The 56,330-nt window shown below is 71.1% G+C and carries 50 protein-coding genes and 2 pseudogenes (1 of these 52 running past the window's edge); 25 read left to right on the top strand and 27 right to left on the bottom strand.

The annotated features are described in order from the left end of the window. The 5 genes from ABIC70_RS22410 to ABIC70_RS22390 form a co-directional block, all read right to left on the bottom strand. A protein-coding gene (locus ABIC70_RS22410; protein ID WP_043385278.1) for a carboxylate-amine ligase crosses the window boundary here: on the bottom strand, positions 1-734 show its 5' portion. Its footprint begins 385 nt before the window's first position; only the first 734 of its 1,119 coding nucleotides appear in the window; it begins with the start codon at positions 732-734; its stop codon lies beyond the left edge, outside the window. Positions 735-795: 61 nt separating this feature from the next. Beyond that, complete coding sequence (locus ABIC70_RS22405; RefSeq protein WP_043385327.1) at positions 796-1,206, bottom strand: dihydrofolate reductase; 411 nt, start codon at positions 1,204-1,206, stop codon at positions 796-798. Between the two features lie 196 nt (positions 1,207-1,402). Next, positions 1,403-2,152 (bottom strand): SDR family NAD(P)-dependent oxidoreductase, encoded by a 750-nt coding sequence (locus ABIC70_RS22400; RefSeq protein WP_043385275.1) that lies wholly within the window; start codon positions 2,150-2,152, stop codon positions 1,403-1,405. A gap of 65 nt (positions 2,153-2,217) precedes the next feature. Further along, positions 2,218-3,693, bottom strand: a complete 1,476-nt coding sequence (gene purF / locus ABIC70_RS22395) for an amidophosphoribosyltransferase (protein WP_043357788.1) — start codon at positions 3,691-3,693, stop codon at positions 2,218-2,220. 131 nt (positions 3,694-3,824) lie between these two features. Next, entirely contained in the window at positions 3,825-4,433 is a 609-nt protein-coding gene (locus tag ABIC70_RS22390) for a CvpA family protein (protein WP_043357783.1), read from the bottom strand. 263 nt (positions 4,434-4,696) lie between these two features. Here ABIC70_RS22390 and alr point away from each other — a divergent pair, with 263 nt between their 5' ends. Together alr and radA are read left to right on the top strand one after the other, a co-directional pair. After that, complete coding sequence (gene alr / locus ABIC70_RS22385) at positions 4,697-5,806, top strand: alanine racemase (RefSeq protein ID WP_274926732.1); 1,110 nt, start codon at positions 4,697-4,699, stop codon at positions 5,804-5,806. Between the two features lie 46 nt (positions 5,807-5,852). Continuing rightward, positions 5,853-7,289, top strand: a complete 1,437-nt coding sequence (gene radA, locus ABIC70_RS22380) for a DNA repair protein RadA (protein ID WP_043385270.1) — start codon at positions 5,853-5,855, stop codon at positions 7,287-7,289. A 108-nt stretch (positions 7,290-7,397) separates the two neighbouring features. On the opposite strand, the gene moaA is transcribed toward radA, so the two are convergent. Then, positions 7,398-8,450 (bottom strand): GTP 3',8-cyclase MoaA, encoded by a 1,053-nt coding sequence (moaA, locus tag ABIC70_RS22375; RefSeq protein ID WP_043357795.1) that lies wholly within the window; start codon positions 8,448-8,450, stop codon positions 7,398-7,400. Positions 8,451-8,531: 81 nt separating this feature from the next. On the opposite strand from moaA, the gene ABIC70_RS22370 reads away from it, so the two are divergent. Both ABIC70_RS22370 and ABIC70_RS22365 read left to right on the top strand, forming a co-directional pair. Further along, positions 8,532-8,954 carry a gamma-butyrobetaine hydroxylase family protein gene (locus ABIC70_RS22370; protein WP_043357798.1) on the top strand — a complete coding sequence of 141 codons (423 nt, stop codon included), beginning with the start codon at positions 8,532-8,534 and terminating at the stop codon, positions 8,952-8,954. A 181-nt stretch (positions 8,955-9,135) separates the two neighbouring features. Further along, entirely contained in the window at positions 9,136-9,462 is a 327-nt protein-coding gene (locus ABIC70_RS22365) for a cupin domain-containing protein (protein WP_342142902.1), read from the top strand. 52 nt (positions 9,463-9,514) lie between these two features. On the opposite strand, the gene ABIC70_RS22360 is transcribed toward ABIC70_RS22365, so the two are convergent. Both ABIC70_RS22360 and mdoH read right to left on the bottom strand, forming a co-directional pair. Continuing rightward, positions 9,515-10,180, bottom strand: coding sequence for a L,D-transpeptidase (locus tag ABIC70_RS22360; RefSeq protein WP_354441186.1), 666 nt, complete (start codon positions 10,178-10,180; stop codon positions 9,515-9,517). Between the two features lie 411 nt (positions 10,181-10,591). Next, entirely contained in the window at positions 10,592-12,520 is a 1,929-nt protein-coding gene (mdoH, locus tag ABIC70_RS22355; RefSeq protein ID WP_354441184.1) for a glucans biosynthesis glucosyltransferase MdoH, read from the bottom strand. A 271-nt stretch (positions 12,521-12,791) separates the two neighbouring features. Here mdoH and ABIC70_RS22350 point away from each other — a divergent pair, with 271 nt between their 5' ends. Beyond that, entirely contained in the window at positions 12,792-14,306 is a 1,515-nt protein-coding gene (locus ABIC70_RS22350) for an OpgD/OpgG family glucan biosynthesis protein (RefSeq protein ID WP_354441182.1), read from the top strand. A gap of 99 nt (positions 14,307-14,405) precedes the next feature. Here ABIC70_RS22350 and ABIC70_RS22345 read toward each other — a convergent pair whose 3' ends face one another. Next, a complete protein-coding gene (locus tag ABIC70_RS22345; protein WP_043357814.1) occupies positions 14,406-14,606 on the bottom strand; it encodes a hypothetical protein in 201 nt (66 codons plus the stop codon). A 121-nt stretch (positions 14,607-14,727) separates the two neighbouring features. Next, complete coding sequence (gene zwf, locus ABIC70_RS22340) at positions 14,728-16,200, bottom strand: glucose-6-phosphate dehydrogenase (protein WP_354441180.1); 1,473 nt, start codon at positions 16,198-16,200, stop codon at positions 14,728-14,730. 219 nt (positions 16,201-16,419) lie between these two features. Between zwf and ABIC70_RS22335 the strand changes: the two are divergent. Beyond that, positions 16,420-16,708, top strand: a pseudogene (locus tag ABIC70_RS22335) (GIY-YIG nuclease family protein). Between the two features lie 150 nt (positions 16,709-16,858). On the opposite strand, the gene ABIC70_RS22330 reads toward ABIC70_RS22335, so the two are convergent. Beyond that, on the bottom strand, positions 16,859-17,701 hold the full coding sequence (locus ABIC70_RS22330) for an SDR family NAD(P)-dependent oxidoreductase (RefSeq protein ID WP_053609123.1): 843 nt from the start codon (positions 17,699-17,701) through the stop codon (positions 16,859-16,861). 153 nt (positions 17,702-17,854) lie between these two features. Here ABIC70_RS22330 and ABIC70_RS22325 point away from each other — a divergent pair, with 153 nt between their 5' ends. Continuing rightward, a complete protein-coding gene (locus tag ABIC70_RS22325) occupies positions 17,855-19,033 on the top strand; it encodes an endo-1,4-beta-xylanase (protein ID WP_053609122.1) in 1,179 nt (392 codons plus the stop codon). On the opposite strand, the gene ABIC70_RS22320 is transcribed toward ABIC70_RS22325, so the two are convergent. After that, complete coding sequence (locus tag ABIC70_RS22320; protein WP_043385243.1) at positions 19,020-20,138, bottom strand: acyltransferase family protein; 1,119 nt, start codon at positions 20,136-20,138, stop codon at positions 19,020-19,022. The genes ABIC70_RS22325 and ABIC70_RS22320 overlap by 14 nt on opposite strands. Before the next feature lie 214 nt (positions 20,139-20,352). Between ABIC70_RS22320 and ABIC70_RS22315 the strand changes: the two genes are divergently transcribed. Both ABIC70_RS22315 and ABIC70_RS22310 read left to right on the top strand, forming a co-directional pair. Beyond that, positions 20,353-22,155, top strand: a complete 1,803-nt coding sequence (locus tag ABIC70_RS22315) for a L,D-transpeptidase family protein (protein ID WP_278306022.1) — start codon at positions 20,353-20,355, stop codon at positions 22,153-22,155. 136 nt (positions 22,156-22,291) lie between these two features. Then, entirely contained in the window at positions 22,292-22,825 is a 534-nt protein-coding gene (locus tag ABIC70_RS22310; protein ID WP_043385237.1) for a Dps family protein, read from the top strand. Between the two features lie 57 nt (positions 22,826-22,882). Here the strand turns inward: ABIC70_RS22310 and ABIC70_RS22305 are convergent, their stop codons facing one another. Continuing rightward, on the bottom strand, positions 22,883-25,558 hold the full coding sequence (locus ABIC70_RS22305; RefSeq protein ID WP_043385234.1) for a bifunctional acetate--CoA ligase family protein/GNAT family N-acetyltransferase: 2,676 nt from the start codon (positions 25,556-25,558) through the stop codon (positions 22,883-22,885). 405 nt (positions 25,559-25,963) lie between these two features. Between ABIC70_RS22305 and ABIC70_RS22300 the strand changes: the two genes are divergently transcribed. Together ABIC70_RS22300 and ABIC70_RS22295 are read left to right on the top strand one after the other, a co-directional pair. Further along, on the top strand, positions 25,964-26,377 hold the full coding sequence (locus ABIC70_RS22300) for a Ros/MucR family transcriptional regulator (protein ID WP_043357841.1): 414 nt from the start codon (positions 25,964-25,966) through the stop codon (positions 26,375-26,377). Between the two features lie 98 nt (positions 26,378-26,475). Next, positions 26,476-27,234, top strand: a complete 759-nt coding sequence (locus tag ABIC70_RS22295) for a restriction endonuclease (protein ID WP_043357842.1) — start codon at positions 26,476-26,478, stop codon at positions 27,232-27,234. A gap of 6 nt (positions 27,235-27,240) precedes the next feature. On the opposite strand, the gene ABIC70_RS22290 is transcribed toward ABIC70_RS22295, so the two are convergent. Continuing rightward, positions 27,241-27,882, bottom strand: coding sequence for a DedA family protein (locus tag ABIC70_RS22290; protein WP_043385228.1), 642 nt, complete (start codon positions 27,880-27,882; stop codon positions 27,241-27,243). Positions 27,883-27,974: 92 nt separating this feature from the next. Further along, positions 27,975-28,454, bottom strand: coding sequence for a peroxiredoxin (locus ABIC70_RS22285; protein ID WP_043357846.1), 480 nt, complete (start codon positions 28,452-28,454; stop codon positions 27,975-27,977). Between the two features lie 357 nt (positions 28,455-28,811). Here ABIC70_RS22285 and ABIC70_RS22280 point away from each other — a divergent pair, with 357 nt between their 5' ends. Continuing rightward, entirely contained in the window at positions 28,812-29,486 is a 675-nt protein-coding gene (locus tag ABIC70_RS22280) for a YqgE/AlgH family protein (RefSeq protein WP_257787385.1), read from the top strand. A 180-nt stretch (positions 29,487-29,666) separates the two neighbouring features. Here ABIC70_RS22280 and ABIC70_RS22275 read toward each other — a convergent pair whose 3' ends face one another. Continuing rightward, complete coding sequence (locus ABIC70_RS22275; RefSeq protein WP_043385225.1) at positions 29,667-30,650, bottom strand: hypothetical protein; 984 nt, start codon at positions 30,648-30,650, stop codon at positions 29,667-29,669. A 393-nt stretch (positions 30,651-31,043) separates the two neighbouring features. Between ABIC70_RS22275 and dnaK the strand changes: the two genes are divergently transcribed. The 4 genes from dnaK to ABIC70_RS22255 all read left to right on the top strand — a co-directional run bounded on the left by dnaK (position 31,044) and on the right by ABIC70_RS22255 (position 35,631). Next, positions 31,044-32,957 carry a molecular chaperone DnaK gene (gene dnaK / locus ABIC70_RS22270; RefSeq protein ID WP_043357850.1) on the top strand — a complete coding sequence of 638 codons (1,914 nt, stop codon included), beginning with the start codon at positions 31,044-31,046 and terminating at the stop codon, positions 32,955-32,957. 317 nt (positions 32,958-33,274) lie between these two features. Beyond that, positions 33,275-34,423 carry a molecular chaperone DnaJ gene (dnaJ, locus tag ABIC70_RS22265; RefSeq protein ID WP_043357852.1) on the top strand — a complete coding sequence of 383 codons (1,149 nt, stop codon included), beginning with the start codon at positions 33,275-33,277 and terminating at the stop codon, positions 34,421-34,423. Positions 34,424-34,562: 139 nt separating this feature from the next. Then, entirely contained in the window at positions 34,563-35,201 is a 639-nt protein-coding gene (locus ABIC70_RS22260) for a class I SAM-dependent methyltransferase (protein ID WP_043357854.1), read from the top strand. Between the two features lie 109 nt (positions 35,202-35,310). Next, the gene (locus ABIC70_RS22255; RefSeq protein ID WP_354441174.1) at positions 35,311-35,631 is read left to right on the top strand and encodes a hypothetical protein; all 321 of its coding nucleotides are present in this window, start codon (positions 35,311-35,313) and stop codon (positions 35,629-35,631) included. Between the two features lie 57 nt (positions 35,632-35,688). On the opposite strand, the gene deoA is transcribed toward ABIC70_RS22255, so the two are convergent. The 8 genes from deoA to ABIC70_RS22215 form a co-directional block, all read right to left on the bottom strand. Next, positions 35,689-36,987 carry a thymidine phosphorylase gene (deoA, locus tag ABIC70_RS22250; RefSeq protein WP_354441172.1) on the bottom strand — a complete coding sequence of 433 codons (1,299 nt, stop codon included), beginning with the start codon at positions 36,985-36,987 and terminating at the stop codon, positions 35,689-35,691. Between the two features lie 2 nt (positions 36,988-36,989). Further along, positions 36,990-37,721, bottom strand: a complete 732-nt coding sequence (gene deoC, locus ABIC70_RS22245; protein ID WP_354441170.1) for a deoxyribose-phosphate aldolase — start codon at positions 37,719-37,721, stop codon at positions 36,990-36,992. Further along, entirely contained in the window at positions 37,714-38,538 is an 825-nt protein-coding gene (locus tag ABIC70_RS22240) for a purine-nucleoside phosphorylase (protein ID WP_274926726.1), read from the bottom strand. Before ABIC70_RS22240 ends, deoC begins: the two co-directional genes overlap by 8 nt. Further along, positions 38,531-38,959: a cytidine deaminase gene (locus ABIC70_RS22235; RefSeq protein ID WP_051045123.1), complete on the bottom strand. Its 429-nt coding sequence runs from the start codon at positions 38,957-38,959 to the stop codon at positions 38,531-38,533. The genes ABIC70_RS22240 and ABIC70_RS22235 overlap by 8 nt, the downstream gene beginning before the upstream one ends. Positions 38,960-39,085: 126 nt before the next feature. Next, entirely contained in the window at positions 39,086-39,844 is a 759-nt protein-coding gene (locus tag ABIC70_RS22230) for an anti-sigma factor (protein ID WP_043385215.1), read from the bottom strand. 103 nt (positions 39,845-39,947) lie between these two features. Beyond that, entirely contained in the window at positions 39,948-40,583 is a 636-nt protein-coding gene (locus ABIC70_RS22225; protein ID WP_354441168.1) for a sigma-70 family RNA polymerase sigma factor, read from the bottom strand. A gap of 58 nt (positions 40,584-40,641) precedes the next feature. Further along, complete coding sequence (locus ABIC70_RS22220) at positions 40,642-41,196, bottom strand: glutathione peroxidase (protein WP_043347523.1); 555 nt, start codon at positions 41,194-41,196, stop codon at positions 40,642-40,644. 61 nt (positions 41,197-41,257) lie between these two features. Next, positions 41,258-42,382: a patatin-like phospholipase family protein gene (locus tag ABIC70_RS22215; RefSeq protein WP_179697213.1), complete on the bottom strand. Its 1,125-nt coding sequence runs from the start codon at positions 42,380-42,382 to the stop codon at positions 41,258-41,260. 373 nt (positions 42,383-42,755) lie between these two features. Here ABIC70_RS22215 and ispG point away from each other — a divergent pair, with 373 nt between their 5' ends. From ispG to ABIC70_RS22190, 6 genes and pseudogenes are all read left to right on the top strand, one after another. Beyond that, positions 42,756-44,087 (top strand): flavodoxin-dependent (E)-4-hydroxy-3-methylbut-2-enyl-diphosphate synthase, encoded by a 1,332-nt coding sequence (gene ispG / locus ABIC70_RS22210; RefSeq protein ID WP_043356351.1) that lies wholly within the window; start codon positions 42,756-42,758, stop codon positions 44,085-44,087. 429 nt (positions 44,088-44,516) lie between these two features. After that, positions 44,517-46,535, top strand: coding sequence for a potassium transporter Kup (locus ABIC70_RS22205; RefSeq protein WP_043356352.1), 2,019 nt, complete (start codon positions 44,517-44,519; stop codon positions 46,533-46,535). A gap of 96 nt (positions 46,536-46,631) precedes the next feature. Then, positions 46,632-46,976 (top strand): annotated as a pseudogene (locus tag ABIC70_RS28405) (DUF6968 family protein); the annotation flags it as partial. Positions 46,977-47,243: 267 nt separating this feature from the next. Next, on the top strand, positions 47,244-47,723 hold the full coding sequence (locus ABIC70_RS22200) for a (2Fe-2S)-binding protein (RefSeq protein ID WP_354441165.1): 480 nt from the start codon (positions 47,244-47,246) through the stop codon (positions 47,721-47,723). Further along, on the top strand, positions 47,720-50,050 hold the full coding sequence (locus tag ABIC70_RS22195) for a xanthine dehydrogenase family protein molybdopterin-binding subunit (RefSeq protein WP_043385197.1): 2,331 nt from the start codon (positions 47,720-47,722) through the stop codon (positions 50,048-50,050). The genes ABIC70_RS22200 and ABIC70_RS22195 overlap by 4 nt, the downstream gene beginning before the upstream one ends. A 75-nt stretch (positions 50,051-50,125) precedes the next feature. Beyond that, complete coding sequence (locus ABIC70_RS22190) at positions 50,126-50,509, top strand: hypothetical protein (RefSeq protein WP_043352202.1); 384 nt, start codon at positions 50,126-50,128, stop codon at positions 50,507-50,509. A 151-nt stretch (positions 50,510-50,660) separates the two neighbouring features. Here ABIC70_RS22190 and ABIC70_RS22185 read toward each other — a convergent pair whose 3' ends face one another. From ABIC70_RS22185 to ABIC70_RS22175, 3 genes are all read right to left on the bottom strand, one after another. Beyond that, the gene (locus tag ABIC70_RS22185; RefSeq protein ID WP_354441231.1) at positions 50,661-51,440 is read right to left on the bottom strand and encodes a DUF1194 domain-containing protein; all 780 of its coding nucleotides are present in this window, start codon (positions 51,438-51,440) and stop codon (positions 50,661-50,663) included. A 311-nt stretch (positions 51,441-51,751) separates the two neighbouring features. Continuing rightward, the gene (locus ABIC70_RS22180) at positions 51,752-51,979 is read right to left on the bottom strand and encodes a hypothetical protein (protein ID WP_043352204.1); all 228 of its coding nucleotides are present in this window, start codon (positions 51,977-51,979) and stop codon (positions 51,752-51,754) included. 324 nt (positions 51,980-52,303) lie between these two features. After that, complete coding sequence (locus tag ABIC70_RS22175) at positions 52,304-53,017, bottom strand: SIR2 family NAD-dependent protein deacylase (RefSeq protein ID WP_182593200.1); 714 nt, start codon at positions 53,015-53,017, stop codon at positions 52,304-52,306. A 120-nt stretch (positions 53,018-53,137) separates the two neighbouring features. Here ABIC70_RS22175 and ABIC70_RS22170 point away from each other — a divergent pair, with 120 nt between their 5' ends. The 3 genes from ABIC70_RS22170 (at position 53,138) to hydA (ending at position 56,330) form a co-directional block, all read left to right on the top strand. Then, on the top strand, positions 53,138-53,698 hold the full coding sequence (locus ABIC70_RS22170) for an isochorismatase family protein (protein WP_182593201.1): 561 nt from the start codon (positions 53,138-53,140) through the stop codon (positions 53,696-53,698). After that, positions 53,695-54,699, top strand: a complete 1,005-nt coding sequence (locus ABIC70_RS22165; RefSeq protein ID WP_354441162.1) for a GlxA family transcriptional regulator — start codon at positions 53,695-53,697, stop codon at positions 54,697-54,699. Before ABIC70_RS22170 ends, ABIC70_RS22165 begins: the two co-directional genes overlap by 4 nt. 203 nt (positions 54,700-54,902) lie before the next feature. Further along, on the top strand, positions 54,903-56,330 hold the full coding sequence (gene hydA / locus ABIC70_RS22160) for a dihydropyrimidinase (protein ID WP_043385186.1): 1,428 nt from the start codon (positions 54,903-54,905) through the stop codon (positions 56,328-56,330).

The raw sequence follows: 56,330 nt of genomic DNA, 5'->3' as shown, positions 1-56,330 counted from the left end.
CACAGCGAATCGTCGAGCCGCGTGCAGGCATCGGCGATGCGCAATTCCAGCGTCGGGAACTTGATCGAGGGGCGCAGCGACCACCACAGGAAGCTCGCATCGGCGATGGCGCCCGAGCGGGTCATGATGGCGACGAACCGCGCATGGGCGGCGGCATCGGAAAAAAGCTCCGGCAGGCCGGTGCGGGGCAGCTCGCCGAAGACGCTGAGCCGGTACGCCTTGAGCCCCGTCGCCTCGCCCTGCCAGAACGGCGAGGAGGCCGAGAGGGCGAGCAGCAGCGGCTGGAACGGCAGCAGCCGGTTCATGAGATCGATGCGGGCCTCCGGGTCCGGCACCTCGACATGGACATGCATCCCGCAGATCAGGGCCCGCCGGGCGGCGATGCCGACATCCGACAGGATGCCCTTGTAGCGTTCGCCGTCCGTGGCGGTCTGGCGCGACCAGCGCGCGAGGGGATGCGTGCCGCAGGCGAGGAGCGCCAGCCCATTCTCCGCGGCGATGCCGGCGAGCCGAGCCCGCTGGCCGCCGAGATTCGCCCGGGCGGCGCTCGCGTCGGTGAGCGGCGGGGTGCAGACCTCGACCTGTGCGGCGACCAATTCGCGTCCCGTCTCGGGGAGTTCCGCCTTCACCCGCGCGTGGAAGGCGGCGAGGTCGCCGCGCGGTGTCCCACGGGTCTCGGCATCGGCCAGGAAGTATTCCTCCTCGATGCCGAAGCGGTAGCTGTGGGCGCTCATCGTGGCCTCCGGAAACGCGACGCGTGCGCGGCCAACGCGCCGGCTCACGGGAAGGTGCCGTTCAAGCCGCGCGCAGCGGTCCGCCCACCAGCCAGGCGGGATCGAACCAGCGGTCGGCCTCGCCGTCGTAGGGCAGGCGGGTGATGTCCCAGTTCTGGATGTACTTGGCGTAGACGTTCCACACCGCGATCCCGCCGCCGACGAAGATCCGCCGGCCGGGATAGCGCTTGAGCACCGCCTCCGGATCCTCGTGGCTGCGGATCACGTCGATGGTGCGGTCCTTGAAGGCGAATTCGGGCACCGAGGCCACCGTCTTCGGCCCGGCGATCAGGACATGGCCCATGGTCAGCGCGAAGAAACGCGTCACGTCCTCCACGAACAGCGGATCGGTGTTGCCCTCCCAGGGCAGCTGGCCGTTGAGGCCGAGCTGGCCCCGCAGGCCGATCGCACAGATGCAGCGGACGTCGATCATGGAAAGCAACTCAGACAGGAAGATCAGGCCTGCCCCATCCACCCCCTCATCCTGAGGTGCCCGCGCGAGCGGGCCTCGAAGGCGGGGTCCAGGGATCGCGCGACCTGTGGAGCCCGCCTTCGAGGCCTCCGCTGCGCTCCGGGACCTCAGGATGAGGGAGGCGGTGGGGTGCGTGTTCGAATAACAGGGTACCGGCTCATTCAGGTGCGCGGAAACTCAGCACCCGGTCGGTGGGGAAATCGTAGAGCTTGCCGGTCTCGGCCCAGTCCGGCGCGGCGAGCCGCACGAAATGGGGGGCGAGGTCCTCGGGCGTCTTGAGGGTCTCGGGGTCCTCCCCGGGCATGGCCGAGCGGCGCATGCCGGTCCGCAAGGGTCCGGGATTGAGCAGCATGGCCCGGATCGCCGTGCTCTCGTTCTCGGCCGCGTAAGTCCGCACCAGGGCCTCCAGCGCCGCCTTCGACACCGAGTAGGGTCCCCAGTAGGGCCGGCACTTCGAGGCCGCCCCCGAGGAGACGAAGATCGCCCGCCCGGCATCCGACATGCGCAGCAGCGGGTCGAGGGAGCGGATCAAGCGCCAGTTGGCGGTGACGTTCACGTCCATCACCTGCCCCCAGATCTTCGGGGTGATGTGGCCGATGGGCATGAGCGCGCCGAGGATGCCGGCATTGGCGATCAGGATGTCGAGGCGCTTCCAGCGCTCGTTGATCGCCGCGCCGAGGCGGTCGATCGCGTCGTAATCGGCGAGGTCGAACGGCACGAGGGTGGCGCTGGAGCCGGCCGCCCGCACGGCGTCGTCCAGCTCTTCCAGGGCGCCGACGGTGCGCGCCACCGCAATCACGTGGGCGCCGGCGCCGGCGAGCGCCAGGGCGGCGGCGCGCCCGATGCCGCGGGACGCGCCGGTGACGACCGCGACGCGGCCTTCCAGGGGTTTCTGAGACTCAGCCATGGAGAGGACCTAGCGCATTTCCGCCCGCGGGGGATGCCCGTCCGCGCACGGAATCCGCAGATCCGTCAATCCGCCTCGGCCAGCATGGCGAAGCGCTTCGGGCCGGCGATGGAGAGGTCCGTGAGGCCGGTCGGGTAGTCGCCCGTGAAGCAATGGTCAGTGTATTGCGGGCAGGCGGCGTTCCGGGCCTCCTCGCCCATCGCCCGGTAGAGGCCGGGGATCGACAGGAAGGCGAGCGAATCCGCGCCGATATACTTGCGCATCGCCTCGAGATCGTGGGTCGCGGCGAGCAGCTTCTCCCGCTCGGGCGTGTCGATCCCGTAGAAATCCGGGTAGGTGATCGGCGGCGAGGCGATCCGGAAATGCACCTCGGCGGCCCCGGCCTCGCGCATCATCCGGACGATCTTCACCGAGGTCGTGCCGCGCACGAGGCTGTCGTCCACGAGGACGATGCTCTTGCCCTCGATCGCCGCGCGGTTGGCCGAGTGCTTCATCCGCACGCCGAGTTCGCGCACCGACTGGGTCGGCTGGATGAAGGTCCGCCCGACATAATGGTTGCGGATGATCCCCATCTCGAAGGGAATCCCGGTCTCCTGCGAGAAGCCCAAAGCCGCCGGGACGCCGGAATCCGGCACCGGCACGACGATGTCGGCCGTGACGGCGGCTTCGCGGGCCAGTTCCCGGCCGATCGCCTTGCGCACCCCGTAGACGCTCTTGCCGTTCACCACCGAGTCCGGCCGGGCGAAGTAGATGTATTCGAAGATGCAGGGCCGCATCGGCACGGCGTCGGCGAAGCGGATCGACTCGATCCCCTCCTCAGAGATCACCACGATCTCGCCGTTCTCGATGTCGCGGACGAACCGGGCGCCGATGATGTCCAATGCGCAGGTCTCGGAGGCCAGCATGTAGCGGCCGTCCAGCTCGCCCAGCACCAGCGGGCGGATGCCCAGCGGATCGCGGGCACCGATCAACTTCTTGTTGGTGAGCGCCACGATCGCGTAGGCGCCCTGGATCGCCTGCAGGGCGTCGATGAAGCGCTCGATGATCCGCGGCTTCCGGGAGCGGGCCGCGAGGTGGAGGATCACCTCGGTGTCGGAAGTCGACTGGGTGATCGCACCGTCGCGGACGAGGTCGCGTCGGATCGACAGGGCGTTGGTGAGATTGCCGTTATGGGCGACTGCCAGCCCGCCGCTGGCGAGCTCCGCAAAGAGCGGCTGGACGTTGCGCAGGATCGTCCCGCCGGTGGTCGAGTAGCGCACGTGCCCGATGGCGGCGCGGCCCTTCAGGCGGGCGATGGTGTCGCCGTCCGAGAAGGAATCACCCACGAGGCCGGGGCGCCGTTCGGAGTGGAACACCGAACCGTCGAAGGAGACGATGCCGGCCGCCTCCTGGCCGCGGTGCTGAAGGGCGTGCAGCCCCAGCGCGACGATGGCCGAGGCCTCCGGATGGCCGAAGATGCCGAAGACGCCGCACTCCTCCCGGAGCGTGTCGCCATCGAGATCGAAATTGAAAGCGTCGGTGGAGGCGGCGGCGTGTGACATGAGGCGGTCGATCACTCACAGATCCCGGCGGCGAAGGGCCGACGCGCCGGTCGTCGCGGAAGCAATCCGTGCACCACCGGAACCGCTATCTAGGCGTTCCGCACGACGAGTCCTACGGCGAATACCGCAGATCAGCGTCGCGTCGGGGTCGGCGCGGTCTCGGTCCGGCGCTGGGGCGCCGCGTCGGTCTCGGCCGGGGCGTCGGCCGCCTCATTGGGCGGCGTGGCGACCTTCGGCTTCTTGAACTGCTTGAGGAAGCCTTCCGGATTCTCGGGCAGCTGCGCCACGAGGGCGTCGCCGGACTTCTCCAGCATCGGGCGCGTGCGGGCCTGGGCGGCCCAGTCCGGCACCTTGCCCTGGACCAGCCAGGACAGGAACACCCAGCCGATCACGCAGATCAGGAAGCCGCGGGCCGCGCCGAACAGGAAGCCGAGGGAACGGTCGACGGCGCCGATCCGCGAATCGAGCACCACGTCGGAAATCTTGACCGTGATGATCGACACGATGATCAGGGTGCCGAGGAAGATCGCCGCGATCGAGGCGACCAGCGCGACGGTGTCGCTGTTCACGTGCTGCTTCACGGTCGGCAGCAGCATCGGATGGAGCGTCCAGGCGACCGCGGCGGCGGCAACCCAGGCGACGATCGCCAGCACCTCGCGGGTGACGCCGCGCACGGCCGCGAGCAGCGCGGAAACCGCGACGATGCCGAGCACGGCGAGATCCAGGACGGTAAACGGCATCGTTAAACTTTTTGGTACCCGCGGGGATGCCGTGTCCGACCTGCGGCTCCCCCGGACCGCGGTGGATTTATACCAAGCCGGATCTCGGCCGTCACCCTCGCGAGCCCGCCTGATCGCGCGCTGTGCCGTCCTTGCATCAGCCGCGCCGTTCACCAGGGCGCGAGCCGCCGCGCCGAGAGCCCGGCTCCACCCGGGCGCCGTACCGGTGCTATGGGTCCGGCCTGGGGTCCGGTCTGTGCTTCCGGAGCCCCGGTGGCGAATGGATGGAGGCGGTCTGCGTGGCCGAGGCCGGACCTGTGACGGAGATCGGCGCCCACGGCGCCCGGCTCACGATCGACCTCGGGGCGATCGTGGCCAACTGGCGGATCCTGGCGGCCCGCGGCGCGGGCGCCGACTGCGCCGCCGTGGTGAAGGCCGACGCCTACGGCTGCGGCATCGGTCGCGTCGGGCCGGCCCTGTGGGCCGCCGGCTGCCGGACCTTCTTCGTCGCCCATCTGTCGGAAGGGGTCGCGGCCCGTGCCGCCCTGCCCGAGGCGGCGATCTACATCCTGAACGGTCTGCCACCGGGCGCCGCGGAAGCCTTCGCGGCGCACGAGCTGCGCCCGGTGCTGGGCAGCATCGCGGAGTTGTCGGACTGGGCGGCGCTCTCGTCCGGCCGCCTATCGGCGGCACTCCACGTCGATACCGGCATGAACCGTCTGGGCCTGCCCGTGCCGGAGGCGCTCGATCTCGCGGGCGATGGGCGGATCACCGCGGCCGGGATCGACCTGCTCCTCAGCCACTTCGTCAGCGCCGAGAAGCCGGAGGATCCGGTCAACGCCCGGCAGATCGCCGATTTCGCCCGCGTCCGGGCGGCGTATCCGCAACTCCGGGCCTCGCTGGCGAACTCGTCGGGCGTCTTCCTCGACGGGGCCCGGCACGATCTCCTGCGGCCGGGCTACGCCCTGTTCGGCGGCAACCCGATTCCGGGGGGCGCCAACCCGATGCGCCCGGTGGTGCGGCTGGAGGCGCTGATCGCACAGGTACGCGACGTCGCAGTCGGAGCGACCGCGGGCTATAACGGCCGCTGGACCGCGCCCCGGCCGAGCCGGCTCGCGACGCTCTCCCTCGGCTACGCCGACGGGTTCCCGCGGGCGATCAGCGGGCGCGGGCAGGCGCTGGTCGGCGGCGTGCCCTGCCCGATCCTCGGCCTCGTCTCGATGGATCTCATCATCCTCGACGTCACTGCGGCGCCCGCCGCGACGCGCGGCGCAACCGCGGTGCTGATCGGAGACGGCCTCGACATCGACGCGGTCGGGCGCTCTGCCGGCACGATCGGCTACGAGATCCTGACCGGGCTGGGTTCTCGTTATGTTCGAGATTATGTAGGCTGACGCACCTCCCCGCTGATCCGCCGGACCGACGGCGCCCCGGATTCGAATGGCCAAGATCCATCAGACCTTCGTCTGCCAGTCCTGCGGGGCGGTCTACAACCGCTGGCGCGGGCGCTGCGAGGCCTGCAACGGCTGGAACACGATCGTCGAGGAGGCGCCTTCGGCTCCCGGGCAGTCCGGACCGGCGGCGACAAGGCCGTCGCGCAACCGCGGCCGGGTCTTCCCGCTGGAGGGGCTGACCGGCGAGGCCAAGGAGGCGCCGCGCATCCCCTCGGGGATCGGCGAGCTCGACCGGGTCACCGGTGGCGGCTTCGTGCGCGGCTCGGTGATCCTGCTCGGCGGCGATCCCGGCATCGGCAAGTCGACCCTGCTGATGCAGGCCTCCGCCGCCATGGCGGGGACGGGCGAGCGGGTCGCCTACATCTCGGGCGAGGAGGCGGTGGGACAGGTGCGCCTGCGGGCGGAGCGGCTGGGGCTCAGCGCGCTCCCCGTGCAGCTCGCCGCCGAGACCAATGTCGAGGACATCGTCGAGACCCTGAGCCAGGGCCGGCCGCCGGCCCTGGCGATCATCGACTCGATCCAGACCATGTGGACCGAGACGGTGGAATCGGCCCCCGGCACGGTGACCCAGGTGCGCTCCTCGGCCCAGGCGCTGATCCGCTTCGCCAAGACCACCGGCACGGCGGTGATTCTCGTGGGCCACGTCACCAAGGACGGGCAGATCGCCGGCCCCCGGGTGGTGGAGCACATGGTCGACGCAGTCGCCTCCTTCGAGGGCGACCAGGGCCACCATTTCCGCATCCTGCGCGCCGTGAAGAACCGGTTCGGGCCCACCGACGAGATCGGCGTGTTCGAGATGACCGATGCGGGCCTCAGCGAGGTGCCGAACCCGTCCGCCCTGTTCCTCGCGGGCCGCGACCATCAGGCGGCCGGCACCGCGGTCTTCGCCGGGATGGAAGGCACCCGGCCGCTGCTGGTGGAGATCCAGGCGCTGGTGGCACCATCGTCACTCGGCATGCCCCGGCGCGCCGTGGTCGGCTGGGATCCGAACCGGCTGTCGATGGTGCTCGCAGTGCTGGAGGCCCATGGCGGCATCCGGCTCGGGAGCCACGACGTCTACCTGAACGTGGCGGGGGGCCTGCGCATCACCGAGCCGGCGGCGGATCTGGCGGTGGCGGCCGCCCTGGTCTCCTCCCTGTCGGGGGCGGTGCTGCCGCCGGAGACCGTGTATTTCGGCGAGATCGGCCTGTCGGGGGCGATCCGGCCGGTGGCCCAGGCCGGATCCCGGCTCAAGGAGGCCCAGAAGCTCGGCTTCGCCAAGGCCTTGATCCCGCAGGGCCGGGGCGAGGGCGAGAAGGCGCTGTCGGTGGAGACGCTGCGCCACATCGCCGATCTGGTGGCGGGGATCAGCGCGGGCGCGCCGCGGAAGGGCTCCGGGCAGCGCGGGCGGCAACAGGCGCGCTACGCCGACGAGGAAATGTGAGGTCGTCGAACGACGGCCTGCGCCGGCAGGCTCCACACCGTTCGAGGGACGAGCGTGGGTTCCCTGTCCCACACGGGAGAGGGCGCGCGTGGTGCCGGGGCTGGTCTGTCAGCCGCCCGTCACGCTCATGTGCCGCGGCACGGCGGCCGGGCGCTGGCGCTCGATGACGAAGTCGTGGCCCTTGGGCTTGCGGGTGATCGCCTCGACCACGGCCGCGGCCAGCACCGCGTCGTCCTGGGAGGCGCGCAGCACCGCCCGCAGATCGGCCGAATCCTCCTGACCGAGGCACATGTAGAGCTGGCCGGTGCAGGTCAGGCGCACCCGGTTGCAGCTCTCGCAGAAATTATGGGTCAGCGGCGTGATGAAGCCCAGCTTCCCGCCGGTCTCCTCGACGCGCACGTAACGCGCCGGGCCGCCGGTGCGGTCGGGCAGCGGCGTGAGGGTGTAGCGGGTCTCCAGGCGCTGCCGGGCCACCGACAGGGGGAGGAACTGGTCGGTCCGGTCCGCCTCGATCTCGCCGAGCGGCATGACCTCGATCAGCGTCATGTCCATGCCGAGGCCGTGCGCCCAGGCGATCATGTCGGGGATCTCGTCGGCGTTGACGTCGCGCAGCGCCACCGCGTTGATCTTGACCTTCATCCCGGCGGCCCGCGCCGCCGCGATGCCGTCGAGCACCACCGCGAGATCGCCCCGGCGGGTGATCTCCCGGAACTTGTCGGGGTCGAGGGTGTCCAGCGAGACGTTGATCCGGCGCACGCCGAGGCTCGCCAGCTCGTCCGCGTAGCGCGTGAGCTGCGTGCCGTTGGTGGTCAGCGTCAGCTCCTCCAGCGCGCCGGAATCGAGGTGGCGCGAGAGGCGGCGGAACAGGTGCATGATGTCGCGCCGCACCAGCGGCTCGCCGCCGGTGATCCGGAGCTTGCGGACGCCCCGGGCGATGAACACGCCGCAGAGCCGGTCCAGCTCCTCCAGGGTCAGCAGATCGCGCTTGGGCAGGAACTGCATGTGCTCGGACATGCAGTAGGCGCAGCGCAGATCGCAGCGATCCGTCACCGAGATGCGCAGATACGAGATCGCCCGCTGGAACGGGTCGATCAGCGGGGCGGGCCCGGCGGGCACGCCGACCGCGGACGTCTGCGGCGTCAGGGAGCTGTCATCGAGCATCGTCCGGCATATGATGTCCCGGACGGTCGCGGGCAAGCAGGTCCCGCGCCGCAGCCCCAGATTGCGTGAGGAGTGTGACCCGTGAGCGAGGATCTGTGGCCGACCGAGATCCGCCTGTCGGCCGATCGGCGGGTGCTCAACGTCGCCTTCGAGGACGGGGCGCGCTTCGCCCTGCCGGCCGAGTACCTGCGCGTGTCGAGCCCCTCGGCCGAGGTGCAGGGCCACTCGCCGCTGGAGCGCAAGGTGATCGGCGGCAAGCGGTCCGTGGCGATCCTGGCGGTGGAGCCGATCGGCAACTACGCGGTCAAGCTCGGCTTCGACGACATGCACGACACCGGCATCTACGGCTGGGGCTACCTTCACACCCTCGGCCGCGAGTACGAGACGCGCTGGACAACCTATCTCGGCGAACTCGCCGAGCGCGGCCTCGACCGCGACACGGCGCGGCAGGCTTCGGTCAAGTCCGGCGGGGGCTGCGGCTCGGGTTCGTGCGGGTGCCATTGAGGGCCGCGGCGGACGCTTCCCGCCGCACCGGTTCCGGCGCGGCTCGGCGGCTGAAGCCGCGCCACCCTGGGGGCGTCGCGCCGCGTTCGCGAGGACGGCGTGGGTCACTGCGCCGCCCGGTAGGCCGAAGCCTTGCATCGTCATGACGGCACACCGACCGACCGCTTCCCTTGGAGCCGCCATGGCCTTCGCCTGCACCATCCCCGCCGTCCCGACCGTCCAGCAGGACGACGCCACCGTGCGCATCACCCGCTGGGACTTCCCGCCGGGCGCCGTGACCGGCTGGCACGAGCACGGCTGGCCCTACTTCGTGGTGATGCTGATGGATGGGATCCTGCGCGTCCACGACGGCACGGCGGTCAGCGAGACGGCGCTCGCGGCCGGCCAATCCTACATGCGCCCGGCCGGCATCCGGCACGACGTGATGAACGGCTCGGACCACCCGATCGCCTTCGTGGAGATCGAGGTGAAGCGCCCGGACGCGCTGGTGACCCTGCCGGGCGCCTGAACGCGAAAGGGCCGACCTGTGACGGCCGGCCCCTCCCAAAGGTCCGAACGCCTCAGCGCTGGACGATGACCTTCGTGCCGACCTTGGCGCGGGTGTAGAGGTCCGTCACGTCGTCGTTGGTCATGCGGATGCAGCCCGACGAGACGGCGGTGCCGATGGTCTCCGGCTCATTGGAGCCGTGGATCCGGTAGATCGAGCCGCCGAGATACATGGCGCGGGCGCCCAGCGGGTTCTCGAGGCCGCCCTTCATGTAGCGCGGCAGGTCGGGCCGGCGCTTCAGCATGGTCGACGGCGGGCGCCAATCCGGCCACTCGCGCTTCATCGTGATGGTCTGCACGCCACCCCAGGTGAAGCCCGGCCGGCCGACGCCGACGCCGTAACGCAGGGCCTGACCGCCGCCCAGCACGTAGTAGAGCCGGCGCTCGGCAGTGGAGACGACGATCGTGCCGGCGCCGTAGGGGCCGTTATAGGCCACCGTCTCGCGCGGGATCGCCGACATCTGCGGGACCGCGGCGTCGGCGTTCAGCGGGTCGGCGGGGTTGAGCGAGGCGTTTGCCACCGCCACCGCAACCGTCTCGACGGCCTGCGGGCGCACGCGCACGGTGAGTGCGTCGTTCAGGGGCTGGCGGGTCAGCGGGTCGATCTCGTAGGCCAGAACCGGCGCGGCGGAGGCGGCCACGCCGAAAAGCCCGATCAGGGCGGGGAGAAAACGACGCATCAAAGCCTCTCGGGGCAGGCGCGGACTATGGCGGGAACGCGGCGAATACCGGGGCACGATGCCGTGCCGATCCTCGCCAAGGGGTAAACGCTCGCGCCTCGAATCCAAGCCTGAAACCGCCCCGCCCGGGCGGTTCCGCCCGCCCGTGACTCGATGGCAACACTGTGGCAGCTTGGCCGTAGCCCCGGGATGAATGCCGACGGTCCCGGCGTCCGGTGCCTTCGCCCCGCCGGCGAAGGCCTGCTCGCATCCCGCCTCCGGTCGATGGCGCCGGCACCACCGTCGTTGCGCGCCGAGAGAAGCAATCTCGTGCGCGTGGCAGGTCCTGCTGTCCCACGCTCCTGGGGCGCTTCGCTGCGCGCGACGACGGCGAGGGCCGGCTCGAACGACGGCCCGCGACCGGCGCCCGGATCAGGCCTCGTCGGCGGCGAGCCAGATAGCCGGCTCGCGGGGGACCGTCCGGAGCGGAGCCGGTGCGGAGGGCAGGCCGCGGAGCTGGGCGAGTTCGGCGAGTTCCGGCGCCTGCGCGGTGTCGTCGGCGTTCAGGAACAGGCCGCGCGCCCGGGCGGCGCGGCCGAGATCGGCCCGGCTCGTCCAGACGCTCTGGGCCGGGCTCGTGAGGAGCGCCAGGGCCAGCGGCGCCATCCAGAGGGCGAGCCACGCGTTCCCGACGAGGAGCAGCGCGAAGACCATCAGCCCGCCGACCACCACGGCGTCCGCCTGGAGCCGGAAGGCCTCCGCCCAGGACAGTTGCCGATCGTCGCGATCCTGCGTCTCCCAGCGCACCACCCGGCCGAAGAAGGTCGAGACCACGGCCCCGGCGGTGAACAGGGTCAGGACCGGCCACAGGAACACCCACGCCGCCTGCTCCAGGGCGGCGCTCGCGAGCAGCGCCCGGGTGCCGCCGAAGGCCGCCCGGCGCTCCGGCGATGCCAGGACATGGACGAGGCTGAGGAGCTTCGGCAGGGCCAGGATTGCGAGGCTGAGGGCGGCCAGAGCGTGGGCGGCCGCGCCCTGCCCGGTCAGCCCGTAGGCCAGGAGGCCGAGATCGCCGGTCCGGGCGGCCTGCCACGCGGCGAGGCCGAGGAAGGCGATCCAGAGCGGCAGCATCCCGTAGGAGAGGATCCCGACCAGGAGATGCCAGCGGCTCGCCGCGTGCAGGCCCGCCCAGGGCAGTACGCGCAGGTGCTGGAGATTGCCCTGGCACCAGCGGCGCTCGCGGCCGAGCAGGTCGATGAGGTTGGTGGGCATCTCCTCCCAGGTGCCGCCCATCTCGGGCAGGAGCCGCACCTCCCAACCGGCGCGGACCATCAGCGCGCCCTCGACGATGTCGTGGCACAGGATCTCGCCGCCCAGCGGCTCCCGGCCCGGGAGCTTCGGGAGCTGCGCATTCTCCGCGAAGGCCTCGATCCGCAGGATCGCGTTGTGGCCCCAGTAGCTGCCCTCCGGCCCCTGCCAGGTCTCCAGGCAGCGCAAGGCCAGCGGCGCGTAGAGGCGGACGGCGAATTGCTGGATGCGGGCGAAGAGCGTGTCGCGACCGGCCGCGTAGGAGACGGTCTGGATCAGGCCGGTGCGGGGGCTCGCCTGCATCAGCCCGACGAGCCGGGTCATGGCCGCGCCGGTCATCAGGCTGTCGGCATCCAGCACGATCATGAAGGCGTATTCGGCACCGTAGCTGCGGCAGAACTCGCCGATGTTGCCGGCCTTGCGGCCGACATTCTCCGTCCGGCGCCGGTAGCGGATCCGCGGCAGGGCCGGATCCTGCGCCGCCCAGGCCTGGATGCGCGCGAATTCGTGCTCCTCCACGGCGGCGATCGCCCCGTCCCGCGTGTCGGAGAGGACGAAGATGTCGATGCCCTGCGCGTCGGTACGGGCCAGCGAGCGGGCCATCACCCGCAGGCGGGCGAACACCGCGACCGCGTCCTCGGCGTGGATCGCCACCACGGCGGCGGTGCGTCCGGTCCCAGCCGGCCCGGCACCCGCCGCTTCCGAGCGGCGCTCCAGCGCGGATTTCGCCCGGTCGCCCAGGAGGGAAGCGACGAACCCGTAGACGTACTGGCAGGCGACGAAGGCCTGCCAGCCCATCACGAGGCCGAACAGAACCAACACCGCCCAGGCAAGCGGGCTGACGCCCGCCGGATAGGCGAGCGCGGCGAGCCACACGAGACCGCCGGCGGTGCCGAGGCTCGGGACGGCCAGGGCCAGGCGCCGGGCGCGCAGGGCGCCGCGGCGCGCGCCGGTCCAGACCTCGCGACAGGATGCGGCGTCCGAGGGATCGGGTATGGCGGGATCCGCGTTCCGGTGCGACCGCTCGGCGGAGGAGGTGACGCGTGAGGACATGGCGCGAGGAACTCGACCGTGGAAGGCTGCCGGCCGCCCGGCCGTCGGAGGCCGGGAACCGATGACCGTGGATACCGATGTGCGGGGTGAGGACACGGAGCCGACCCGGCAGCGCAGACCGCCGGAAGCCGAACGGATCAATCCCCCCTCCCGACGCCGCGTTCTTCGAACAGCTCTGGCCGCGGCTGCCGGCACGGTTCTACCTAGCGCGGCTGATCTGAATGGGTCCAGAACGTGGGCCGGGCCGGCGCTTCCGCCGCAGGGGGGCGCGATGACCTTCGAAACCCTGTCGGCGGAGGCGGCACGCCTCGCCGCGGCCCCCTATGCCGCCCCGCCCGAGGATCTTCCGCCGGCGCTCGCCGCCCTCGACTACGACGGCTACCGCGCCATCACCTTCCGTCCGGCCGAGAGCCTGCACCTCGGCGACCATTTCAGCGCCCAGCTGTTCCACCGCGGCTTCCTGCAGCGCAAGCGCGTGGCGCTCTACCTCCAGCCGCGGCGCGGGCCGGCGCGCCCGATCCCCTACGAGACCCGCCTGTTCGATCTTGGCCGGCGGCTCGCCGGCCAGAGCTTCGCGCCGGATCTCGGCTTCGCGGGCTTCCGCCTGCACTACGCCTTCCCGGACATGCCGGCGTGGCGACCGAAGGGCTTCCAGGAGGAGTTTCTCGTCTTCCTGGGGGCCTCCTATTTCCGCCTGCGCGCGGCCCATCAGGAATACGGGCTCTCGGCCCGGGGGCTCGCCATCGGCACGGGCGCGCCGGAGGGCGAGGAATTTCCCGACTTCGTCGCCCACTGGATCTGCGAACCGGAGCCGGAAGCCCGCACCCTGACGGTGCTCTCGCTGCTCGACAGCCCGAGCGTGGCCGGCGCCTTCCGGTTCGCCATCAGCCCCGGAGACCCGGCGCGGATCGCCGTCACCGCGGCGCTCCATCCACGCCGGTCGATCGCGAAGCTCGGGCTGGCCCCCCTCACCAGCATGTTCCTGTACGGGCAGAACGGGCCCGGGGCGCGGGGGGCCAAGCCGTTCGACGACTTCCGGCCGCAGGTCCACGATTCCGACGGCCTCTGCGTCGCGGCCGGGGCCGATTCGGCGCGGGTCGACCGGATCTGGCGGCCCCTGGTCAACGGGCGCAAGCAGCCGCAGATCTCCGCCTTCGCGGCCCGGCCGCTCGCCGGCTTCGGGCTGCTGCAGCGGGAGCGGACCTTCGCGGCCTATCTCGACGTCGAGGCGCGGCACGAGGCGCGGCCGGGCCTGTGGGTGGCCCCGGATCCCGCCGGGGGCGCCTTCGCGAACGGCGCCGTGCAGCTCTTCGAGATCCCGTCGGGCGAAGAGTACATGGACAACATCGTGGCGGCCTTCGTGCCCGCGGCGCCGGCGCAGCCCGGCGCGCCGCTGCATCTCGCCTACGGCCTGACCACGGTGGGGGCGGAGCCCGTGCCGGCGATCCCGGACGCCGCCCTCGCCCGGGTGACCTCGACGCGATTCGGGTCCGCGGAACGCCTGCGCCCCATCACCCCGCCGAGCCCGCAGCGGCGGCTCTGCGTGATCGATTTCGAGGGTCCGGGCCTGCCGAAATCTGCCGACGAGGCGGTCACCGCCGAGGTCTCGGCCAGTGCCGGCACGATGCACGAGCCGGTGGCCAACTTCGTGCCGCAGACCGGCGGCTGGCGGATCTATGTCGAGTGGCGCCCGCCGGAACCGATGCCGGCGGGCGACGTCGTGCTGCGCGCCCGGCTGGTCCGCGGGACGACGCCCCTCAGCGAGACCTGGGACGCCGCCCTGTAACCCCGTGATCGCGCGCGACGCGAAGCGACCCGGGGCAGCGCGACGTCGGGTCTCGCCGCTCCGACCGGGGCGCGGCGCGACGGTTCGGGCCGCGAACGCTCAGGCGGTCCGGCGCTCCTGCTCCAGGCGGCGGGCCAGGCGGGTGGCGCCGTAGACCTCGCTCAGGCGGCGACGGGCGGCGGAGACCGGCGGGGCCTGCCGCTCGACATGGGCGGCGGCGATGACGCGCAGGGCGGCGGCGACCGAACGCTCCAGGCGACGCTCGGCCTGAGCGGCCGCGTCGTGATGATTGTCCAGCATTGATGATCCCTCGTGCTGCGCCGTATCCGCCCTCTCGCGGGGCGGTATCCGACGGCGCAGACAGATTTCACATCTGGCTTGACCGTATCAAGGCAGCTTGGCCGTAAGCCGAAGACCGTCGTTACCGCAGTTCCTCGTGCCAGGTCCGGCCGTCGCGCTCGATCAGCGCGATGGCGGCGGTCGGCCCCCAGCTCCCAGCCGGGTAGGGCCGCGGCGCCTCGGGCCGGTCGGCCCAGGCCTTGAGCACGCCGTCCGCCCAGGCCCAGGCGGCCTCGACCTCGTCGCGGCGCATGAACAGGGTGGCGTTGCCGCGGACCACGTCCATCAGCAGGCGCTCGTAGGCGTCGGGATAGCGCTGCTTGAAGGTCTCCTCGAAGGAGATGTCGAGATCGGTGGGACGCAGGCGCAGGCCGCCGGGGCCCGGATCCTTGGTCATCACCTCGAGCTTCATGCCCTCCTGCGGCTGCAGGCGGATCACGAGGCGGTTCGGCTCGCGGCCGAACGCCTCCTCGGGGAAGATCGAGAACGGCGAGGCGCGGAATTGCACCACGATCTCCGAGAGCTTCCGGGGCAGGCGCTTGCCGGTGCGCAGGTAGAACGGCACGCCGGCCCAGCGGCCGGACTGGATCTCGACCTTCATGGCGACGAAGGTCTCGGTCCGGCTCTCGTGGCCGAGCTCGGAGAGGTAGCCCTCGACAGGCTTGCCGTCGACGGCGCCCGCCACGTACTGGCCGCGCACCGTCACGCTCTGGATATCGTGCGTGGTGATCGGCTTGAGGGCGCGGAGCACCTTCAATTTCTCGTCGCGGACCGAGTTCGCCTCGAGGTTGAGCGGGCTCTCCATGGCGGTGAGGCACAGGAGCTGCAGGATGTGGTTCTGCAGCATGTCGCGCATCGCGCCCGACGTGTCGTAGTAGCCGGCCCGGCCCTCGACCCCCACCGTCTCGGCGACCGTGATCTGGACGTGGTCGATCACGTCCGAGGTCCAAAGCCGCTCGAAGATCGTGTTGGCGAAGCGGAGCGAGAGCAGGTTCTGGACCGTCTCCTTGCCGAGATAGTGGTCGATCCGGAAAATCTGCGATTCGGGGAAGACCTCGCCGACCGCGTCGTTGATCGCCCGGGCCGATTTCAGATCCTTGCCGATCGGCTTCTCCAGCACGACGCGGGACTTCTCGCCGACGAGCCCGTGGGCGGCGAGGTTGCGGCAGATCGAGCCGTAGAGGTCGGGCGAGGTGGCGAGGTAGTAGGGCCGGACCTGGTCGGGCCGCTCGTCGAGCTTGGCCACGAGGTCCGTCCAGCCGCGGTCGCCGGCGCCGTCGACCGCGACGTAGTCGACGTGGTCGAGGAAGCGATGGAGCATGTCTTCCGACAGGTCGGCGGCGGGGACGAAACGCTTCAGGGCGTCGCGGGCATGCTCGCGGAAGGCGTCGAGGGACAATTCCGAGCGCGAGGCACCGATGATCCGGCTCGTCTCCGGGATCTGCCCGTCCCGGAAGCGGTAGAACAGGGCCGGCAGAAGCTTTCGCGCGGTCAGATCGCCGGTCGCGCCGAACACGACGCAGTCGAAGGAGGCGACGGGAATGATCGTGGCCAAGTGCGGCTCCCGGTTGTCGTGCGCTGGTCTCGTGCGGCGGCTGCGTCGCACTGACCTAGCCCGTGTGCAAGGGCTTCGCCAGACTCGGGGCGCGGACCAGCGCTGCCCGGGCCGGGGCGCGGCCGCGACAGCTTTGGGCAACCCGATGACGTCACGCTCCGTCTTTGCGAGCACGGCGAAGCAACCCAGGGCCGCGCGCCGACGCCGAAAGGCAGCACGATGCGTGAGCCGGCCGTCTACATCATGGCGAGCCGCCGCAACGGGACGCTCTACACCGGCGTGACATCCAACCTCGCCCGGCGGGGTCTACGAGCATTGCGAGGCGCTGCTCCAGGGCTTCACCAGCCGCTACGATTGCAAGCGCCTCGTCTGGTATGAGCGCTATCCCACGATGAATGAGGCCATCACGCGCGAGAAGCAGATCAAGGCGGGCTCACGGAAGAAAAAGCTCGCGCTGATCGAGGCGATGAATCCGGATTGGAACGACCTGTATCCAGATCTCGCGTGAACAGGTCCGGCGTCGCGGCTCCCTGGATTGCTTCGCTGCGCTCGCAAGGACGGTGAACGCGGCAACCCGCGCGCAGTCACGCGACCCGTCTCGCTCCTCCGTCATCACGAGCGGAGCGAAGTGACCCAGGGCCGCGCGAGGCCGTATGGGTCACCCCTCCATGTACCGCTTGAAGCCTTCGGAAAAATCCGGGTGCCAGCGCGACAGGGCGGGCCGGTTCTCGATGATGTCGCCCGCCGCCCAGGCGATCCGCTTCGCGTCCTGCGCCCGGGTGGTCTCGTTGTCGGGGCAGAGGATGTAGAAGTCGCCGGCGGCGAGCCGCTCCAGCATGAAGGCCACGGTCTCGTCGGGCGTCCAGGCTCCCGCGGGCTTCTCGGCGACGCCCCGGGCCTTGGTGAGGCCCGTATAGACGAAGCCCGGGATCAGCAGGTGGGCGGTGGTCCGGCATCCTTCGCGGTTGCGCAGCTCGTGGGCGAGCGCCTCGGTGACCGCCTTCACCCCCGCCTTCGAGACGTTGTAGGGCGCGTTGCCCGGCGGCGTGGTGATGCCCTGCTTCGAGCCGGTGACGATGATCGCCCCAGGCTTGCCGCCCGCGATCATGCCGGGCGCGAAGGCGTGGATGCCGTTGACCACGCCGCCGAGATTGGTGCCCAGGATCCGCGTCCAGGTGTCGGCGTCGGAGAACAGTTTCCCACCGGCCTCGATGCCGGCATTCAGCATCACCAGGGCCGGCGGCCCGGCCTTGGCGACGGCAGCCGCCAGGGCTTCCACCGCCCCGCGATCCGACACGTCGGTGGGTATGGCCCGGACCTCGACGGCGGCGAGTTCGGCCACGGCGGCGCGGGCCGCGTCCAGGGCCGGCCCCGGCAGGTCGGCGAGCCAGACGTTCATGCCGGCCCGCGCGAAGGCCTGCGCGGCGGCGAGCCCGATGCCACTCGCAGCGCCGGTGACGACCGCGCTGCGGCCGGGGCTGATCGCGGGGTTCTGGCTCATGACGGATCCTCGGAGGCGTGGCGCCCTTCAGATGGGGCGAGCCGGACGGAAGGCGAGTTCGAGCCGGATCCCGCGACCCGGCAGAACCCGCGGATCGCCGCGGCGGCGGCTTCTGCTAGGATGACCGGACACCCTTCGGAACGAAGCACCCGGATGCCCCCTCCCCCGAGCCGCCGGTCGATCCTCGCCGGTGCGGCCTCCCTCGGCCTCGCCCATGCGGCGCGTGCGGCCGGCCCGGCGGGGTTCGGTCCCCTCGGCCGTCCGTCCTGGTCGGGCGACAGCCTCCAGGCCGCGGCGGCCGCCAAGGGTCTGCTCTACGGCTGCGAGGTCCCGTTCCACCGCTTCGATTCGACGCCCGCCTACCGGCAGGCGGTGGCGCGGGAATGCGGCATCCTCGTCTGCGGCACCGAGATGAAGATGGAGGAGGTCCTGCCCGCGCCCGGCAAGACCGACTTCGCCCGCGGCGACGCGATCCTGCGCTTCGCGCGGGGAAACGGCCAGCGCATGCGCGGCCACACCCTCGTCTGGCACGCGGCGCTGCCGCCCTGGGTCGGCCCGCTGCTCGGCCGGGCGAGCGCCGTCCAGGCCGAGGATTTCATGCGGCGCTGGATCGAGACGGTGGCCGGCCACTACCGGGGCCAGATCGTCGCCTGGGACGTGGTCAACGAGATCTTCGGCAACGAGGCCGATCCCGACCGCGGCGGGGGCCTGCGCGACTCGCCCTGGCTCGCCGCGATCGGCCCCGGCTACGTCGATCTCGCGTTCCGGATCCTGCACGAGACCGACCCGGCGGCCGCCGGCACCTGGAACGAGGACGCGGTGGAGCAGGGCGTGCCCTGGATGGAGGCCAAGCGCACCAAGGTCCTGCGCCGCCTGGAGGCGATGCGGTCCCGCGGCGTGCCGATCCGGCGCTTCGGGCTTCAATCGCACCTCACCAGCACGATCCCGATCGACCAGGGCCAGCTGCGGCGCTTCCTCCGGGAGATCGGCCAGATGGGGCTCGGCATCGCGATCACCGAACTCGACATCGACGACCGCGCCTTCCCGTCCGACGTGGCGACCCGCGACCGGAAGGTGGCCGATTACGCCCGGCGCTACCTCGACGTGGTGCTGGACGAGCCCGCCTGCCTCGACGTCCTGACCTGGGACATCTACGACCCCGACACGTGGCTGAACGACCATCCCTACCGCAAGCGGCCCGACGGCCTGCCGCAGCGGGCCCTCCCCCTCGACGCGCAGTTCCGGCGCAAGCCCCTGTGGCACGCCATGAAGGCGGCCTTCGAGGCCGCGCCGGATCACAAAACCGCCCGCGAGACGCTCAGGCGGGCGTGACGCCGGCCCGGCGTCCGTCCTCGGCCAGGCTCGGCTCCGGCGGCCGGTCCGCGAGGAGCCGGCGGCGAAGGCGCGCGCAGGGGCGCTCGACGACCGCGTACATCCCCCAGCACCACAGCAGCGTCACCGGGAAGGCCGCCAGCATCAGCCCGACGCCGTGCAGCCCGGGCCTCACGTGCAGCACCAGCGCCACCACGGTCATGTGTGCGAGGTAGAAGCTGTAGGACCACAGCCCGAGCTGGCGCATCGGCCGGCTGGCGAGCAGCCGGACCATAGGCCCCTCGCCGTGCAGCAGGTACGCGAAGGGCACGAACAGGGCGGCGCTCTGGAGCGTGTAGCGCAGGCTCTCCCGGAAGGCGGGCTCGCGGACCGCCAGGGTTCCGAGGATCACCGCGAGGCTGGCCGCGACGTGCCAGGCCGTGGGGCGCCACGCCCGGTCGGCCGGGACCACCGGGTTGTTCCACAACCCGAGGCAGCAGCCGAACAGGATCGCGTCGATCCGCGTGTGGGTCCAGCTGTAGTTCAGGCTGTAATCCGGCAGCCGCCAGACGTTCTCGCACCGGATCGCCAGCACCACCGCGCAGAGCCCCAGGCAGGCCAGAGCCGCACGGCGCGGCCGGAGGCGCCCGAGCCAGAGCACGAAGGCCAGCGGGAAGACGAGGTAGAAGTGCTCCTCGATGGCGAGGCTCCACAGCGGCACCGGCAGCACCGCCTCGGTGCCGAACAGGCCGGGATAGTTGGTCAGGAACGTCGCCTGTCCGAGGATCGCCGCCGGTTCGACGTGCATCCAGTCCAGCCATCCCGCCCCGTAGAGGGCGCCGGAGGCGAGCAGGGTCAGGTACATCGGGGGCAGGATGCGCAGGCTGCGCCGGAGGTAGAAGGCCGGGAGCGACACCGCGCCCGTCTGCGCCCGCTCGATCCGCAGGAGCGTGGTGATCAGGTAGCCGCTGAGGAAGAAGAAGACGGTGACGCCGAAGCCGCCCGGCACCACGTGGCTGTAGCCGCAATGGGCCGCGAACACGATCAGGATGGCGAGTGCCCGCACCCCGTCGAGCTGAGGCAGGTAGGGCATCGTCTTCGGGACCAGAAACCCGGAATCCGGCATGGCGGAGGTCGATCTCCTGTCGCGTCGGGGGCCCAGCATAAGCGCCCTTTCCGTGCGGACGGACATCCGCACGGCACGCTGAGCGGCTGGACCAGTGTCCGGATGGTGAATCCGGGGACTCAAGGCCCCGGCAACACCGGAGGAGATTGGTAACCACGGCCGTCCATGATCCTGCCCGACCGCCCTGTCTCGGGCGCCGTCGGGAGTGTTGCGTATGGTCCCGGTCCCGCCCCGCCGTCACGCCCGCCCGCACGCCGCCCTGGGCGCGGGCCTGTCGCTGCTGGCGCTCCTCGGCGCACCAGCCGTGGCCCTGGCGCAGGGCGCCGGCGCGGTGCAGGGCAGCCCGGTGCCGCCGCTCGCCGTGCCGGTCGCGGTGCCGCCCGCCGCCACAGGGGAGGCCGCGAAGGGCCAGGAGCCCCGGATGCCGGAGGCGAAGGGTGAGGCGAAGGGCACGGCCGGCAAGGCGGCGGATGCCAAGCGCCCTGAAACCAAACCGGCCGAGGCCGCGCCGGAGCCTGTCCCGGCGCAGGGGAAGGCGCAGGATGCCAAGGCCCAGGATGCCAAATCCCCGGACAACAAGGCTCAAGACACCAAGTCGTCGGACATCAAAACCCAGCAGGCCAAGCCTCAGGAGGCGGCCAAGAAATCCCGCGAGCCGGCCCCGCTGGTCTACGCCAAGGTCTCCACCGACCCGAACCCGACGCTGACCCCCCGGACGTTCCTCGACACCCTCCGGGCGGCCGAGCGCTACGCGGCCTTCGCGGAGGCCGGCGGCTGGGAGCGGCTGCCCGAGGACCTCGCGCGCCTCAAGCCCGGCGAACGCAATCCGGCGATCCCCGCCCTGCGCCACCATCTGACGCTGACCGGCGACCTGCCGGCGGATGCCCCGCCGAACGACCGCCTCGACCCGCCCCTGGTGGCGGCGATCGCGGCGTTCCAGGCGCGCCACGGCCTCCCCGACAGCGGCATACTTGGCCGGCTCACCATCAATGCGCTCAACGTGCCCGCTGCGGTGCGCCAGCGCCAGCTCGCCGCCTCCGCGGCCCGGCTGATGGGCTCGAAATTCCCGTTCGGCGATCGCTACGTCGTGGTCAACATCCCGTCCGCCGCCGTGGAGGCGGTGGAGAACGGCGCCGTTGCGCGCCGCTACGTCGCGGTGGTCGGCTCCCCCGACAAGGCGACGCCGCCGGTCGAGACGCGGATCACCGACATCAACTTCAACCCGACCTGGACCGTCCCGGCCTCGGTGGTGAAGAACGAGATCATCCCGCAGATGCGCAAGAATCCGGGCTATCTCGCCAAGAACCACATCCGGATCCTCGGCCCTTCAGGCGAGGTCGATCCGACCCGGATCGACTGGGCCGGCGAGAAGGCGGTCAATTACACGTTGCGGCAGGATTCCGGCTTCGACAATTCGCTGGGTCAGGTGCGGATCGACATGCCGAACCGCTTTGCCGTCTACATGCACGATACGCCGGCAAAATCGCTCTTCGCCGCCAGCGTGCGGTTCCACAGCCACGGCTGCGTCCGGGTGGGCCAGGTGAAGGAGCTCGTCGGCTGGCTGCTCCAGGGCACGGACGGGCCCAACGGGCCGGGCACCAACTGGGGCCCGATCGAGATCGAAACCGGGATCGCCGACGGCGAGCGCCGCGACATCAAGCTCGCCAAGCCGGTCCCGGTCGTCTTCGTGTATCTCACCGGCTTCGCCACGCCGGACGGGAAGGCGCATTTCCGCGACGACATCTACGCCCTCGACACGCCGGCTCCGGAACCGGCCGCTACCGGCGCGATCCCCCCCGCAGCACCCCCGGGTGCGGACGCGGCCTCCGCGAAGCCGGCCTCCGCCGGTGCCGCGCCGACCGCGCCCCGGCCCGGCGCCGCCCACGACGCGAAGCCGGCCCCGGCGCGGGCCGCTGCGACCAAGCCCGCCGCAGTCAAACCCACCCCCGCGAAGCCCGCGGTAGGCCGCTCGGCCGCCGAGCGCCATAGTTTGGAATCTGTCGAACCTATCCGCTAAGCCCAACCCAGCCATGCGATTCTCGGTCCACCGGAACCTCCCGGCAGGCCCGTCATTGGCTCAGGGAACGCGCATCGGCCCGTTTTCAGCAAGACGGGGCGACGCGCCGAGCCACGGAATCAGACTGGAGACCACCATGGCCAAGGCCAAGCCGAGCAGCCGCATCGAGAGCGCGCGGCTGAACACCCCGACCGACCTCGATCCGAACGACGTGCGGACGATCGCCGAGGGCCTGACGATCCTGAGTTCGGACCTGTTCGCCCTCTACATCAAGACCAAGAACTTTCACTGGCACATGAGCGGACCCCACTTCCGCGATTACCACCTCCTGTTGGATGAGCAGGCCGCTCAGATCTTCGAGATCATCGACGCCGTGAATGAGCGCGCCCGCAAGATCGGCGGCACGGTGCTGCGCTCGCTCGGCCAGGCCAAGAGCCTGACCCGCGTGGCCGACAACGATGCCGAGTATGTCTCGCCCCTCGACATGCTCAAGGAGCTGCGCGACGACAACAAGGCCCTCACCGCCAACATGCGCACGCTCCACGGCGTGACCGATGAGGCGGGCGACGTTGCGACGACCTCGCAGCTGGAGGAATGGATCGACCAGTCCGAGGAGCGCACGTGGTTCCTCTACGAGACCACCCGCAACGCGACCGACAGCGGCCACTGAGCCGCGCCTCCCGGCATCGGCACGGCCGATGTCGGGTCCGGCCTCGTCGCGCCGCAGCTAACTGCCGGCGAGATCGAGGTGCACCTTCACGAGTCCCGGGTCGTCGGGATCCCGCCCCTGCGTGAACCCGAGGCGGCGGCACACCGCCAGCATCGGCCGGTTCTCGGCGAGCACCGTACCCTCGACCCGCCCGATGCCCTCGGACTGCGCCCAATCGATCATGAGGCGCATCAACGCGAAGGCGAGGCCGGTCCCCCGGGCATCGCGGCCGACCGCGATCGCGTACTCGCCGCTCTCATGGTTGGCGTCGGCATGCAGCCGGACGGCGCCGAGCATGCGCTCGCCGCCGCCCGGTTCGATCTCCGTGGCCACGAAGGCGATGGCGCGGGCGTAGTCGAGCTGCGTCAGACGCGCCAGGAAGGCGTGGCTGAACTCGCGTACCGGGCCGAAGAACCGCAGCCGCAGATCCTCCGGGTCGAGTCCCTTGAAGAAGGTCAGGAACAGGCCCTCGTCCTCCGGGCGCACCGGCCGCACCCGCACCGTCCGGTCCTTGAGGTTGAGCGTCCGGACCCATTCGGCCGGGTAGGGCCGGATCGCGAAGCGCGGATGGCCGCGTCCGTCGGCTCCGCGCTCGGCGCGCCCGATCCGGACCCGCGCGTCGAGGGCGAGCACGCCGGTCTCGTCGGCCAGAAGCGGGTTGATGTCGAGTTCGCGCACCTGCGGCAGGTCGGCGGCGAGCTGGGACAGCTTCACCAGCGTCAGCGCGATCGCCCCGAGATCGGCGGCGGGCACGTCGCGGTAGGCTTCGAGGCGCCGCGCGACCCGGGTGCGGGCGATGAGGTCGCGCGCGAGGGTCAAGTCCAGCGGCGGCAGGCCGAGGGCGCGGTCGTCGATCACCTCCACGGCGGTGCCGCCCCGGCCGAAGACCACGACCGGGCCGAACACCGCGTCCTCGGCGAGCCCGGCGATCAGCTCGCGGCGCTGGCCGCGGCGGACCATCGGCTGCACGGCAAAACCGGTCACCCGGGCATCCGGCCGCTCCCGGCGCGCGCGGGCCAGGATGCTGCGGGCCGCGTCCGCCACGTCGGCCTCGCTGGTCAGGTCGAGATGGACGCCGCCGATGTCGGATTTGTGCACCACGTCCGGCGAGACGACCTTCAGCGCCACCGTTCCGCCCGCCGCGATGATCGGCCACGCGGCCGCCGCCGCCGCGTCCTTGTCGGGCGCCAGCGTGATCGGCACGGTCGGAATCCCGTAGGCCTCCAAGAGGCCGTTGACCGCCACCGGGTCGAGCCAGGCGGCCCCCTGCTGCAGCGCCCCGGCGACGATCGAGCGGGCCCGCGCCGTGTCGGGGGAGAAGTCCCGCGGCAGCGAGTCCGGCGTGCGCATCAGATCGTCCTGCGCCTCGCGGTAGCGCACGAGGTGCAGGAAGCCCTCGATCGCCTCGGAATCGGTGGTGAAGTGCGGGATCCCGGCCTGCGCGAAGGTCTCGCGCCCCGCCTCCGCGTCGCCCAGCGAGACCGCGAAGACGGGCTTCTTGCGGGATTGGCCGGCCCGGGCGGTCTCGACCGTCTCGGCGATGGCACGCGCCACCGCGCCCGCCTCCGAACGAATCGTGGGCACATGGATCGCCAGCACGGCGTCGCTCGTCCGATCGGTCAGCAAGGGTGCCAGTGCGGCGGAGAAGGCCGGCCCGGCGGCATCGATGCCGAGGTCGAGAGGGTTGCCCGGCGCGCGGCCGTCCGCCTCGGCGGGCGCCGCCAGGGTCCCGGCCCGCTCGATCAGCCGATCCGCGGCAAGCAGCCCGATGCCGCGGCCGTTCGACACGATCGCCAGCCGGTGGCCCGGGAAGGGCCGCTGGCGCCCCAGGGTCTCCACAGCGGAGAACATCGCGTCGAGGTCCGGCACGGCCAGCAGGCCCGCCCGCCGGAACGCCGCCGCGTAGACCGCATCCGGACGGGCCAGGGCGCCGGTATGGGTGGCGGCGGCGCGCGTGTCCGGGCGGTGCCGGCCGGCCCGAAGCACCACGACGGGCTTGGCCCGCGCGGCGGCCCGGGCGGCCGACATGAAGCGGCGGGCATCCGCGACCCTGTCGAGGCAGAGCAGGATCGCGCGGGTGTGATAATCGGCAGCGAAGTGGTCGAGGCAATCGGCCACGCCGATATCGAGGACGCTGCCGAGCGACAGAACCGCCGAGAAGCCGGTCCCGTGGCGGGCACCCCAGGCGACGATGGCGGCCGCGACCGTGCCGGATTGCGAGACGAGGGCGAGGTCGCCGGACGCGGGGGCATGGGCGAACAGGCTGGCGTTGAGCTTGGCACCCGGCACCGCGAGGCCGGCGCTGTCGGGACCGAGCAGGCGCAGGCCGTGGGCGCGGGCGATCCGGTGGGCGACCGGGCCGGGATCGTCCGGCTCGGACCCGAGCCGGGCGGTGAGGATCACCGCCGCCCCGGCGCCGATCGCGGCGGCCTGCGCGACGACCTCGGGCACGCGCGGCGGCGGCACCGCGATCAGAACGAGATCGGGGGCGACGGGGAGATCCGCGACCCTGGGCACGCAGGGCAGCCCCTCGACCGTCGCCTGATCGGGCTGGACCGGCAGGATCGCGCCGGGAAAGCCCGCGGCGCGCAGGCTGTCGAACACGCTGCGCCCCAGTGAGCCCACGCGGGCGACCGCACCCACCAGGGCGACCGACCGGGGCGCCAGCAGTTTGTCGAACCGGTATGTGCTCATGACCGGCGGCTCACGGCGCCGCCGTCACGGGATGAGCTTCCGCAGGCCGTTCGTGCCGGCACGCATCTGGTCCCCCGCTTCGTCCGATCGGGCACGGCTCATGGAACGCCCGCCGCTCCCTCAGATGGCGCGATCCGGCGCGCCTGCAACGCCCGAGCGGCACGCGACATGGGGACACCGAACGATCGCCCCGACGGCATCGTTGGCGACGTCCTTTTGTCCAATATCCAGCGCGCTTTATCCACTCCAAGACGGCAGTTGTGGGCGTGTGTAGATTGGTCTTGCTATTAAATTCCCACCACCATAGTAACTGCTGCTTAACTACCCTGTATCGGGTTGAGCAGAGACAGATTCCGGCCGGCACCTCGGGTTGGCGGCGAGCCGGGATCGACAGGAGGTTATGGGATGGACGCCACGGGTGAAGGGCAACCGGACTATCTCGCGCTGTCCGTCGACATCGTGTCGGCCTTCGTGAGCAACAATCCGGTGCCTGCGCCGGAGCTGCCCGGGCTCATCGCGGCCATCCACGCGACGCTGCACGGTCTCGGCGAGCCGGCCATCACGCCGACGGAGGAGTTGAGGCCGGCCGTGCCGGTCCGGCGCTCGGTCCAGCCCGACTTCATCGTGTGTCTGGAGGACGGCAAGAAGTTCAAGTCGCTCAAGCGCCATCTGCGCACGCACTACAACCTCACGCCCGAGGAATACCGGACGAAATGGGGCCTTCCGCCCGATTATCCGATGGTGGCGCCGAACTACGCCGCGGCGCGCTCCAGTCTCGCCAAGAGCATGGGCCTCGGCCACCAGCGGCGGAAGGGCTGAGGGCGCGCCGAGCGCGTCCACAGCTTTCGGATCCGGGTTAGGCATCGGGCAAGCCAAGCTTGCGAGGGTCAGGGGCCCGTCAGCGCCTCAGAGACCCGATGCCCGGCAAGCCCAATCCCGTTGCCCGCCTGTTCTGGACGGCCGTGATCGGCCTTCCGTTCGGGCTCTGGTACGGCCGGCCGGCCCTGGCCGCGACGGGCCTGGCCCTCGTCCTGGTCCTGATCCGGCATCTCGGGCGCAAGCGCCGCTTCCGTGCCCGGGTGCGGCGGATCGCCCGGGCGCATGCCGACACGCTGGCGCTGCGGCGGCGTCAGGAGAGCTACTGCGATCCTTACGGCAACTGGATCGAGGACGGTTGGCTGCGCGAGCGGGACTACTTTCTCGACCGGACCGTCCTGCCGCAGCTCGGCCCCCGCTTCGCCGACCTCGCCGAGGTGGAGCACGCGCGGATGCTGGCGATCATCGAGGCCGAGGCGGCGGCCGTCGCCCTCCCGGAGGAGGACGAGGCGCCGGGGGACGGGCTGGACTACGAGCGCTACTGCGCCGAGCGCCTGACCCGGGCGGGCTGGCGGACGCACCGGACGCCGGCGAGCGGCGACCAGGGCGCCGACATCGTCGCGGTGCAGGATGGCCTGCGCCTCGTGGTGCAATGCAAGCGGCTGAGCAAGCCCGTCGGCAACGCCGCCGTGCAGGAAGCGGCCGCGGCGCTGCGCTACTGGGACGGGGACCGGGCCGCCGTGGTCTCCAATGCCGGCTTCACCCCGGCCGCGCGCCGGCTCGCCACGGCGACCGGCGTGCTCCTGATGCATCACGAGGCGCTGGACACCCTCGACGCGCACGACCTCGCGGAGGCGTGACGGTCGTCAGGCAAGCGGCCCGGGGATGGCGGTCTCCGCCTCGCTGAGCAGCCGCGCCTCGTGCCGACGCACGAACAGCCAGAGGGCCAGGCCTCCGAACACCACGAGCGCCAGCAGGGTCAGGCCGACCGGGCCGACGATGTGCTCGATCTGGCGCCCGCAATAGTAGGAGCCGATCCCCATGCTGCCGGCCCAGACGACGCCGCCGAGGGCGTTGAAGGCGAAGAAGCGCCGGGCATCCAGACGGTTGACCCCGGCGAGCACGGCCGCGTAGGCGCGCAGCATCGCGGTGAAGCGGCCGAAGAACACGATCTTGCCGCCGTGCCGGCGGAACAGATACTGGCCGAGCTTGAGCCGCCCGTGATCGAGGGCGATGAGGTGACCGTAGCGCAGGAGCAGCGGCATGCCCCAGCGCCGCCCCGCCCAATAGCCGACATTGTCGCCCAGGATCGCCGCCGCCGCGGCCGCGGCGATGACAAGGCCGATATTCAAATTGCCGGTGCTGCCCGCATAGACGGCGGCCGAGATCAGCACCGTCTCGCCCGGGCATGGCACGCCGGCGCTCTCGAGGGTGATGATCACGAAGATCGCGATGTATCCGTAATTCGCGATCAGCTCGGCGATGGGCAGATCGTTCAGGAAGGCCATGCGGTCCTCGGGGCCGGTCTCCGGGCAAAGCCCGGCGACACAAGCGGATGGATCGTGGCCTTAAAAGGGCCGATCCGCGGAGCGCGGCGCGGTCAGAGGACCTTCAGCAGGGCCTCGGCGCCCGAGGCCTCCGCCTTCGAGGGCGTCTCCTCGACGTTGAGGATCCGGACGACGCCGTCCTCGACCAGCATCGAGTAGCGCTTCGAGCGCATCCCGAGGCCGAAACCCGTGCCGTCCATCTCGAGGCCGATGGCCTTGGCGAAATCGGCGTTGCCGTCGGCCAGGAATTCCAGCCCTTCCGCGCCGCTCGCCTTCGACCACGCGTCGAGCACGAACACGTCGTTGACGCTCGTCACCGCAATGGCATCGACGCCGCGTCCGAGGATCTCGTCCTTGTGGGTGACGAAGCCCGGCAGGTGGTTGCGGTGGCAGCTGGGGGTGAACGCGCCCGGCACGCCGATCAGGACCACGCGCCGGCCCTTGAACACGTCGTCGGTGGTGCGCGCGATCGGGCCCTCGGGGCCGATCACCCGGAAGGTGGCCTGGGGCAGGTGGTCGCCGACCTGGATCATCGCGGGTCCCTCGTTGTCGCGCGCTGGGATGGCACGCGTGAGCAGCGCGCCTGACCTAGCGTGGCAGGGGATGCCTGTCGAGGATGCGGCCCAGTCCGGCTTGAACCACACGCACGGGCCGAGGCGCTTGATCTTGTGAGACCGCTCGATCCGCGCCCTCTGCTCCCCAACGTCGAGAGCGGGAGAGGGCACGACACCCGCCGTGACCATCGGGCCGCGGCCGCAACCGCGCCGGCCGCGACCCGGACCGTCCTCGGCATTGCGGGACACGGATTGCGACGCGCACAAGCTTGGGGGAGGCTTGCTGCGTCCCTATTGCCCGCTGGACAACCAGGAGACGGGGCGTAGCATGGACGTATGGCGCACCCTCCGCACCGCAGGCCCGATCCCCCGTCGGCAGCGTCTTCGCTGGCCGGCAAGGCCGCGTCGCCGCTTCAGACGGAGCTGTCGGGTCCGAACTTCCTCGACGGGCAATTCCTCGTGGCCATGCCCGGCATGGCCGACGAGCGCTTCGCCCGTTCGGTCATCTATGTCTGCGCCCATTCCGCCGACGGGGCGATGGGCATCATCGTCAACAAGGCGGCGACCGACATCAGCATGCCGGACCTTCTGGTCCAGCTCGACGTGGCGCCCGAGGCGGATGCGATTCGCCTCCGCGAGCGGGTCGGCCACATGCCGGTCCTGATGGGCGGTCCGGTGGAAGGACGGCGCGGCTTCGTGCTCCACAGCGACGATTTTCACATCCAGCAATCGACGCTGATCATCGACGACGGCATCTGCCTGACCGCAACCGTGGAGATCCTCCGCGCCATCGCCAGCGGCGAGGGGCCGGCGAGCGCCGTGCTCGCGTTGGGCTATGCCGGCTGGCAGGCGGGGCAGCTGGAGAGCGAGATCATGGCCAATGGCTGGCTCAACTGCCCGGCCGACCCGGCCCTGATCTTCAACGCCGACCTCGACGCCAAGTACGACCTCGCCCTGCGGGCCAACGGCATCGACCCGGCGATGCTGTCGATGACCGCCGGCCGGGCCTGATCGACATCGACCTCGGAGATTTGCGGCGCCCCGGTGCTTGCGAGCGGGGCAATCCCGCCGGCCCAGGCTGTCCGGTCCCAGGCTGTCCGGCTTCCTTCCGCCCTGGGCCGCTGCCCTGCGCTCGCGATGCCGCGGGCGTCAGAGCGCCGGGCCGACGGACCCGGCGCGCCGCGCCTCCACCTATTCCGGAAGCACGTCGCCGCCGCCGGCCGCGTCCGGGTTCATGCCTTCGACGGCGGGCTTGGGACGCGGCCTGCGCGGCGCGACGGCGGCCGTGGGCGTCGCCGTGTTGGCGCCGAGCCGGGTCGCCAGGGCCAGGGCGCGGTTCTCCGTCACCCGCAGGTGGCAGAACCCGTGCGTGCCCTCCCGCGCATAGGTGCGGCAGAGCTGCTCCCGATCCGACGAGAAGGCCGCCTGCTCGCTGACGATCGGCCGCACGTCCTCGCGCCGGGCGCGCTGGGTCATCAGCTTGTAATTGTCCCGAACGGCCTTGTCGGCGACGCCCCGGGCGGTGTCGAACTCGCCGGCCCGCGGGATCAGGGTGGCGGCGGCCGGCCCCCAGAGGCCCACCGGCGTCGTGGCGCAATCCGCCGCCGAGAAGGTACAGATCGGGCCCGCACCGAGGCTCGAGACCAGGACGCCGCCCTCGGTCACGTCGAAGCGCAGCGGGCACTCGGCCCCGGCCGCCTCGAAGCGCGGCACGCCCTCGGGCTTGCCCTCGGCGCTGAGCGTCACCGGGTTGCCGCCGGCGAGGGGAACCGTGCACGATTCCGCCGGCTGCGAGATCTTGGTCCCCGGTAGCTTGATCCGCGCCGTGACGGCGGTGCCGGACCGTTCCAGCTTCAGGGTTCCGGACAGGCCGTTGAGCTGCAGATCCTGGCCGATCACGCCGTCCTCGGAGGGCGTCTTCAGAACGATCGGGCGGGCCGGCGCAGGGGCGGGCCGGGGCGCCTCAGGGGCCGCGGGCGGGCCCGGCTCGCCCGGCGCGGCGGGAGCCGGCGGCGCCTCTGGGAGGCCGCGGGGCGGCACCGGCGGCCGCTCCGGCTTGATGCCGAACAGGCGCTCGAAGAAATTCTGGGCCTGCGCCGGAGGGGCGGCGAGCATCCCGGGCGCCGCGACGGCGACCGCCAGGATCGGAAGCAGGAGACTGCGGATCGGGCGCATCGGACTCTACGACGGGGACACGAAGTGGCGGGGCCACGCGCAACCCCTTGTCGAAGCGTTAACACGGCGTCGATGGCGCCGACGTGGCAGCGAAGCAACAAAATGCAGTCACGCCGCCGGGCAGAGGGCGGCCCTGCGGCGAGATCCTGCCGGAATGACAAGGATATGGCGCGCCTGTGCGGGATGAATGCCGCCGCGCAGGCTTCGCCTTGCGAGCCCGGAACGGGGTTCTTATATCGCCCTCGACGCGGGATTGCGCGCTGGGTTTCAGCCGTTCACGGCCCTTGATCCGGCCCGGGTCCCATACTCACATCACCTCCGTACACCGCCATGGGCCGAGCTGCTTCGGGGCTCGGCGGTCTGCTTGAACGCGACGAAAAGAGGGATCCCGCCATGGGTAAAGTTATCGGCATCGACCTGGGCACCACCAATTCCTGCGTGGCCGTGATGGATGGCACGCAGCCCAAGGTCATCGAGAATTCGGAAGGCGCGCGCACCACGCCGTCGATCGTCGCCTTCACGGATGACGGCGAGCGGCTCGTCGGCCAGCCGGCCAAGCGCCAGGCGGTCACGAACCCCGAGCGCACGTTCTTCGCCATCAAGCGGCTGATCGGCCGCACCTACGACGATCCGCTGACCCAGAAGGACAAGGGCCTCGTCCCCTACAAGATCGCCCGCGGCGACAACGGCGACGCCTGGGTCGAGGCGGACGGCAAGAAGTATTCGCCGTCGCAGATCTCCGCCTTCACGCTGCAGAAGATGAAGGAGACCGCGGAGGCCCATCTCGGCCAGCCGGTGACGCAGGCGGTCATCACCGTCCCCGCCTACTTCAACGACGCCCAGCGCCAGGCCACCAAGGATGCCGGCAAGATCGCGGGCCTCGAGGTTCTGCGCATCATCAACGAGCCGACCGCGGCGGCGCTCGCCTACGGCCTCGACAAGAAGAAGGCTGGCACGATCGCGGTCTACGACCTCGGCGGCGGCACCTTCGACGTGTCGATCCTTGAGATCGGCGACGGCGTGTTCGAGGTGAAGTCCACCAACGGCGACACCTTCCTGGGCGGCGAGGACTTCGACAACCGGATCGTCGAATACCTGACCTCCGAGTTCAAGAAGGAGCAGGGCATCGACCTGACCAAGGACAAGCTCGCCCTCCAGCGCCTCAAGGAGGCGGCCGAGAAGGCCAAGATCGAGCTGTCCTCGGCCACCCAGACCGAGATCAACCTGCCCTACATCACCGCCGACAACACCGGCCCGAAGCACCTCGCGCTGAAGCTCAGCCGGGCGAAGTTCGAGTCGCTGGTCGACGATCTGGTGCAGCGGACGATCGAGCCGTGCCGCAAGGCGCTCAAGGATGCCGGCGTCTCGGCCTCCGAGATCGACGAGGTGGTGCTGGTCGGCGGCATGATCCGCATGCCGAAGATCCAGGAGGTGGTGAAGTCCTTCTTCGGCAAGGAGCCCCACAAGGGCGTCAACCCGGATGAGGTCGTGGCCATCGGCGCCGCCGTGCAGGCGGGCGTCCTCCAGGGCGACGTCAAGGACGTGCTGCTCCTCGACGTGACCCCGCTGTCGCTGGGCATCGAGACGCTGGGCGGCGTGTTCACCCGGCTCATCGACCGCAACACCACGATCCCGACCAAGAAGTCCCAGACCTTCTCGACGGCGGAGGACAACCAGAACGCCGTCACGATCCGGGTCTTCCAGGGCGAGCGCGAGATGGCGGCCGACAACAAGCTGCTCGGCCAGTTCGACCTCGTCGGCATCCCGCCGGCGCCCCGCGGCATGCCGCAGATCGAGGTGACCTTCGACATCGACGCCAACGGCATCGTCAACGTGACGGCCAAGGACAAGGCGACCAACAAGGAGCACCAGATCCGCATCCAGGCCTCGGGCGGCCTGTCGGACGCCGACATCGACCGGATGGTGAAGGACGCCGAGGCGAATGCCGAGGCCGACAAGAAGCGCCGCGAGCTGGTCGAGGTGAAGAACCAGGGCGAGAGCCTGATCCACGCCACCGAGAAGTCGGTGACCGAGTACGGCGACAAGGTCCCGGCCGCCGACAAGGGCGCCATCGAGACCGCGATGACCGCGCTCAAGACCGCCCTCGAGGGTGAGGATGTCGAAGCCATCAAGGCCCGCACCACGGACCTGATGCAGGCTTCGATGAAGCTCGGCGAGGCCATGTACGCCGCCAATCAGGCGGCGGGCCCCGACGCCGGTGCCGAGGCGGCCTCCGAGAAGAAGGACGACGTCATCGACGCCGACTTCCAGGAGGTCGACGAGAAGGACCAGAAGAAGCGCGCCTGAGGCGCAGGTCGGAAACGACCGTGCGGGGCCGGAGCGATCCGGCCCCGCCTTTGCTTTACACGCGCTGTTGCGCAGGCGCCGCAGGACGCGGGATATCGCCCGGATCGGAGCCGCGGGCTGCCGGCCCGTGCTAGAGCGCGAATCGCGACGTGCATCGGTCCGCACATCCTGCGCAAACCCGCGTCCCGAAGCCCCGCCGCGGCGGGCGTCGGCGCGGCGGGGTCCAGGGATCACGGCGCCGTCTGGACGCCTCCTGCGAGGCGGCCGCGCCGCGCCCCGAGACAGGGCGCGGATGGATTGTCCGGAGACGGGTTGGGATGTCGAAGCGGGACTATTACGAGATCCTGGGGGTCACCAAGACCGCCACGGAAAGCGAGATGAAGGTCGCCTTCCGCAAGCTCGCGATGACCTTTCATCCCGACCGCAATCCCGGCGACAAGGACGCCGAGATCAAGTTCAAGGAGATCAACGAGGCCTATCAGTGCCTCTCCGACGGCCAGAAGCGTGCCGCCTACGACCGGTTCGGCCACGCGGCCTTCAGCCAGGGCGGGGGCGGCGGTCCCGGATTCGGCAACGAGTTCGGCGACTTCATGTCGGATATCTTCGACAATTTCTTCGGTGACGGCCGCGGCGGCGGCGGCGGCGCGCGCGGGCGCGGCGGCACACCGGGCCGCGAGCGCGGGGCGGATCTGCGCTACAACCTCGAGATCACCCTGGAGGAGGCCTTCACCGGCAAGGCCGAGACCATCCGGATCCCGACCTCGGTGACCTGTGAGGCCTGTGACGGCTCGGGCGCCAAGCCGGGCTCGAAGCCCCGGACCTGCCCGACCTGCGCGGGCTACGGCCGCGTCCGGGCCGCCCAGGGCTTCTTCGCCATCGAGCGTACCTGTCCGAACTGCCACGGCCGCGGCGAGATCGTCGACGATCCCTGCACGTCCTGCCAGGGCGCGGGCCGCGTCAACCGCGAGCGCACCCTCTCCATCAACGTGCCCGCGGGGGTCGATGACGGCCTGCGCATCCGACTCGCCGGCGAGGGCGAGAGCGGCCTGCGCGGCGGGCCGGCCGGCGACCTCTACGTCTTCCTGTCGATCAAGCAGCACGAATTCTTCCAGCGCGACGGGGCCGACCTGTTCTGCCGGGTGCCGATCTCGATGGTGACGGCCGCCCTCTCGGGCGAGATCACCGTGCCGGTGATCGACGGCTCGCAGACGCAGGTGCGCATCCCTGCGGGCACGCAGACCGCCAAGCAGTTCCGCATCAAGGGCAAGGGCATGCCGGTGCTCCGCTCGCGGGAGGTCGGCGATCTCTACATCCAGGTCTTCGTCGAGACCCCGCAGAACCTGACCAAGCGCCAGCGCGAGCTGCTCCAGGAGTTCGATCAGTCGGCCTCGCCGGAGAATCATCCCGAATCCGCCGGCTTCTTCTCGAAGGTCCGAGACTTCTTCGGGGGCGCGGTCCGGCCGTGAGCCGGATCCGAATCCTGGGAAGACCCGTTATGCAAGCGGCCGGCGTGGCTTGGGTCCCCTAGGCGACGCGCCGCCTTGACTGTAAGACAACGCCGTTCTTCAGCCTTTCATTCTCATTCGGCATCAAGGAATCCAGGACTTGCCGCCGCTCCGCCGTCCCAACGCGAAGGCTCCTGTCGGCAGGAGCGCGATTTTCGGGCCGCGGCGCGACCCCCTGGAGGACGAGGCCCGGTTCCTGCGTTCGTGGCTCGAGCGGCCCCTCGTCACGGGTGCGGTGACGCCGTCGGGCAAGATGCTCGCGCGCACCATGGCCGCCTATGTCGACCCGCGCCTGGAAGGACCGGTGGTCGAACTCGGCCCCGGCACCGGTCCCGTGACCGAAGCGCTGATCCGGCGCGGCGTTGCGCCGGAGCGCCTGATCCTCGTGGAATTCAATCCCGATTTCTGCCGCCTCCTGACCCACCGCTTCCCCGGTGTGCGGGTCATTCAGGGCGATGCCTACAACATGCGGGCGAGCCTTCAGGACGTGCTGACGCAGCCCGCGGCGGCCACGATCTCGAGCCTGCCGCTGTTCACCAAGCCGTTGGAGCAGCGGCTGGACCTGCTCAACACCGCCCACGACCTGATGCGGCCGGGGGCTCCGTTCGTGCAGTTCACCTACGCGGTCGTGCCGCCGATCCCGGCCCGTTGCGAAGCCGGCAGCTATACCGCCGACCGTTCCAACCGGGTCTGGCTGAACCTGCCCCCGGCCCGGGTCTGGGTCTATCGCCGACCCTGACATGAACACGGCCTGAGCGAACAGGTCACGTTTGCGTCAACTTGAAAGGCACATACCTGAGACACGGCCGGACGCGCCAACGCGGCCGGCGTGGAACAGGAAAGCGCCGATGTTCACCAAGACTGCACGGACCCGCTTTGCAGCCGCCCTTGCCTTCGGCGGGCTGGCCTTTGCGGCCCCGGCCATGGCCGCTCCGCTGAGCCTCGACGCCGGGCTTCAGGCTGACAGCGGGGACATCCAGACCGTCCAGTATGGCTACGGCTACGGTCCCCGTCACGGCGGCTGGGGCCACCATGGCTTCGGTCCGCGCCATCATCATCATGGCGGCTGGGGACGGGGACGCCATTACGGCTGGCGCAACCATGGCTTCGGCCCGCGTCACCACCATCACGGCGGCTGGGGCCATCGCCACGGCTACGGCCGCTGGTAAGCACTGACGGCGTGCGTCTCGCTCAGGCGGGGCGCGCGCCGGCCCTCACGCCGGCCCTCATGCCGCCCTCACCCGTTCGATGACGGGCGGCCGCTCCGACGGCGCGTCGCCGATCCGGTAGGCGGCGCGCAAGGCAGCCTCCGCGCGATCCGCCGAGGCCTCATCGGCGGCGTGGACGACCCCCAGCAGGCCACCGGACGCACCGGGGCCGGCGAGATCCGTGAAGCCCACACGCGGATCGATGGAGTCCCCCGGCTGCGTCCGCCCGCCACCGAGCCCGATCACCGCCAGGCCGAGGGCCCGTGTGGCGACCGCCGCAACGGTCCCATCCTGGTGGACCGGCCGCCGCACCGGCGCCGCGGGCAGATAGGTTGCCGGCCTCTCCAGCAGATCACCCGGCCCGCCGAGAGCCTTGACCATGCGGGCGAAGCAATCGGCCGCCCGGCCCGACGCGAGCGCCTGCTCCAGTCGCTCGGCGGCGCTGTCGCGGTCCGGCGCCAGACCGCCGACGACCAGCATCTCGGCTCCCAGTGCCAGCGTGACCGCGTGGAAGCGCGGCTCGCGGCGGGCGCCTGTCAGATACGCGATCGCGTAGGCGACCTCGACGGCGTTGCCGGCCGCACTGGCCAGCGGCGCATCCATGTCGGTGATCAGCGCGGCGGTGCGCAGGCCGGCGCCCTCCGCCACCGTGACGATGCTCTCGGCCAGGGCCCGCGCCTCCGGCAGCGTCGCCATGAAGGCCCCGCCCCCCTGCTTGACGTCCATCACCAGCCCGTCGAGCCCGGCGGCGAGCTTCTTCGACAGGATCGAGGCGGTGATCAGGTCGAGGGACTCGACCGTGCCGGTCACGTCGCGGATCGCGTAGAGGCGCCGGTCGGCCGGGGCGAGGTCGGCGGTCTGGCCGATGATCGCGCAGCCGACGTCCCGGACGACCCTGCGGAACGCGTCCAATCCGGGCGTCGCGTCATAGCCCGGAATACTGCCGAGCTTGTCCAGCGTCCCGCCTGTATGGCCGAGGCCGCGCCCCGAGATCATCGGCACGTAGCCGCCGCAGGCCGCGACCATCGGCGCCAGCGGCAGGCTCACCGCGTCGCCGACGCCGCCGGTCGAGTGCTTGTCGAGGACCGGCCCCGGGAGATCCCAGGCGAGAACGCGGCCCGACTCGGCCATCGCGCGGGTCAGGGCCACCCGCTCCGGAAGGGAAAGCCCGCGGAAAAACACCGCCATGGCGAAAGCCGCCGCCTGCCCCTCCCCCACCGTGCCGTCGGTGAGGCCACGGACGAAGGCGTCGATCGCCTCCGGGTCGAGGGGAAGGCCGTCGCGCTTGGCCCGGATCGTCTCCTGAGGCAGCCGCACGTTCACGACTCCCGGGCCTGGATCAAGGCCGCGAACAGGCTGCTCGCCCCGAGCCGGAAGGTCTTGGGATTCACCCAGGCGGGACCCATGAGGCGGTCGGCAAGAGCCAGGTAGGTGGCTGCGTCGGCAATGCTGCGCAGGCCGCCGGAGACCTTGAGGCCGGCGGGCCGGCCGCTCGCCCGGATCTCATCCAGCATCGCCTCGGCAGCCTCCGGCGTCGCCGAGACCGCGCTCTTGCCCGTGGAGGTCTTCAGGAAGTCGGCGCCCGCCTCCAGGCCGATCCGGCTGGCCTCCCGGATCCGATCGGGATCGGCGAGCTCGCCCGTCTCCAGGATCACCTTGAGGATCGCGGATCCGCAGGTGTCGCGCACCGCCTCCACCATGTCGCGGGCGATCGCCGCCTCGCCCCGCAACAGGGCGCGGTAGGGCAGGACGAGGTCGATCTCGTCCGCCCCGTCGCGCAGGGCCTCGGCGGTGTCGTCGGTGGCGCGGGCGCAATCCTCGCCACCGTCTGGGAAGTTGATCACCGTGGCGATCCGGATGCCGGTGCCCGCGAGCGCCCGCGCGCCCTGCTCGATGAAGCGCGGCCAGACGCAGATCGCCGCGACGCCGCCGCGCTTCGCGTCCCGGCAGAGGGCGTCGATCCTGGGTTCGGTGCAGGTCTCGCCGAGATCGGTGAGGTCGAGGAGCGGCAGGGCCCGGCGGGCGACCGCGCCGGCTTCGGACTCAGTCATCGGCGGTCTCTCCATCGGGCAGATGGGCCACGAAGGCCCGGATCAGGCGGCCGAGATCCTCCGCGGCCCGCGCCGCCACCGCCTTCGTCTCCGCGTGGTGCGGCGCGCCCCCGGCGATCCCGGCCGCGAGGTTCGTCACCACCGAGACCGCCGCCACCGGCAGGTCGAGGAATCGGGCGAGGATCACCTCGGGCACCGTGGACATGCCCACGAGGTCGGCCCCCAGGATGCCGGCCATCCGGACCTCCGCGGGCGTCTCGAAGCTCGGGCCGGAGAACCACGCGTAGATCCCCTCCCCGAGGGGCAGGCCACAGGCCGCCGCCGCCGCGCGCAGCCGCGTCCGCAGATCCGGATCGTAGGCCGCGGTCATCGGCACGAACCGGGCGTCGCTGGCCTCGCCGATCAGCGGGTTCAGGCCGGACAGGTTGATGTGGTCGGCGAGCAGCACGAGGCTGCCCGGCCCCGTCCCAGGCCGCAGCGATCCGGAGGCGTTGGTGAGCAGCAGACGCCGGGCGCCGAGGTGCCGGGCGCAAGCGAGGGGCACCCGCATCACCGCCGGATCACCGCGCTCGTAGGCGTGGGCCCGCCCCTCGAAGATCAGGACCGGCCGCCCAGCGAGGCGACCGCGGTGCAGCCGGCCGCCGTGACCGCTGACGCCCGGCCCCGGAAAACCGGGAATCGCCGCGTAGTCGAGGACGATGGCATCCGTGAGGGCGGCGGCGATGCCGCCGAGGCCGGTGCCGGTGACCACCGCGCAGGCGTAGGGTCCTGCGAAACCGGCGTCGCGCAGGGCGTCGCAGGCAGCCGCCTCACTCACCCAGCGTCTCCGGGCCGAAGGATTCCGGCAGCAGCTCCGCCAAGGTGAAGCTGCGGGCGACGCCGCCCGGTCCGGCGGCATGAATCGGCGTGTCCGGTCCGGCGAACTCGCGGATCCGCTGGCGGCAGGCACCGCAGGGCGTCACCAGGCCGACGCCGTCGCCGCAGACCAGGATCGCCGCGATGCGCCGGCCTCCGGCCGCCACCATGGCGGCGATCGCTCCGGCCTCCGCGCAGGTCCCGACCGGGTAGGCGGCGTTCTCCACGTTGCAGCCGGCATGGATGACGCCGCGCTCGTCGCGGAGCGCCGCACCGACCGGGAAGCGGGAATAGGGCGCATGCGCCCGGTCACGCACCGCCCGGGCGGCCTCGAACAGGGCGGCGAGCCCGTCATCGTCCCGTGCTGAATCCGCGGCCTGCATGGCCGATCTTTGGCACCCGCCGTGGCGCCCTGTCGAGGGGGCCTGTCGAGGGGGCCTGTCGAGGGGGCCTGTCGAAGGGGCCGGGGCGGGGTCAGCGCCCTCCGGCCGGGTACCGCCGGGACGCCGTCAGCGGATCGCCGCGCCGAGGAGGCGCGCCGCCTGCCGGAGATCCGTGTCGTCCCGCGGGCCGCTCAGGGCGTAGGCCGTGTCGCCGGCATTCCACGACACGACGTCGCCGTCATCCGAGCCGGTGAGCGTCGTCGGACCGCCGCGGATGCCGCGGGTGGCGAACAGCGACGCCTCGCCGAACCGACCGGCCTCCAGGGCGACCTCGATCCCGGTGCCGTGCCGGGCGGGGAAGACCTGGATGTCGCGGACGCGCCAGCCATCCGGCAGGGCCGGGAGATCGATACCCGTCGCCGAGCGCAGGCGCGGCCGGTCGTAGACCGGATCGTCGGCTTGGCCACCCATGCTCTTGCGCAGCTGCGCGACGACCCGGGCCTGGCGCGCATCCGCGATCAGGGCCGGGTCCGGCGTCGCCGCCTGGGTGTCGGGAACGCCGAAGCGGCCGATCTCGTCATGGGCGAGCCAGCCCGCCCCCACGAGCACCGCGATGGCCGCGGCCCGCTTCAGGCGCGAGGCGACCCGGCGCCAGCGCAAATTCCGGTCGAAGCGACGCGCCAGAACGACGTTCCGGTCCGGCCCGGGCCCGGGAACGCGCTCGAAACAGGCCCGCAGGGCGTCGCGATCGTGCATCTCGGCCATCACCCGGGCCGCGGCCTCGGGGTTGGCCGCGAGATGGGCCTCGACGTCGAGACGGCGCATCGGGTCGATCTGCCCGTCGACAAAGGCGATGAGATCGTCGTCTGTGATCGGATCGATCATCGTGAAAGTCCTCGAATCCAGCGTGCCCGGAGGCGATCCGCCGGTCGCAATCGTTCAATCGGCACCGGCGCCCGCAGGCGCCGGACCTGTGTCGGAGCGGTCCTCAGCTCTCGCCGACGGCGCGTCGGAGGTGCCAGTTGGACCCGCTTTTCGCCTCGTCGGACACGACGAGCCGGAGGGTTGAGGGTGGCCCGCGGCGCGTCTCGGGTGCCCGGGACGGCTCCCCTTCGCCGGAGGCCCGGTCGGCCCGCGTCCCCTCTTCGAAGGCCCGCAGGGCCGCCCGGCCGCGGCCGAGACGGGACATCAATGTGCCGATCGGAATGCCCAGCACGGCGGCCGCATCGGCGTAGGCCATGCCTTCCAGCGTGACGAGATGGAGCGCGGCGCGCTGCTCCTCCGGCAGCTTGAGGAACGCCTGCCGAATCTGGGCGAGACGCACCTGCCCCTCCTGGGCCGGCGGGGCCATGTCCTCAGTCATCCGCACCAGCGTGTCGGCGTGACGGGCCTCGACCTGCCGGCGGCGCTGCTCGTCGATGAAGGCGTTGTGCAACACCGTCATCATCCAGGTGCGCAGATTGGTGTTGGGCCGGAGCGTGCCCTGCATCTCCAGCGCCCGCACCAGGGTATCGTGCACGAGATCGTCGGCCCGCAGCGCGTCGCGGGTCAGCGAACGCGCGTAGCGCCGCAGGGGCACCATCAGGTCGAGGAGGTCCGGGCGCGTGTTCTTGTCCGATGCCATGGGATGTAAACGCGAGGCAGCGGCCTTTTAATCCCGCCTGTCGGCCGGGTCTCGGATGTCAGGCCTGATCGAGGGCTGCCGCGATGCCCGAGATCACCCGCGGATCCGTCGGCTCGACCTGCGTGGCGAAGGCCGCCGCCAGGGTGCCGTCCCGGGCGATCAAGTACTTGTGAAAATTCCAGCGCGGCGTCTCGGCCGGGCGCTCGGCCGCTGCCCAGCGGTAGAACGGGTGGGCGCCCGGCATCTTCACCCGGGTCTTGGCGGTGAGCGGAAAGGTGACGCCGTGATTCTTCCGGGCAGCCTCCGCGATGGCCGGCCCGTCCAGCGGCTCCTGATTGCCGAAATCCGGCGAGGGCACGCCCAGGACCGTGAGCCCCCGGTCGCCGAACCGCGTCCAAAGCGTCTGGAGCCCGGAGAGTTGCCCGGCATAGCCGCAGGCCGTGGCGGTGTTGACCACCAGGATCGGCTTTCCCGCATAGGCCGAGAGCGGCATCGGCGCGCCCTCGGGCGTCTCGAAGGCGAAGTCCGTGGCCCGCATGGCCTCGGCGGCGCGGGCGGTGCCGGCAAGGCCGGCACCGATCAGGATGAGAGCCTCGCGGCGCAGCAGCGTCATGGCAGGTCTCCGGCTCGGACGTCCCGCGGCCGCAACGGGCCAGGTCGGACGGGGGATCACCTCATTGATATGCCTGCTGCAGGTCGACCGTACAGTCTCGGCCGACTGCGTCATAATTCTCCGCGAGCCAGGCTTGCGCGGCGGCGCGGCCCTTGTCGCGCAGGCGCTTGAAGACGGTCCAGCGGGCGTCGAGCTTGGAGGCGGCGTTGTAGTCCTCCAATGCGTCGGTCCCGTCGATGCGGTGCACCAGGACCCGGCGATACTGGCCCTGGCCGAGAACGCCTTCCTCGATCAGCCCGTCGAGGAAGTCGATCGCCCGCAATTCCCGCATCAGGTTGGCGTTGAAGGTGATCTCGTTCAGCCGGTCGCGGATCTCGGCCTCCGTGCGCGGGGTCTCCCGCCGCTCCACGGGGTTGATCTGGACGAGCACGATGTCGCGGGTCTGGGCGCCGCGATGCAGGGGGTAGAGCGGCGGATTGCCGAGATAGCCGCCGTCCCAATAAGGCACGCCGTCGATCTCCACCGCCTGGAAGACGGTGGGCAGGCAGGCCGAAGCCATCAGGTGATCGACGGTCAGCCGCTCACGCTCGAAGACCGCGAGCTTGCCCGTCCAGACATTGGTGGCCGAGACGAACAGGCCCGCCGTGTCGGCCTCGCGCAGGCGGTCGAAATCGACCTGCTCGGCCAGCGCCTTGCGCAGCGGGTTGATGTTGAGCGGGTTCGACACGTAGGGGCTCGGCGCCAGCATCTTGGCCCAGAACTCGGCCACCGGATTGCCCTTCCACAGGCTGAACAGGCCGCTGACGAAGTTGCGCTGGGCCGGGCCCAGGTCGCCGTCGAGGCTGACCTCGCGCCAGAACCGCTCCAGACCCTCGCGGGCTCCGTCCGGGCCGCCCTTGAGCCAGCCATCCACGAGGACGACGGCATTCATCGCTCCCGCGCTCGCCCCCGTGACCGCCTCGAAGCCCAGACGCCCATCTTCGATCAGCGCATCGAGGACGCCCCAGGTGAAGGCGCCGTGCGCACCGCCGCCCTGCAGCGCCAGGGCCACCGGCTTCTCCGCCTTGGGCCCGGCCAGCACGTGGCCCGACCCCTGGGCGGACTGCGCCTCGATCACGTCCGAGACGGGTGACTCGGGGACGGCGGTGGCCGGATTGTGCGGCTCGCCGCCGGATTGCTCGCTCATGTCGGCCTCCTGGTCCGGCCGCTTAGATGGGATGCTGCATTGCAGCATCAACCGTCGGCCGTGCCTGCGGCCCGCGGCCCGCGCCCCCGCCGACCCGAGCGAATCGGCAACAGAGGCGGACGAAATCCCGATGGCGCCGAAGGCAAACGCCGCGCGGACGTGCAGCAAACTCGACATCCGCGCCCGGATACGACATGACAGCCGCGATGCTGTCATGCGCGATGCTGTCCTGCGTGGCGCCGGCTTGACGCGGCGCCGGGTCGTCCGCAGCTAACCCGCGACAGCCCCGAAGTTCCGGCGAAGCGTGTCCCGGGACAGACCCGGCAGCCCTCAGGCTCCGGCGTCCCGTGAGGCGCGCCCGCGAAGGTCCACGATGGAAGTCATGGAAGCCACCCGTTCCGAAAGCCCTGCCGCCGACAACCCGCTGGCCGGTGGCGGCCCGGAAATCGCCGGCCCCGCGCCGCGCCACCGCACCGTCGGCGTGACGGTCGGCGAGGGCGAAGGCGCGGTCACGGTCGGCGGCGGCGCGCCGATCGTCGTCCAGTCGATGACCAACACCGACACGGCCGACATCGACGCCACGGTGGCGCAGGTCGCCCAGCTCGCCCGGGTCGGCTCGGAGCTGGTGCGCATCACGGTCGACCGGGACGAGGCGGCGGCGGCGGTGCCGAAGATCCGCGAGCGCCTCGACCGGATCGGCGTCCACGTCCCGCTGGTGGGCGACTTCCACTACATCGGCCACAAGCTGCTCGCCGACCACCCGGCCTGCGCCGAGGCGCTCGCCAAGTACCGGATCAATCCCGGGAACGTCGGCTTCAAGGACAAGAAGGACACCCAGTTCTCGGCGATCATCGAGCAGGCGATCAAGCACAACAAGACCGTGCGGATCGGCGCCAACTGGGGCTCGCTCGACGGCGAGCTGCTCACCCACCTGATGGACGAGAACGCCAAGGCGCCGCGGCCGATCGATGCCCGGGCGGTGATGCGCGAGGCGATGGTCCGCTCGGCGATCAGCTCGGCCGACCGCGCCGTGGAACTCGGCCTGCCGCAGAACAAGATCATCCTCTCGGCCAAGGTCTCGGCCGTGCAGGACCTGATCGCCGTCTACCGCGAGGTGGCGCGCCGTTCGGATTACGCGATCCATCTCGGCCTCACCGAGGCCGGCATGGGCTCGAAGGGGCTCGTGGCCGCCTCCGCCGCCATCGGCGTGCTCCTCCAGGAGGGCATCGGCGACACGATCCGCTACTCGCTCACCCCAGAGCCCGGCGGCGACCGGACCGTCGAGGTCAAGGCCAGCCAGGAACTCCTGCAGACGATGGGGTTCCGCACCTTCGTGCCGATGGTGGCGGCCTGCCCGGGCTGCGGTCGCACGACCTCGACCACCTTCCAGGAACTCGCCCGGGACATCCAGAACTGGATCGTTACCTCCATGCCGGAGTGGAAGAAGTCCTATCCGGGCGTCGAGGGGCTGAACGTCGCCGTGATGGGCTGCATCGTGAACGGCCCGGGCGAATCGAAGCATGCCGATATCGGCATCTCGCTGCCCGGCACCGGCGAGACCCCGACCGCGCCGGTCTTCATCGACGGCAAGAAGGCCATGACCCTGCGCGGCCCGACGCTGGCCAAGGATTTCGAGACGATCGTGATCGACTACATCCAGCGCCGATTCGGTCAGCAGGGCGGGACGCGCACCGCCGCCGAGTGAGGCGCGGTGCGGGGGTAAACACCCCCGGCCCGCTCCCGTCGCGGCTCGGTGAAGTCTGTCCTCGCCCGAGAGGACGCCTCCCACCGCACCGGCATTCCGGGGCTCCGCGAGCGGGCCCGGAAACAAGAACCCGCGTCGGTTCAGGCGCTTGATCCATCGGCGCATCGGGTCGGCATGCGAGCGTGTCGCGCCTCCGGCGCATCGCATTCGGACCTGAATCGCACCGAGACCCAGCTCCGCGATCTTCGCAGAGGCACACGGTTTCCGGCCGCACGAGGGCATGATAGCAAGGCCACACGATCCCGCGAGCGGTCGGCCCGGTGGCCGGCCCGCACGGTTCGGCGGAGTGTTCGCGTGTTCTGCCCGGCCCCGACTGGCCCCTGAGCCGAACCGCGAAGCGCCGGCCACGCCCGAGCTTCCGACATCCCCATGAGCCACAACTTCGCACCCGGCGTAGCAGCCCAGCCCGCGCCCGCAGCGCCCGACGCCGCGCGGGAGGCCGCCGCGGCGTCCGACGAGACGACCGGCCAGACGCCCATGCACGGGCCGGCGACCTCCGGCACCCTCGATGCCCCCGAGAAGGCGGAGACGCGCCACGGCCATGCCGGCTTCTGGACGCTCCTCGTCGGCTCCGTCGGCGTCGTCTACGGGGATATCGGCACCAGCCCGCTCTACGCCTTCCGCGAGGCGCTGGTCCCCGCCCGCACCGACGGCATCCTGCTGCCCGAGGAGGTGATCGGCACCGTCTCGCTGATCCTCTGGGCGCTGTTCATGATCGTGACCGTGAAATACGTCGCGATCCTGCTGCGCATGGACAACAACGGCGAGGGCGGCATCCTCTCGCTGATGGCGCTCGCCCGGAAGGCGCTGGGCGGCTCGCGCATCGTGTTCATGCTGGGATTGATGGGCGCCTCGCTGTTCTACGGCGACGCGGTGATCACCCCGGCGATCTCGGTGCTCTCGGCGGTGGAGGGCCTGAAGCTCGTCACCCCCGCCCTCGACGATTACGTGCTGCCGATCACCGTGGTGATCATCGTGGCGCTGTTCCTCGTGCAGAACCGCGGCACCGGCAAGGTCGCGGCCTTCTTCGGGCCGGTGACCATCGTGTGGTTCCTCGCCATGGCGCTGGCGGCACTGCCGCATATCGGCCTGCACCCGGAGGTGTTCCGCGCCGTCAATCCCTGGCACGCCGTGAACTACCTGCTCGGCCATGGCACCGGGGCGCTGGTGGCCTTGGGCGCGGTGTTCCTGGCGGTGACCGGGGCCGAGGCGCTGTTTGCCGATCTCGGCCATTTCGGCCGCAAGCCGATCCAGCTGGCCTGGATCGGCCTCGTCTTCCCGGCGCTCGCCCTCAACTATCTCGGGCAGGCGGCCCTGGTGCTGGAGAAGCCCGACACCGCCGACCCGTTCTTCCAGCTGGTGCCGGCCTGGGGCCTGCTGCCGATGGTGATCCTCGCCACGATCGCCACCGTGGTGGCGAGCCAGGCGGTGATCACCGGCGCCTTCTCGTTGTCCCGGCAGGCGATCCAGCTCGGCCTGCTGCCGCGACTGGAGATCCGCCATACCTCCGAGTCGCATGCCGGGCAGATCTATCTGCCGCAGATCAACGGGCTGCTGATGGTGGGTGTCGTCCTGCTGGCGGTGCTGTTCAAGACCTCCTCGTCGCTGGCCTCGGCCTACGGCATCGCGGTGACCGGCACGATGCTGCTCACCGCCTCGCTGACCTTCCTGGTGATGTGGCGCATGTGGAAATGGTCGCCGGTGGCGGCGGCCGCCGTGATGCTGCCCTTCATCGTCCTGGAGTTCCTGTTCCTGCTGTCAAACCTGATCAAGGTGGTGGAAGGGGGCTACGTGCCGCTGCTGCTCGCCGGCGGCCTCATCATCCTGATGTGGACCTGGGTGCGGGGCGTCACGATCCTGTTCAACAAGACCCGCAAGACCGACGTGCCGCTCGTGGAACTGGTCGGCATGCTGGAGAAGAGCCCGCCCCACCACGTGCGCGGCACCGCGGTGTTCCTGACGAGCGATCCCGAGATCGCCCCGGCCGCGCTCCTGCACAACCTCAAGCACAACAAGGTGCTGCACGAGAAGAACGTGATCCTCACCGTCGAGACGGTGGACACGCCCCGCTCCAACGAGGCCGACAAGGTGCGGATCGAGCCGGTGGGCCCGCATTTCTACCGGGTCGTGATGAAGTTCGGCTACATGGAGACGCCGAACATCCCGAAGACGCTGGTGCTGCTGCGCCGCCAGGGCTTCAAGTTCGACATCATGGCGACGTCGTTCTTCCTGTCGCGCCGCTCGATCCGGCCGGCGGCGCATTCGGGCATGCCGCTCTGGCAGGACCGGATCTTCATCACCCTCGCCAAGAACGCGAACGACGCCACGGACTTCTTCCAGATCCCCACTGGGCGGGTCGTGGAGGTCGGCACGCAGGTCACGGTGTGAGGACCACGCCGCCATGGTCATCGGCACGCGCATCCTGACGATCCGCGGGCCGGTGGCGGACATTCCCGGCGCGGTCCGGCTCGAGCGCCGGAAGACACGGACGGGCACGGGATCTGCCGCTTCACGATCGGCCGGCCCGAAGAGCCGTGCGAGAATTTCGGGGCCGGCGTCGATGCGCTGCGGGCCGTCCACTTAGCGATGCAGAGGACCGGCATCGACCTCAAGGTCAGCGTGGCCCACGAGACCGGCACCCGGGTGGGGGCAAAGCCCGGGCATGGGCCGGCTCTCCTATTCCGTAGAACGGCCACGCGCGTCCGATCGGCGCGGACAAGGTCTCGAGGAGCGGGGGCACTGGGCTCCCTGTGCGAGCGGAGCGAAGCCACCCGGCACGCCACGCGCACCGGGTGCGCGCGGTCGTGGATCACGTCGTGCCCCGCGTGAGGCATGCTGCCTGTGATCGCACGCCCTGACGATGTGCGCCGCCGCACGCGGCATGTCCTGAGCGCAACCACTCGCGGATGACCGGCCCCGTCCCTGCGTTGCGCCCGGCCCGAGGCCTGATTTAGAATACTTATTATTCTGAGCTTGAGCGTTAGCCCGGCGGCCCGGCCGCATCGGTGAACGTTAGCTGGCAAATCCGGCCTTGGCCTCCGGCCCGGCTCAGACCCGACTGATCGCCGCTCCGGCGCCGCCAGACAGGACGCAACGATGATCAAACTCACCGTGAACGGGGCTGCGCGCAGCTTCGACGGCGACCCCGACATGCCGCTGCTGTGGTACCTGCGGGACGAACTCGGGCTCACCGGCACGAAGTTCGGCTGCGGCGTCTCGCTCTGCGGGGCCTGCACCATCCATCTCGGCGGGACGGCGACCCGTGCCTGCATCACCCCGGTCTCGGCCGCCGCCGGCCAGGAAGTCGTCACCATCGAGGGGCTGTCGCCGGACGGCAACCACCCCGTGCAGGTGGCGTGGCGCGAGCAGAACGTCGCCCAGTGCGGCTTCTGCCAGTGCGGCCAGATCATGCAGGCCGCCGCGCTCCTGAAGGACACGCCGAAGCCGTCCGATCAGGACATCGACGACACGATGAGCGGCAACATCTGCCGCTGCGGCACCTACCCGCGCATCCGCGCCGCGATCCATCAGGCTGCCGGCCAGCCGGCGCCCGCCACCAAGGGAGAGCGCCTGTGATCCACGACGCGAAGATGAGCGCCCAGCTCGCCGCCGGCACCAAGCCGGCCCTCGACAATGTCAGCCGCCGCGGGATCCTCGGCGGCGCCGGCGCTCTCGTTCTGGCCCTCTCGCTGCGCCCGGCGCGAGCCGACGAGACCCAGACCGCCGAGCAGAAGGCCCAAAAATTCGGCGCCGACGGCATGCCGCACGGCTGGCGCGACGATCCGAAGATCTTCGTCGCCATCGCGCCGGACGGCACCGTCACGGTGACCAACCACCGCTCCGACATGGGCCAGGGCATCCGGACCTCGGTGGCCTTCACGGTCGCCGACGAGCTGGAGGCCGACTGGTCGAAGGTGAAGGTGGTCCAGGCCTGGGGTGACGAGACCCGCTTCGGCAACCAGGACACCGACGGCTCGCGCTCGACCCGCCACTTCTTCCAGCACTTCCGCCACGCCGGCGCCGCCGCGCGGCTGATGCTGATCCAGGCCGCGGCCAAGCAATGGGGCGTGCCGGCCTCCGAGGTGACGGCGGTCAACCACACCCTGACCCACGCCAAGTCGGGCCGCACCCTCGGCTACGGGGCCGTGGCCCAGGCCGCCGCCGAGCTGCCGGTGCCCACCGACGTCAAGCTGAAGGACCCCAAGGACTTCCGCTACATCGGCACCGGCAAGGTCGGGCTGATCGACAATTTCGACATCACCACCGGCAAGGCCGTCTACGGCCTCGACACCAAGCTCGACGGGATGCTCTACGCGGTCGTCGCGCGCCCGGCCGTCTATGGCGGCACGGTGAAGTCCTTCGACGACAGCGAGGCCAAGAAGGTCCCGGGCGTCGTGAAGATCTTCAAGATCGACGGCGGCACGATCCCGTCCGAGTTCATGCCGCTCGGCGGCGTCGCCGTGGTGGCCAAGAACACCTGGGCGGCCCTGAAGGCCCGGGACGCCCTCAAGATCACCTGGGACGACGGCCCGAACGCCGGCTACGACACCGACGCGTTCCGCAAGGAGCTGGAGGCCGCGGCCCGCAAGCCCGGCAAGGTCGTGCGCACGCAGGGCGACGTCGACGGCGCCCTCGCCAAGGCCAAGACCAGGGTCGAGGCCGAGTACTTCGTGCCCCACCTCGCCCAGGCGCCGATGGAGCCCCCGGCCGCGGTGGCCCGCGTGAAGGACGGGTTCTGCGAGGCCTGGGCCTGCACGCAGGGTCCGCAGGCGGCCAACGACCGCCTGATGAAGGCGCTCAAGCTGCCCGACGACAAGGTCAAGGTGAACGTGACGCTGCTCGGCGGCGGGTTCGGGCGCAAGTCGAAGCCCGACTACGTGGTCGAGGCGGCGCTCTGCTCGCAGGCCGTGGGCGGCGCCCCGGTGAAGCTCGCCTGGACCCGCGAGGACGACCTGCACCACGGCTTCTACCACACGATCTCGGTGGAGCATCTGGAGGCCGGCCTCGACGACAAGGGCATGCCGGTGGCGTGGCTGCACCGCTCGGTGGCGCCGACGATCGGCTCGATCTTCGCGCCCGATCCGAAGCACGAGCTGCCGTTCGAGCTCGGGATGGGGCTGGTCAACACGCCGCTGAACATCCCGAACATGCGGCTGGAGAACCCCGAGGCTGCCGCCCATGTCCGCATCGGCTGGTTCCGCTCGGTGTCGAACATCCCGCACGCCTTCGCGATCCAGTCCTTCGTGTCGGAGCTGGCGCACGCCGCCGGCCGCGAGCCGAAGGAGTACCTGCTCGACCTCATCGGACCCGATCGCAAGATCAGCCCGACCGAGATCGGCGACGTCTGGAACTACGGCGAGGACCCGAAGCGCTACCCGATCGAGACCGGCCGCCTGCGCGGCGTGATCGAGGCGGCCGCCAAGGGCGCGGGCTGGGGGCGGCAGATGCCCAAGGGCACCGGCCTCGGCATCGCCGGCCACTACAGCTTCGTCACCTACACGGCGGTGGCGGCCGAGGTGGAGGTCGACGACAAGGGCCAGGTGAAGGTGAAGGCGATCGACATCGCGGTCGATTGCGGGCCGCAGGTGAATCCGGAGCGCATCCGCTCGCAGATGGAGGGCGCCGTGGTCATGGGGATGGGGCTCGCCCTGACCTCCGAGATCACCTTCAAGCAGGGCCGGGCGGTGCAGAACAACTTCGACGGCTACGAGGTCCTCCGGATCGACGCCGCCCCGAAGGTGGTCCGCGTGCACCTCGTGCCGACCGGCAATTGGGACGGGCCGCTCGGCGGCGTCGGCGAGCCCGGCGTGCCGCCGGTGGCGCCGGCGATCGCCAACGCGATCTTCGCGGCCACGGGCCGCCGGGTCCGGCAATTGCCGATCCGCGATCAGCTGAGCGCCTGAACCGTCACCCGTCGCGAGACGTTGGGGCCGCAGGGGGAACCTGCGGCCCCATTCTTTTGGAAAGTACCCGACCCGATGATGCGTCCCGCCCTGACGGCCTGCCTGACCCTGATCCTGACGGCAGCCCCGGCCCTCGCCTCGCCCTGCGGCGACCGGATCGACAGCGTTTCCAAGCGGGTTCAGTCCGAGATGAGGCAGTCGATCTCCGCCTCGACCAGCGGCCAGGGCAATGCCGCCAAGCGCGGCGGCGAGGGGGTCACCGGCACGGAGGGTCAGCGGGCGAAGGAATCCCCCGAGGCGCCGCCGGAGAAGTCGGCCCAGGCCGGCCAGGGGGCGGATGCCGCCCAGCAGGCGCAGGTCGCCCTCGAGGAGGCGCGCACGGCCGACTCGAAGGGTGACGCCAAGGGCTGCGAGGCGGCCCTGTCCCGCGTCGAGCAGCAGTTGAAGAAGACACCCTGAGGCACTTCATAAAACGGGCTGACGGGTTCGATGCGCGAGGCTGGCCGCTCCCGCATCGATCCAATCCACCTCTCTCATCCTGAGGCCCGCTGCGCGGTCACCTGAGGATGAGGGGAAGGGTTCGACGTGAGCCCTGGCTGGCTTTGCCGCCTCACCGGCCCAGCGCGCTGATCTCGATCACGAACTTCCGCCGCAACGCCCGCGAGAAATCGCCGTAGCCGGCGGCCGCCAGCAGGAACGCCCCCGGGCCGCCGATGACGTGGGCGCGGTACCATTGCTCCAGGCTCGTGCGTTCCTGCGGCAGCGGGGTCGGGAGCAGGCCGTAGCCCGGCGCCCGATAGGCCCCGGCCCCGACGACGTCGTTCTCGCCGGGCACCAGGATCGGCAGGCCGTTGACCGTCGCGCCGGTGGCGAGCAGCGCCGCATGCGCCTCCGCGAGGCTGTCGGCGTCGGTGCAATTGTCGATCCCGTCGCCGGAGACGTCGACCACCACGCGCTCGGCCGGGATCGGGAGCGTCGGGAGCACGGCGTCGGCCACCGTGCGGAACATCTGGCCGAGGCAGGTGAACTCGCCGGCCTGCCGGGGCGTGGCCCGGACGAGTGCGGCGGTCGCCGCAGCATCGACGCGGTTGGCGATCCGCCGCCAGCCGACCGCGAGGTTCGCCCGGTCCGCCCAGGTCACCATCGCGAACAGGATCCCGCCCGGATTGCCGGTGATCGCGCCGATCACCGACGGATCCTCCAAGGCCTCCGCGATGCCCTCCATCTGGAGCCGGAAGCGGGATTCGTCGACGGATTGCGACACGTCCACCGAGACGACCAGCGCGGTGGCGACGCTCTCGGGTGCGGCCTTGGCGGGCGCCAGCCCGAGGAGCAGGAGGCCGGCGCCCCGCAGCGCGCCGCGGCGGATCCATCCCGAACCCGTCCGCATCATCGGCCTCGGCGCTCCCGGAAGGCGCGGCCCTGCGGCCGTCGCGCATCCGTTAGGCCACGTTTCGACGGGACGCGAAACCGGCCTTTCGGGGGGGCCGCCGCGCGGCCCCGCCCGTCGGACCGACGCGCTGCGGGCAGGCCCGGATGCGCGTCGGCAGGGTGTCGTGCGGGCGCGAAGCCCGGCCCCGGTGAGGAGGATTCGCTCCGGCGGCGGTAGCCCGCTCATCTCGGAGGTGGCCCGTCCTCCGGCCCCATCCCTGGGCCGGCCGCGGGGTCGTCGAGGACGGCCTCGGCCGCCCCGGAAGGTGCTTAGGCCGCCGCCGCCGCGGCGAGGGCGTGCCGGTTGCCGTTCAGGCCGGCGCAGAGATCGTCGATCTCGGCGAGGTCCAGCGCCTCGCCGGCCCGGCCGGCGATGGTGTCGATCAGGTGATCCTGGCGGGGATCGAACGGATGACCCTGCATCCGGTAGAACTGGTAATAGCGCAGCGCCGCCAGGACGGTGTCACGCTCGCGGTCGGTTACGGTGAAGTGCTGCATGGGTAGTTGCTTCCCCTTGTGGCTTCAACGAACGCCCGGGTAGGCCGCGACGCCGATCCCGAGCTTGACTGTTGTAACCCGTGGGCAACTGCCCGACCAGTTCTTGATAGCTCGCGCCGATGTGATTCGCGTCATTTAGGATTTTGATCCTGGCCGGAGCCGAGCGATCATGGATCGAAAAATCCTTTTCTCACAACATCTTGGCAAACCGGGTCGCGAATGCCGCGCGGTCGGACCCGGCCGTCGCCCGTCCCGAGTCCCCGCATGGACCCTCATGGACTCTCACGGACCCTCATGGACCCGCGCCGCCGCCCCCGCGCCCGCCTAGAGGCCGAGTTCGGCCAGATAGCGCGGCAGTTCGGCGCTCGCCGGCCCGTACCGGGCCTCGTCGAAGGCGTCGGCGTTGTCGGACGGCTCCAGGTTGACCTCGCAGGTCGGGATGCCGAGCGCCCGGGCCTGCCGGACGTAGCCCGCCGCCGGGTAGACCGCCCCCGACGTGCCCACGGCCACGAACAGGTCCGCCCCGGCGAGCGCAGCCTCGATCGCGTCGAGGTGCATCGGCATCTCGCCGAACCAGACCACGTCCGGCCGCATCCGGCCCGATGCGCCGCAGGCGGGGCAGTGATCGGCCCGGCTCAGGTCGGCGCGCCACGGCGTGACCGCACCGCAGGCGCAGCAGCGCGCCTTGAGCAATTCGCCGTGCATGTGGGTGACTGCCTGCGAGCCGGCCCGCTCGTGCAGGTCGTCGACGTTCTGCGTGCACAGGAACAGCCGCCCGCCCCGCGCGGCGAGCCGCGCCTCGGCCTGCGCCAGAGCGACATGCGCGGCGTTCGGCTCGGCCGCGACCGCGCCGCGGCGGCGATGGTCGTAAAAGTCGAGCACCGTGTCGGGGTCGGCCGCGTAGGCCTCCGGGGTGGCGAGCCGCATCGGGTCGAACCGCGCCCAGATCCCGCCGCGGTCCCGGAACGTGCCGAGCCCGCTCTCGGCCGAGACGCCGGCCCCGGTCAGCACGAAGATCGTCCTGGGATGGTCCGTCATGCGGTGCTCCTGCTCGCCTGAGATTGGCCGGATATGTCCGCTGGCTGGCAGCGCGGTTTCTTTCGCCCAGGGTCAAGCCGAGGAATCCTGCGGCTCGCTTCACCGAGCGGGAGACACGAAATGTCCGATGTTGCGCTGCTGGTCATCGATGTCCAGGAATCCTTCCGGCACAGGCCCTTCTGGAACGACGCCGATGTCCCGCCCTTCACCGAGCGCCTGCAGACGCTCATCGACGGTGCCGCGGCGCGCCGGATTCCGATCCTGCAGATCTTCCACCTCGCCGAGAGCGGCCCCTTCGCCGCCGCCTCCGGCCATGTCCGCACCCTGGAGCCGATCGTGATCGCGCCGACGGCGATCTTCCACAAGCGCCGGCACAGCGCCCTGGTCGATAGCGGCCTGCCCGGCTGGCTGACGCAGCACGGCATACGGCGCCTGATCGTGTCCGGCATCCGCACCGAGCAATGCTGCGAGACCACCACCCGCCACGCCTCCGACAGCGGCTGGCAGGTGGATTACGTCACCGAGGCGACGCTGACCTTCGCGATGACCCATCCCTCCGGACGCCGGTTCACGGCGGACGACATCAAGGCCCGCACCGAGCTGGTGCTGATGGACCGCTTCGCCCGCATCGCCACGGTGGAGCAGGCGCTCGCCGGTCGGGACTTGCCGGTCGCGGCATGAGCGGGACGGCGCGGCGCATCCCGGTCCTCGTGGTCTTGCCGCCGCGCACCCTGCTGCTCGACCTCGCGGGACCGGTCGAGGTCCTGCGCATCGCCGGGGCGGCTCAGGAGCGGGTCGCGTTCTCGGTGCGCTACGTGGCGCCGCAGGCGCGCACCCGCTGCTCGATCGGTCTGGATCTCGGCGGCACCGAGCCGCTGCCGGAGGCGATCGCGCCGGGCACCGTGGTGCTCGTGCCGGGCGCGTCGGCCCGGGTGCTCGGCGGCGAGGCCGATCCGGACGAGGGCGCCGCCGAAGTGCGGATCGTCGACTGGCTGCGCGGCGCGGTCCGGCCGGGCCACACCGTGGTGACGGTCTGCGACGGTACGCTGCTGGCGGCCCGGGCCGGCCTGTTCGACGGCTATGCCTGCACCACCCATCACGCGAGCTGCGCCCGGCTCGCCGCCCTGGCGCCGCAGGCGCGGGTGCTGGAGAACAGGCTGTTCGTGCAGGACCGGGACCGGTTCAGCAGCGCCGGCGTGACCGCGGGCGTGGACCTGATGCTCCATCTCGTCGCCGAATGGGCCGGCCCGGCCGCGGCGCTGGCGGCGGCCCGGACCCTGGTGGTCTACATGCGGCGCGGCCCCGACGACCCGCAGCTCTCACCCTGGCTCGAAGGCCGCAGCCACCTGCACCCGGTGGTGCACCGCGCCCAGGACGCGATCGCCGCCGAACCCGCCCGCGCCTGGTCCCCCGAGATCCTCGGCCGCCTCGCCGGGGCGAGCCCGCGCAACCTCGCCCGGCTGTTCCGGGTCCATGCCAGGATGACGGTGACCGACGCGGTCAACCGCGCCCGGATCGCGCTGGCCCGGGACCTGATCGCCCAGACCGACCTTGCCCTGGAGCAGGTCGCCGACCGCGCGGGCTTCGGCTCGGCCCGCCACATGCGGCGGGTCTGGCGTCAGTTCCACGACGCCGCGCCCTCGAATCTCCGAACCCAAATCTTGGTTTCGAAAGGTCCGTGACCTTTCGCGGGTCCAGGGCGGAGCCCTGGGGCCTCAGGGGCACCGCCCCCGAACCCCTGCCAAAGGGGTGAGCCCTTTGGGATCCCCCGACCACGCTCTGGACCCCGCCGGATGGCTGTGCCCTCCTCGCATCGTCCGAATCGGCGCGGACGATGCATCCGCCCGTCCCGACAGGCGCCCGCGGGCGCGGAGGAGAGCGCATCATGCCCGAATTCGACCTGGCGATCCGCGGCGGGACCGTGGTCACGGCGAGCGACACGGTGCGGGCGGATGTCGGCGTGCGCGGCGGCCGGATCGTGGCTGTGGCCGAGGGCATCGCCGACGCCGCCCGGGTGATCGACGCCTCCGGCCTGCTGGTCCTGCCCGGCGGCATCGACAGCCATGTCCACATCGCCCAGGATTCGGGCCCCGGCATCGTCATGGCCGACGACTTCGCCAGCGCCACCCGGGCGGCGGCGGCCGGCGGCAACACCTGCGTGATGCCCTTCGCGCTCCAGCCCCGGGGCGCCTCCCTGCGCGGGGCGGTCGACGCCTACCGGGCCAGGGCCGAGGGCCAGTGCCACGTCGACGTGGCGATCCACATGATCATCTCGGACCCGACCGAGGCGGTGCTCGGCCAGGAGCTGCCGGCCTTGGTCGCCGACGGCTACACCTCGTTCAAGGTCTTCATGACCTACGACGACCTCGTGCTGAACGACCGCCAGCTCCTCGACGTGTTCCACGTCGCGCGGCGGCAGGGCGCCCGGGTCATGGTCCACGCGGAGGGCTACGACGCAATCCGCTACCTCAGCGAGCGTCTGGAGCGGGCGGGCGAGACGAGGCCCTACGGCCACGCCCTGTCGCGCCCCGAGATCGTCGAGCGGGAGGCGGCCCACCGGGCCATCAGCCACGCCGAGCTGATCGACCTGCCCATCGTGATCGTCCACGTCTCGGGCCGCGAGGCCACCGAGCAGATCGCCTGGGCTCAGGGACGGGGCCTGAAGATCCGGGCCGAGACCTGCCCGCAATACCTGACCCTGACGGCCGAAGACATGAAGGGGCTCGGCCAGGACGATCCGATGGCGGGGTCGAAATACGTCTGCTCGCCGCCGACGCGGGATGTCGAGAGCCAGGAGGCGGTGTGGTCAGGGATCCGGCGCGGGATCTTCGACGTGGTCTCGTCCGACCATTGCCCGTTCCGCTACGACGACCCGCAGGGCAAGCTGAACCCGCGGGGTAAGACCTCCTTCCGCTGGATCCCGAACGGCATCCCCGGCATCGAGACGCGGCTGCCGGTGTTCTTCTCCGAGGGCGTCTCGAAGGGGCGCATCAGCCTCAACCAGTTCGCCGCGCTCACCGCCACGAACCACGCGAAGCTCTACGGGCTGTACCCGCGCAAGGGCTCGATCGCCCCGGGCTTCGACGCCGACCTGACCCTCTGGGACCCGAACCGGCGCGAGACCATCCGCCAGGAGATCCTCCACCACGGCTCCGACTACACGCCGTGGGAAGGGTTCGAGGTCACCGGCTGGCCGGTGATGACCATCGCGGGCGGGCAGGTCATCGCCGAGGATGGCCGGGTCCTGTCCGAGCCGGGCCGCGGGCGGGTGCTGGACCGGGCGGTCGATCCGGCCGAGCGGCGGGAGGCGTAG

Source organism: Methylobacterium sp. 1973 (assembly GCF_040545035.1).
Taxonomy (GTDB): domain Bacteria; phylum Pseudomonadota; class Alphaproteobacteria; order Rhizobiales; family Beijerinckiaceae; genus Methylobacterium; species Methylobacterium fujisawaense.
This window is presented reverse-complemented; position numbering and strand designations above follow the sequence as displayed.

Coding starts and splice junctions, on each gene's coding strand:
- ABIC70_RS22275 (WP_043385225.1), bottom strand. CDS start 30,650: ATGCGCCCGATCCGCAGTCTCCTGCTTCCGATCCTGGCGGTCGCCGTC.
- ABIC70_RS22190 (WP_043352202.1), top strand. CDS start 50,126: ATGATGCGTCCCGCCCTGACGGCCTGCCTGACCCTGATCCTGACGGCA.
- ABIC70_RS22400 (WP_043385275.1), bottom strand. CDS start 2,152: ATGGCTGAGTCTCAGAAACCCCTGGAAGGCCGCGTCGCGGTCGTCACC.
- ABIC70_RS22305 (WP_043385234.1), bottom strand. CDS start 25,558: ATGAGCACATACCGGTTCGACAAACTGCTGGCGCCCCGGTCGGTCGCC.
- ABIC70_RS22295 (WP_043357842.1), top strand. CDS start 26,476: ATGCCCGGCAAGCCCAATCCCGTTGCCCGCCTGTTCTGGACGGCCGTG.
- ABIC70_RS22175 (WP_182593200.1), bottom strand. CDS start 53,017: ATGACGGACCATCCCAGGACGATCTTCGTGCTGACCGGGGCCGGCGTC.
- ABIC70_RS22170 (WP_182593201.1), top strand. CDS start 53,138: ATGTCCGATGTTGCGCTGCTGGTCATCGATGTCCAGGAATCCTTCCGG.
- purF (WP_043357788.1), bottom strand. CDS start 3,693: ATGTCACACGCCGCCGCCTCCACCGACGCTTTCAATTTCGATCTCGAT.
- ABIC70_RS22255 (WP_354441174.1), top strand. CDS start 35,311: ATGTTCACCAAGACTGCACGGACCCGCTTTGCAGCCGCCCTTGCCTTC.
- ABIC70_RS22405 (WP_043385327.1), bottom strand. CDS start 1,206: ATGATCGACGTCCGCTGCATCTGTGCGATCGGCCTGCGGGGCCAGCTC.
- ABIC70_RS22185 (WP_354441231.1), bottom strand. CDS start 51,440: ATGCGGACGGGTTCGGGATGGATCCGCCGCGGCGCGCTGCGGGGCGCC.
- ispG (WP_043356351.1), top strand. CDS start 42,756: ATGGAAGTCATGGAAGCCACCCGTTCCGAAAGCCCTGCCGCCGACAAC.
- ABIC70_RS22325 (WP_053609122.1), top strand. CDS start 17,855: ATGCCCCCTCCCCCGAGCCGCCGGTCGATCCTCGCCGGTGCGGCCTCC.
- ABIC70_RS22320 (WP_043385243.1), bottom strand. CDS start 20,138: ATGCCGGATTCCGGGTTTCTGGTCCCGAAGACGATGCCCTACCTGCCT.
- ABIC70_RS22310 (WP_043385237.1), top strand. CDS start 22,292: ATGGCCAAGGCCAAGCCGAGCAGCCGCATCGAGAGCGCGCGGCTGAAC.
- ABIC70_RS22205 (WP_043356352.1), top strand. CDS start 44,517: ATGAGCCACAACTTCGCACCCGGCGTAGCAGCCCAGCCCGCGCCCGCA.
- ABIC70_RS22280 (WP_257787385.1), top strand. CDS start 28,812: ATGGCGCACCCTCCGCACCGCAGGCCCGATCCCCCGTCGGCAGCGTCT.
- ABIC70_RS22180 (WP_043352204.1), bottom strand. CDS start 51,979: ATGCAGCACTTCACCGTAACCGACCGCGAGCGTGACACCGTCCTGGCG.
- dnaJ (WP_043357852.1), top strand. CDS start 33,275: ATGTCGAAGCGGGACTATTACGAGATCCTGGGGGTCACCAAGACCGCC.
- ABIC70_RS22315 (WP_278306022.1), top strand. CDS start 20,353: ATGGTCCCGGTCCCGCCCCGCCGTCACGCCCGCCCGCACGCCGCCCTG.
- moaA (WP_043357795.1), bottom strand. CDS start 8,450: ATGCTCGATGACAGCTCCCTGACGCCGCAGACGTCCGCGGTCGGCGTG.
- mdoH (WP_354441184.1), bottom strand. CDS start 12,520: ATGTCCTCACGCGTCACCTCCTCCGCCGAGCGGTCGCACCGGAACGCG.
- ABIC70_RS22225 (WP_354441168.1), bottom strand. CDS start 40,583: ATGGCATCGGACAAGAACACGCGCCCGGACCTCCTCGACCTGATGGTG.
- ABIC70_RS22345 (WP_043357814.1), bottom strand. CDS start 14,606: ATGCTGGACAATCATCACGACGCGGCCGCTCAGGCCGAGCGTCGCCTG.
- ABIC70_RS22220 (WP_043347523.1), bottom strand. CDS start 41,196: ATGACGCTGCTGCGCCGCGAGGCTCTCATCCTGATCGGTGCCGGCCTT.
- ABIC70_RS22235 (WP_051045123.1), bottom strand. CDS start 38,959: ATGCAGGCCGCGGATTCAGCACGGGACGATGACGGGCTCGCCGCCCTG.
- hydA (WP_043385186.1), top strand. CDS start 54,903: ATGCCCGAATTCGACCTGGCGATCCGCGGCGGGACCGTGGTCACGGCG.
- dnaK (WP_043357850.1), top strand. CDS start 31,044: ATGGGTAAAGTTATCGGCATCGACCTGGGCACCACCAATTCCTGCGTG.
- ABIC70_RS22365 (WP_342142902.1), top strand. CDS start 9,136: ATGGCCTTCGCCTGCACCATCCCCGCCGTCCCGACCGTCCAGCAGGAC.
- radA (WP_043385270.1), top strand. CDS start 5,853: ATGGCCAAGATCCATCAGACCTTCGTCTGCCAGTCCTGCGGGGCGGTC.
- alr (WP_274926732.1), top strand. CDS start 4,697: ATGGAGGCGGTCTGCGTGGCCGAGGCCGGACCTGTGACGGAGATCGGC.
- ABIC70_RS22390 (WP_043357783.1), bottom strand. CDS start 4,433: ATGCCGTTTACCGTCCTGGATCTCGCCGTGCTCGGCATCGTCGCGGTT.
- deoC (WP_354441170.1), bottom strand. CDS start 37,721: ATGACTGAGTCCGAAGCCGGCGCGGTCGCCCGCCGGGCCCTGCCGCTC.
- ABIC70_RS22350 (WP_354441182.1), top strand. CDS start 12,792: ATGACCTTCGAAACCCTGTCGGCGGAGGCGGCACGCCTCGCCGCGGCC.
- ABIC70_RS22285 (WP_043357846.1), bottom strand. CDS start 28,454: ATGATCCAGGTCGGCGACCACCTGCCCCAGGCCACCTTCCGGGTGATC.
- ABIC70_RS22230 (WP_043385215.1), bottom strand. CDS start 39,844: ATGATCGATCCGATCACAGACGACGATCTCATCGCCTTTGTCGACGGG.
- ABIC70_RS22165 (WP_354441162.1), top strand. CDS start 53,695: ATGAGCGGGACGGCGCGGCGCATCCCGGTCCTCGTGGTCTTGCCGCCG.
- ABIC70_RS22330 (WP_053609123.1), bottom strand. CDS start 17,701: ATGAGCCAGAACCCCGCGATCAGCCCCGGCCGCAGCGCGGTCGTCACC.
- ABIC70_RS22215 (WP_179697213.1), bottom strand. CDS start 42,382: ATGAGCGAGCAATCCGGCGGCGAGCCGCACAATCCGGCCACCGCCGTC.
- ABIC70_RS22360 (WP_354441186.1), bottom strand. CDS start 10,180: ATGCGTCGTTTTCTCCCCGCCCTGATCGGGCTTTTCGGCGTGGCCGCC.
- ABIC70_RS22300 (WP_043357841.1), top strand. CDS start 25,964: ATGGACGCCACGGGTGAAGGGCAACCGGACTATCTCGCGCTGTCCGTC.
- ABIC70_RS22290 (WP_043385228.1), bottom strand. CDS start 27,882: ATGGCCTTCCTGAACGATCTGCCCATCGCCGAGCTGATCGCGAATTAC.
- ABIC70_RS22200 (WP_354441165.1), top strand. CDS start 47,244: ATGATCAAACTCACCGTGAACGGGGCTGCGCGCAGCTTCGACGGCGAC.